57 protein-coding genes and 1 pseudogene (1 of these 58 cut by a window edge) are annotated in these 51,905 nt (G+C 26.3%); 1 reads left to right on the forward strand and 57 read right to left on the reverse strand.

Annotated elements, in window-relative coordinates; all coding sequences use genetic code 11:
- The 50 genes and pseudogenes from QOZ93_RS07520 to dapF all read right to left on the reverse strand — a co-directional run.
- On the reverse strand, nt 1-425 hold the start of the coding sequence (locus tag QOZ93_RS07520) for a DUF4300 family protein (RefSeq protein ID WP_307355720.1). Its footprint begins 556 nt before the window's first position; 425 of the gene's 981 nt are visible here — the first part of the coding sequence; it begins with the start codon at nt 423-425; its stop codon lies beyond the left edge, outside the window.
- A gap of 375 nt (nt 426-800) precedes the next feature.
- A pseudogene (locus QOZ93_RS07525) lies at nt 801-893 on the reverse strand (sporulation initiation factor Spo0A C-terminal domain-containing protein); the annotation flags it as partial.
- A gap of 167 nt (nt 894-1,060) precedes the next feature.
- Nucleotides 1,061-2,206: a hypothetical protein gene (locus QOZ93_RS07530; RefSeq protein ID WP_307355721.1), complete on the reverse strand. Its 1,146-nt coding sequence runs from the start codon at nt 2,204-2,206 to the stop codon at nt 1,061-1,063.
- Nucleotides 2,207-2,210: 4 nt separating this feature from the next.
- The gene (locus QOZ93_RS07535; RefSeq protein WP_307355722.1) at nt 2,211-2,561 is read right to left on the reverse strand and encodes a hypothetical protein; all 351 of its coding nucleotides are present in this window, start codon (nt 2,559-2,561) and stop codon (nt 2,211-2,213) included.
- 61 nt (nt 2,562-2,622) lie between these two features.
- On the reverse strand, nt 2,623-3,438 hold the full coding sequence (locus QOZ93_RS07540) for a hypothetical protein (RefSeq protein WP_307355723.1): 816 nt from the start codon (nt 3,436-3,438) through the stop codon (nt 2,623-2,625).
- Between the two features lie 82 nt (nt 3,439-3,520).
- Nucleotides 3,521-3,772, reverse strand: a complete 252-nt coding sequence (locus QOZ93_RS07545; protein ID WP_307355724.1) for a hypothetical protein — start codon at nt 3,770-3,772, stop codon at nt 3,521-3,523.
- Between the two features lie 1,095 nt (nt 3,773-4,867).
- Entirely contained in the window at nt 4,868-6,178 is a 1,311-nt protein-coding gene (locus QOZ93_RS07550; protein WP_307355725.1) for a phage portal protein, read from the reverse strand.
- A 441-nt stretch (nt 6,179-6,619) separates the two neighbouring features.
- On the reverse strand, nt 6,620-8,191 hold the full coding sequence (locus QOZ93_RS07555) for a phage terminase large subunit family protein (RefSeq protein ID WP_307355726.1): 1,572 nt from the start codon (nt 8,189-8,191) through the stop codon (nt 6,620-6,622).
- A complete protein-coding gene (locus QOZ93_RS07560; protein WP_307355727.1) occupies nt 8,184-8,582 on the reverse strand; it encodes a hypothetical protein in 399 nt (132 codons plus the stop codon). The genes QOZ93_RS07555 and QOZ93_RS07560 overlap by 8 nt, the downstream gene beginning before the upstream one ends.
- 36 nt (nt 8,583-8,618) lie before the next feature.
- Complete coding sequence (locus tag QOZ93_RS07565; protein ID WP_307355728.1) at nt 8,619-9,464, reverse strand: hypothetical protein; 846 nt, start codon at nt 9,462-9,464, stop codon at nt 8,619-8,621.
- Between the two features lie 269 nt (nt 9,465-9,733).
- Entirely contained in the window at nt 9,734-9,985 is a 252-nt protein-coding gene (locus QOZ93_RS07570) for a helix-turn-helix domain-containing protein (RefSeq protein WP_307355729.1), read from the reverse strand.
- Nucleotides 9,985-10,116: a hypothetical protein gene (locus QOZ93_RS07575; protein ID WP_307355730.1), complete on the reverse strand. Its 132-nt coding sequence runs from the start codon at nt 10,114-10,116 to the stop codon at nt 9,985-9,987. Before QOZ93_RS07575 ends, QOZ93_RS07570 begins: the two co-directional genes overlap by 1 nt.
- An 87-nt stretch (nt 10,117-10,203) precedes the next feature.
- Nucleotides 10,204-11,049 carry a hypothetical protein gene (locus QOZ93_RS07580; RefSeq protein ID WP_307355731.1) on the reverse strand — a complete coding sequence of 282 codons (846 nt, stop codon included), beginning with the start codon at nt 11,047-11,049 and terminating at the stop codon, nt 10,204-10,206.
- A gap of 69 nt (nt 11,050-11,118) precedes the next feature.
- On the reverse strand, nt 11,119-11,610 hold the full coding sequence (locus QOZ93_RS07585) for a capsid assembly scaffolding protein Gp46 family protein (RefSeq protein WP_307355732.1): 492 nt from the start codon (nt 11,608-11,610) through the stop codon (nt 11,119-11,121).
- Between the two features lie 613 nt (nt 11,611-12,223).
- Nucleotides 12,224-13,696, reverse strand: a complete 1,473-nt coding sequence (locus QOZ93_RS07590; protein WP_307355733.1) for a DEAD/DEAH box helicase family protein — start codon at nt 13,694-13,696, stop codon at nt 12,224-12,226.
- Between the two features lie 32 nt (nt 13,697-13,728).
- Complete coding sequence (locus QOZ93_RS07595) at nt 13,729-13,896, reverse strand: hypothetical protein (protein WP_307355734.1); 168 nt, start codon at nt 13,894-13,896, stop codon at nt 13,729-13,731.
- A gap of 47 nt (nt 13,897-13,943) precedes the next feature.
- Nucleotides 13,944-14,099 (reverse strand): helix-turn-helix domain-containing protein, encoded by a 156-nt coding sequence (locus tag QOZ93_RS07600; protein WP_307355735.1) that lies wholly within the window; start codon nt 14,097-14,099, stop codon nt 13,944-13,946.
- A gap of 1,276 nt (nt 14,100-15,375) precedes the next feature.
- The gene (locus tag QOZ93_RS07605) at nt 15,376-15,528 is read right to left on the reverse strand and encodes a hypothetical protein (protein ID WP_307355736.1); all 153 of its coding nucleotides are present in this window, start codon (nt 15,526-15,528) and stop codon (nt 15,376-15,378) included.
- 404 nt (nt 15,529-15,932) lie between these two features.
- A complete protein-coding gene (locus tag QOZ93_RS07610; protein ID WP_307355737.1) occupies nt 15,933-16,355 on the reverse strand; it encodes a hypothetical protein in 423 nt (140 codons plus the stop codon).
- Between the two features lie 880 nt (nt 16,356-17,235).
- Nucleotides 17,236-18,213 (reverse strand): tyrosine-type recombinase/integrase, encoded by a 978-nt coding sequence (locus QOZ93_RS07615; RefSeq protein ID WP_307355738.1) that lies wholly within the window; start codon nt 18,211-18,213, stop codon nt 17,236-17,238.
- Between the two features lie 137 nt (nt 18,214-18,350).
- Complete coding sequence (spo0A, locus tag QOZ93_RS07620; protein ID WP_111941884.1) at nt 18,351-19,178, reverse strand: sporulation transcription factor Spo0A; 828 nt, start codon at nt 19,176-19,178, stop codon at nt 18,351-18,353.
- A gap of 177 nt (nt 19,179-19,355) precedes the next feature.
- The gene (spoIVB, locus tag QOZ93_RS07625) at nt 19,356-20,462 is read right to left on the reverse strand and encodes a SpoIVB peptidase (RefSeq protein ID WP_307355739.1); all 1,107 of its coding nucleotides are present in this window, start codon (nt 20,460-20,462) and stop codon (nt 19,356-19,358) included.
- A gap of 313 nt (nt 20,463-20,775) precedes the next feature.
- Nucleotides 20,776-22,473 (reverse strand): DNA repair protein RecN, encoded by a 1,698-nt coding sequence (recN, locus tag QOZ93_RS07630; protein ID WP_307355740.1) that lies wholly within the window; start codon nt 22,471-22,473, stop codon nt 20,776-20,778.
- Between the two features lie 39 nt (nt 22,474-22,512).
- On the reverse strand, nt 22,513-22,965 hold the full coding sequence (locus QOZ93_RS07635; RefSeq protein WP_111941878.1) for an arginine repressor: 453 nt from the start codon (nt 22,963-22,965) through the stop codon (nt 22,513-22,515).
- A gap of 72 nt (nt 22,966-23,037) precedes the next feature.
- The gene (locus QOZ93_RS07640; RefSeq protein ID WP_111941876.1) at nt 23,038-23,862 is read right to left on the reverse strand and encodes an NAD(+)/NADH kinase; all 825 of its coding nucleotides are present in this window, start codon (nt 23,860-23,862) and stop codon (nt 23,038-23,040) included.
- Nucleotides 23,863-23,874: 12 nt separating this feature from the next.
- Nucleotides 23,875-24,684, reverse strand: a complete 810-nt coding sequence (locus QOZ93_RS07645) for a TlyA family RNA methyltransferase (RefSeq protein WP_307355741.1) — start codon at nt 24,682-24,684, stop codon at nt 23,875-23,877.
- 27 nt (nt 24,685-24,711) lie between these two features.
- Nucleotides 24,712-26,589 (reverse strand): 1-deoxy-D-xylulose-5-phosphate synthase, encoded by a 1,878-nt coding sequence (gene dxs / locus QOZ93_RS07650; RefSeq protein WP_307355742.1) that lies wholly within the window; start codon nt 26,587-26,589, stop codon nt 24,712-24,714.
- A complete protein-coding gene (locus tag QOZ93_RS07655; RefSeq protein ID WP_111941872.1) occupies nt 26,586-27,158 on the reverse strand; it encodes a CNNM domain-containing protein in 573 nt (190 codons plus the stop codon). The genes dxs and QOZ93_RS07655 overlap by 4 nt, the downstream gene beginning before the upstream one ends.
- Before the next feature lie 648 nt (nt 27,159-27,806).
- The gene (locus QOZ93_RS07660; RefSeq protein ID WP_307355743.1) at nt 27,807-28,673 is read right to left on the reverse strand and encodes a polyprenyl synthetase family protein; all 867 of its coding nucleotides are present in this window, start codon (nt 28,671-28,673) and stop codon (nt 27,807-27,809) included.
- A 28-nt stretch (nt 28,674-28,701) separates the two neighbouring features.
- Nucleotides 28,702-28,908: an exodeoxyribonuclease VII small subunit gene (locus tag QOZ93_RS07665; protein WP_111941868.1), complete on the reverse strand. Its 207-nt coding sequence runs from the start codon at nt 28,906-28,908 to the stop codon at nt 28,702-28,704.
- Between the two features lie 2 nt (nt 28,909-28,910).
- On the reverse strand, nt 28,911-30,113 hold the full coding sequence (gene xseA, locus QOZ93_RS07670; protein WP_307355744.1) for an exodeoxyribonuclease VII large subunit: 1,203 nt from the start codon (nt 30,111-30,113) through the stop codon (nt 28,911-28,913).
- 3 nt (nt 30,114-30,116) lie between these two features.
- The gene (locus QOZ93_RS07675) at nt 30,117-30,965 is read right to left on the reverse strand and encodes a bifunctional 5,10-methylenetetrahydrofolate dehydrogenase/5,10-methenyltetrahydrofolate cyclohydrolase (protein ID WP_307355745.1); all 849 of its coding nucleotides are present in this window, start codon (nt 30,963-30,965) and stop codon (nt 30,117-30,119) included.
- A gap of 84 nt (nt 30,966-31,049) precedes the next feature.
- On the reverse strand, nt 31,050-31,448 hold the full coding sequence (gene nusB / locus QOZ93_RS07680; protein ID WP_111941862.1) for a transcription antitermination factor NusB: 399 nt from the start codon (nt 31,446-31,448) through the stop codon (nt 31,050-31,052).
- Between the two features lie 176 nt (nt 31,449-31,624).
- Nucleotides 31,625-32,011: an Asp23/Gls24 family envelope stress response protein gene (locus QOZ93_RS07685; RefSeq protein WP_111941860.1), complete on the reverse strand. Its 387-nt coding sequence runs from the start codon at nt 32,009-32,011 to the stop codon at nt 31,625-31,627.
- An 87-nt stretch (nt 32,012-32,098) separates the two neighbouring features.
- Nucleotides 32,099-32,623, reverse strand: a complete 525-nt coding sequence (locus tag QOZ93_RS07690; RefSeq protein WP_111941858.1) for a SpoIIIAH-like family protein — start codon at nt 32,621-32,623, stop codon at nt 32,099-32,101.
- Between the two features lie 42 nt (nt 32,624-32,665).
- Complete coding sequence (spoIIIAG, locus tag QOZ93_RS07695; protein WP_307355746.1) at nt 32,666-33,355, reverse strand: stage III sporulation protein AG; 690 nt, start codon at nt 33,353-33,355, stop codon at nt 32,666-32,668.
- 11 nt (nt 33,356-33,366) lie between these two features.
- A complete protein-coding gene (gene spoIIIAF / locus QOZ93_RS07700; RefSeq protein WP_111941854.1) occupies nt 33,367-33,960 on the reverse strand; it encodes a stage III sporulation protein AF in 594 nt (197 codons plus the stop codon).
- Between the two features lie 27 nt (nt 33,961-33,987).
- The gene (gene spoIIIAE, locus QOZ93_RS07705) at nt 33,988-35,196 is read right to left on the reverse strand and encodes a stage III sporulation protein AE (RefSeq protein ID WP_307355747.1); all 1,209 of its coding nucleotides are present in this window, start codon (nt 35,194-35,196) and stop codon (nt 33,988-33,990) included.
- Between the two features lie 12 nt (nt 35,197-35,208).
- Nucleotides 35,209-35,595: a stage III sporulation protein AD gene (gene spoIIIAD, locus QOZ93_RS07710; protein ID WP_111941850.1), complete on the reverse strand. Its 387-nt coding sequence runs from the start codon at nt 35,593-35,595 to the stop codon at nt 35,209-35,211.
- Nucleotides 35,596-35,606: 11 nt separating this feature from the next.
- Nucleotides 35,607-35,804: a stage III sporulation protein AC gene (gene spoIIIAC, locus QOZ93_RS07715; protein ID WP_111941848.1), complete on the reverse strand. Its 198-nt coding sequence runs from the start codon at nt 35,802-35,804 to the stop codon at nt 35,607-35,609.
- A gap of 77 nt (nt 35,805-35,881) precedes the next feature.
- Entirely contained in the window at nt 35,882-36,400 is a 519-nt protein-coding gene (spoIIIAB, locus tag QOZ93_RS07720; RefSeq protein WP_111941846.1) for a stage III sporulation protein SpoIIIAB, read from the reverse strand.
- A gap of 1 nt (nt 36,401) precedes the next feature.
- Nucleotides 36,402-37,319 (reverse strand): stage III sporulation protein AA, encoded by a 918-nt coding sequence (spoIIIAA, locus tag QOZ93_RS07725; RefSeq protein WP_307355748.1) that lies wholly within the window; start codon nt 37,317-37,319, stop codon nt 36,402-36,404.
- A gap of 327 nt (nt 37,320-37,646) precedes the next feature.
- Entirely contained in the window at nt 37,647-38,204 is a 558-nt protein-coding gene (gene efp, locus QOZ93_RS07730; RefSeq protein ID WP_111941842.1) for an elongation factor P, read from the reverse strand.
- A gap of 226 nt (nt 38,205-38,430) precedes the next feature.
- Nucleotides 38,431-38,841, reverse strand: a complete 411-nt coding sequence (locus QOZ93_RS07735) for a hypothetical protein (protein ID WP_307355749.1) — start codon at nt 38,839-38,841, stop codon at nt 38,431-38,433.
- Between the two features lie 38 nt (nt 38,842-38,879).
- Nucleotides 38,880-39,311: a prepilin-type N-terminal cleavage/methylation domain-containing protein gene (locus tag QOZ93_RS07740; RefSeq protein WP_343749811.1), complete on the reverse strand. Its 432-nt coding sequence runs from the start codon at nt 39,309-39,311 to the stop codon at nt 38,880-38,882.
- Complete coding sequence (locus tag QOZ93_RS07745) at nt 39,238-39,789, reverse strand: prepilin-type N-terminal cleavage/methylation domain-containing protein (RefSeq protein WP_307355751.1); 552 nt, start codon at nt 39,787-39,789, stop codon at nt 39,238-39,240. Before QOZ93_RS07745 ends, QOZ93_RS07740 begins: the two co-directional genes overlap by 74 nt.
- Nucleotides 39,755-40,204, reverse strand: a complete 450-nt coding sequence (locus QOZ93_RS07750; RefSeq protein ID WP_307355752.1) for a prepilin-type N-terminal cleavage/methylation domain-containing protein — start codon at nt 40,202-40,204, stop codon at nt 39,755-39,757. Before QOZ93_RS07750 ends, QOZ93_RS07745 begins: the two co-directional genes overlap by 35 nt.
- 1 nt (nt 40,205) lies before the next feature.
- Entirely contained in the window at nt 40,206-41,231 is a 1,026-nt protein-coding gene (locus QOZ93_RS07755) for a type II secretion system F family protein (protein ID WP_307355753.1), read from the reverse strand.
- Nucleotides 41,232-41,236: 5 nt separating this feature from the next.
- Complete coding sequence (locus tag QOZ93_RS07760) at nt 41,237-42,745, reverse strand: GspE/PulE family protein (protein WP_307355754.1); 1,509 nt, start codon at nt 42,743-42,745, stop codon at nt 41,237-41,239.
- Between the two features lie 218 nt (nt 42,746-42,963).
- The gene (gene dapF, locus QOZ93_RS07765) at nt 42,964-43,782 is read right to left on the reverse strand and encodes a diaminopimelate epimerase (RefSeq protein WP_307355761.1); all 819 of its coding nucleotides are present in this window, start codon (nt 43,780-43,782) and stop codon (nt 42,964-42,966) included.
- Nucleotides 43,783-43,918: 136 nt separating this feature from the next.
- On the opposite strand from dapF, the gene QOZ93_RS07770 reads away from it, so the two are divergent.
- Complete coding sequence (locus QOZ93_RS07770; protein WP_307355755.1) at nt 43,919-45,640, forward strand: Rqc2 family fibronectin-binding protein; 1,722 nt, start codon at nt 43,919-43,921, stop codon at nt 45,638-45,640.
- Nucleotides 45,641-45,705: 65 nt separating this feature from the next.
- Here QOZ93_RS07770 and uraA read toward each other — a convergent pair whose 3' ends face one another.
- The 7 genes from uraA to QOZ93_RS07805 form a co-directional block, all read right to left on the reverse strand.
- Nucleotides 45,706-47,001 (reverse strand): uracil permease, encoded by a 1,296-nt coding sequence (gene uraA / locus QOZ93_RS07775; protein ID WP_307355756.1) that lies wholly within the window; start codon nt 46,999-47,001, stop codon nt 45,706-45,708.
- A 76-nt stretch (nt 47,002-47,077) separates the two neighbouring features.
- Complete coding sequence (gene pyrR / locus QOZ93_RS07780; protein WP_111941824.1) at nt 47,078-47,617, reverse strand: bifunctional pyr operon transcriptional regulator/uracil phosphoribosyltransferase PyrR; 540 nt, start codon at nt 47,615-47,617, stop codon at nt 47,078-47,080.
- 293 nt (nt 47,618-47,910) lie between these two features.
- Complete coding sequence (locus QOZ93_RS07785) at nt 47,911-48,810, reverse strand: RluA family pseudouridine synthase (RefSeq protein WP_307355757.1); 900 nt, start codon at nt 48,808-48,810, stop codon at nt 47,911-47,913.
- Nucleotides 48,810-49,256, reverse strand: a complete 447-nt coding sequence (lspA, locus tag QOZ93_RS07790) for a signal peptidase II (RefSeq protein ID WP_111941819.1) — start codon at nt 49,254-49,256, stop codon at nt 48,810-48,812. The genes QOZ93_RS07785 and lspA overlap by 1 nt, the downstream gene beginning before the upstream one ends.
- Before the next feature lie 73 nt (nt 49,257-49,329).
- Entirely contained in the window at nt 49,330-49,929 is a 600-nt protein-coding gene (locus QOZ93_RS07795) for a TraR/DksA C4-type zinc finger protein (protein ID WP_307355758.1), read from the reverse strand.
- Between the two features lie 148 nt (nt 49,930-50,077).
- On the reverse strand, nt 50,078-50,893 hold the full coding sequence (gene aroF / locus QOZ93_RS07800; RefSeq protein ID WP_307355759.1) for a 3-deoxy-7-phosphoheptulonate synthase: 816 nt from the start codon (nt 50,891-50,893) through the stop codon (nt 50,078-50,080).
- Between the two features lie 11 nt (nt 50,894-50,904).
- Entirely contained in the window at nt 50,905-51,597 is a 693-nt protein-coding gene (locus QOZ93_RS07805; RefSeq protein ID WP_307355760.1) for a 5'-methylthioadenosine/adenosylhomocysteine nucleosidase, read from the reverse strand.
- Nucleotides 51,598-51,905 lie beyond the last annotated feature (308 nt).

Consider the following 51,905-nt stretch of genomic DNA (forward strand, 5'->3'; position numbering starts at 1 on the left):
GTCCATTTATCTGTGAAAGCTCCTATATCATATGATACCTGTGACTTATTAGTTGTACTGAAACCGGACTTATTAACTAAATCATTTTTATATAATTTATTATAATCATTTATTAATTCAAAATAGTTATTTATATATTTTACATTGATTTTATTCTTCTCTAATACTTGTTTTGCTTCATTTTGAGTCTTTTTATCTATCAAATTACTATAATTTAATGAAGTATAACTTGGTTTAGCAATTTTATTTTTATTTCCTAATGATTCTTTAATGTTATCTTGTTTCTTTGGTTCTACTTGTTTCTTTTGCTGTACATTAGCCTTTTCATTTTTAGATACACTTACTTTAGCACATCCAGTTAAAGATATTATTGTAGATGCTACCATCATACTTGCTAAAAGTATTGTTAAAGCTTTCTTTTTCATACGAGACCCTCCGGTATATTCTGAGTAAATTTTTTATTTGCTCTATAAATATACACTATTTTTTAAATAAGTATCGTTACAAAAGTGCTACAAAAATATTACAAATAAATTTCAAATTTATAAAAATAAACTTTATTACAATATATATTTTTTCCTATATTTAACTTTGACTTTAACAATATAATTTTTATAATTTTATACTATAAATTTTAAACATAAAAAATACACTCCTTATTTTACTTAATTAAAAATAATAAATAAAAAGTGTATTCATGTAGTGATTTTTTTAATTTGTTGCAATATTTTTCTAAAAACTATATGTATTTTTAAAAATTTATTGCTATTATTTGTGTCCACTTTCTTGATATCACGACCTTAGCCTACTCTATTTTTAAGTCTAAGCTTGTCTGCTACCATTGCTATAAATTCACTATTAGTTGGTTTGCCTTTATCATTGTGGATAGTATAGAACGTAGTAATATCAATGCTTTACGTAATTTATATATAATAAAACTTCATTAAATTTTTCTTTGTTTATAAGATTTCATGCATTTTATTCATACACTCATAATATACCCATATTAAAATAAAATCAATAGTTTTCTGAAAACTTTAATAAAAAATATTTACCTAGATTACAAAGCTCCGACTATTTTTATTTCTTTTTCAACTAAAATAGTTTCTTCTTTAACTACTTGTAATTTAATAGTTTGTCCTATTAGACTTCTATTCTTACAATATAAAATACAACTTTGATTATCTGATTTTTTAATAGTTACACTACAATTATCAACTTTCCATGATATATCTTTTATTTCCTTATCTAGTTTAAATTCTGTATATCTTTGAAGTTTTAATTTATCATCACCTATAATTACTGTTTTCTGAACCTCTTTTGCTTTAACTTCAATATTATAAGTTTTAATATAATTATAATATGTAATGGTTATAGTTGCATTACCTTCTTTAATAGCATCAATATATATCTTTTGATATTTAATTTTAACATTAACAACATTATTATCAATAGTAGTTACTTTACACGCTAAAGCATCTCCAGAAAACATATCATTTTTTAATACTTCATATGTTATTACTTGATTATCGCCTTCTAGCATATTAGTTTTAATACTTTCAGATAACTTAACCTCATATGTATCTGTTGGCTCTGTTGGTGTAATATCTGGTTTAGATGGTTCTATTGGTGTATTAATTGTATTATCTAATCCTTTAAATTCTATAGTATTATCAAAATTCTTTTCCTTATCTTGATCTACATTTAAATCTCTTTCTACATTATATATAGTTATATTTTTACTATAAGCCTTATTTTCAGATTTAACTATCCATGCTTGACCATTTAATACAAATCTACAATTTACAAGACTATCCTTGATAAAAGGACTATACATTATTAATTTTGTATTATCATATTGTACCATTGTTTCATTCATTTTTAATACAATATCTTTAAAAAATACAGGTACTTCTATTTTATTAATTTTTATTGTATGTGTAAAGTCTTGTATTATAAATCTTGTATAAATATTATTAAAAGATTTATCTACTTGCATAACCATATATAACTTTTTATCAAATTCTAATAAATATCCTTGTTCTATTTGCTCTGTATTAGCAGCTAACACATATTTTATATCTTGGTTACCTTTTAAATCCTTAATTTCCCTAAATATAACTTTAATTTTTTTGCTCTGATTAACTATACACTCTTTACCTTGTCTTTTAAGCATATTGTTAAAATGATTAAGTAATGTATTCATATTATCACCTTCTACCTTTTGAAAATAGCATACTTGCATTTGAGTAAGATTCTTCTGTTAAAGGTAAACTTGCAATTCTTTGTTTAATATCATTTATTCTTTGTCTTAATATTTTATACGCTTCTCCTGTAGATAATCCTATAGTTTCATCTGTAACTTTTCTCATCAAGTCCACATCATTCGCAACTGATTCTAATATATCTACTATTGCAAGTAATAAATTTCTTTGCATAGTTTCTTTTTTATACTCATCATCAAATTTTAATTCATTTTCTGATAAATACATTTTATATGTATCATCTTCAAAATAATCTTTATTATTTAATTCTATTTTTAACCTTTCTAATACTTTCATGCTTTAAACCTCCTTTAAATTGTATAAAAAAAGAACACCCTAAAGTGTTCTTAATATATTTTTATTCAAATTTCCAACTATATCCCATATTAGTTTCAATTTTTAATCTATACCAGCCATCTTCTAGTACAGATACTTCTCCAGCAAAATTTCCTTTTCCTATTTCATTAATTAATAATTTTTCGCCTAAATGTACTATAACATTACTATCTTCTCCATTACTTACATTAATCTTAAAAATATAACTCTTTCCAGCTAACAAATAAACTTTCCATATCTTTAAATTATCCGAATTGGTAATAAGTTGTGGTTTGTAATTATTTTGTTCTACCACATTTTTTTCTTTTACATTCTCAACATAATTTTTATTTTCTAATTTAATACATTGTTTTTGCAAATTTAATAATCTTGTATCATCATAATTAAAAGATAATGTATTTGAAATTAATTCTTTTGCCTGTTTTATTTTATTTTCTTTAATTAATTTATCTATTTCTTTATAACTATTATTTACAGTATCATTAACAAGTTTTATTGCTTTTTCTTTTTCCGTTTTATTTTCAAGTTTATCAAAATAAACTTTTGCTAAACTATAATTTTTTTTATTCATTTCATCTATAAAGTTATTATAATCATAATGTTTAGCATTATCAATTGATTTTTTTAAATCTGCAACTTCTTGACAATCTCTTAATTTTTGAGCTTTATTAGCATATTTTAAAGCTTCATCATAATTTTTATTTATAATTTCATCATTTGCTTCTACTATATAATCTGTATATTCAGTTAGTGCAAAATAATCTTTCATACTTATCATAAATCCTATAATTGCTATTATAATAATAACCAATACCCCTATAATTATTTTCTTTTTCATTTCTCACCTATCCCCTTTTGCAAAAATATATGTACAAATTAAATATTAATACAAAGTTTGAAAAATGTAAATATTTATACTCTTATATATTTTCTTTTATATCTTCTATATCTTTTTCAATCTTCTCTAATCTATTATTATTTAATGATAGATTACTTATAATATCCTGATTTCTCTGTATAGTTTCATTCAGGAGTTGTTCTCTTTTCTTATTATCTTGTTGAACTTCTGATACAAATTCTTTAAAATCTTTTCTTTGATAAAACCAAAATACAAAGAAAGCTCCAACAACTGGAGAAAACTTAAACAGATTTATTAAAATTTCACTTTCCATAATTTTTTACCTCATACTTTCTTATAAATTCACCTCTTTTAATTTAATAATTTTAACTTATATTATTGCTATCACTCAAAATGATAGCGACAACCAAATGGTGGTTAGTGATAACGAGAACCAAATGGAGCCGTCCGATTATTTTATCTACATAGATAGCGATAAAATTTTACTGTGGGAATATTTTATATTAGTTACCACATCTTTTCTGTAAAAGGGGTAATGACTATCCATGTCGAAATCAAATTTAAATTCTAATTCTATAAATAATTCTTATTTTCGTATCTATTTCCAATTTATAGTGTACTATCACTCTGTATATATCTAAAACGTTCCAAAATCAATTCTAAGACTCTTAAATATTCATGTATACCAATTACACTACCTTCAATATTTTAACCTCTTAAAATAGATATTGTAAGGTCGATATTGAAGTAACTACAGTTGTATAATTTTCCATTCTAATTTCATTCCATTTATTTCTAATATTATGAATGATATATTAATAATTAACATTTTTATTTACATTTTATTAACCGAATTATACTCATTTTTCTATTAAATTAAATAATGACATCATTCATAACCTCTTAAAACCCTAAACCTATTGATATATCTACATTGTACTAGTTTTTATATATTTATATAATGACGCGAAATCATTATTTAACGACATTATTTAGACTATGATTCAATTTGAATACGAATGATTATATTTTATATTATGTATATAGTTCGTATAACCACCTTTTAACTTTTTATTCCATTTAATAGGTGATAACTATATTTTTAAATTATTTTTAATCAAACTATACTAATAATTAATAAAATAAGTTGGATATAATTGTATTTTACATTAATTACCTTGGAAATAAGTGTATATTTGTAATTTAAATTAAGATATATTGCTTAATAGTGGGAACATAACTGTCCTATTATAGAACAACTGTTCCCCTAACTATTAACCTATACTTATGACACCACTTATGACACCGTTATAACTTGCATATACTCTATACTTACAAGCAATTTACATTCCCCAAGATTGGAGAATATCTATACTTATGACACTAAGTTATGACACCACTAATATATCTACTCATCACACTTTGTATCGTCTATATTCCCTTCTCTCTGTAATCTTTGCAACTCTTGTATTTTATCTTTTGTTATATCACTTTTTTCTATAATACTTTCTACGCTAATTGCTCCTACACTTCTTTGTTTTGTTAAGTTATCTATTAATTCAGATTGATTAACAGGTCTACTATAATTAAATTCTACGTCTATATACTCATTATCTTTAAATCTAATTCCATTTAATTCTAATAACTTATCTATAATTCTAAATCTATTTTGAATTCCTTTTCTGATCCATTTCTCATTAATCATCGCTAATACATCTGCTAATTGATATAACAATTTTAATGATACTTCGCTCACGTTCGCAACGTTAGCGTTACCTGTTGCTATACTTGGCATATGTGCTATAAAGTTTAATTGTTGTTGTATCTTATCTATGTATAATTTAATTGAATTATAATCTAATTGTGCATTTTTAAAATTAAAATCTCCTGTATCTAGGTTAATACTATAACCTACTGCATCTGAATCTATTGTACCTTCTATAGTTTGTCCGACGCTTACACCAATAGGACTTAAACTTAAAGTATATATACTATCTCCCATTTTACTTAATATATCTTCCATTTCATCCAAGCATGGTTTAATATCTTGTAGTATGCTTGTACCAAAATGATTATATTCACTCTCACAATTGGAATAGTGTATAGGTAAACCACTTACATTGTTATTTTCATTTTCTAAATGTAATTCTCCACCTTCATTATTCCAATATTGTACTTTGTTTGGATAATAGATATAATAATAACTTATATTATTTAGTGCATTAGTCCAATGTTCTATAAATCCTATATACTCCCCTGTATCTTCAGAATATATTGGGTATCCATCTTCTGGACTAATTAACTTACTTTTAATAACTCCATTTTGTATATATACATATTCATATACATCTGCATACTTTAAGCAATTAATAAGTATATTAAAATCTGTATTGTGAAAATTACCTTTTCTATATATCTTTTCATATTCTTGTACCTTTTTTTCGCTACCTATTAAAGATATATCCTTTCCTAGCAAATATGTAGAATGAAAATTTAATATTGTTTTTGCTTGTTGTAATATCAATTTCTTAGTTATATACTGCTCTTTTTTCCATTTAAAATCTTTTCTTTGTAAAATCTTATGGCTACCACTTAAATATTGCTTGTTATTAATTACATCTGCAATTCTCCTTAAGTGATAACTTTCTTTTATTTCTTTTGTAAACCAATTATAATTTCCTTCATATTTATCTTGTATATATTGTTCTAAATTTTGCATAAAAACCTCCTATAATAAATAATCTATAAAACAATAGTTAATATTTTGTAAAATATAGCAACATTTAAAATTCTATAGCATACGCTAGAAGTGCAACGTAGTAAGCGTAGCTTATGAAGTTCACTTATAGCAACTTAGCATAAGTCTACTTATTTTTAGTAGGCTTATTTTTATATAAAGATTATCTATATTTTAAGTAATAATTAACTAATTTATATATATAACTGACTAAGTTTAAATTAGTCAGTTAAAAACTGATACACATAATCTGTGTAACAGACATATAATATATAAATACATATTTCTCTATAAAAATAGAGTTTCGGAATCTGAAAATCCGAATTTTTACCAAGGTCGCCCTAAATTGGGGCGTTGCCACTTTTGGCTATACCCTTCCAATTGGGTTTCTCCACATATGGCGAATATGACGAATGTGGTAATTTACATCTGATAATAAAATTTATTTAAGCGACTAACTATTGCAAGAGCCATAGCCATTACTGTATCATCATGGCTACCACTAATAGCACCCATACTACCATTATCATTAATTTCAAAAACTTTCATCTCTTGCAATAGCGTTCTACTATTAATTAATAGTTGACCTTTTTCAAACAACTCTACGAAATTATTAATTATAATACTCTTACTTTTACTATTAGTATCAAATCCAACGTTCCATATAGTTCTGTTAAACTGGTCATAGGTTTTATATTTAGTCATATTCATGTATTTAAATTCATAGCGTAGACGTTCTATTACAGAATGTCCACCACTTGCTTTCTCTATCGTTAGCAATCCGTTATTATAATATCTACCTAATACATTAATAATTTCTGCCATTTTATATGGTTTTATATTATTATTTCTAAATTCTAAAACTTGTTCATTATCTTTATCTAAAACTTGTATTACACTATAGTCTTTGCCTACACCTTCACTTAAATCTGCTCCTATGTAATAACGTTCTCCAACTTTAGGAATTTGCCATATTTTAATACTATTTCTATATACCTTTAATAAATTAGGTAAACCAACTATATTCTTAATATCTAATTCTTTATTTTTATTATTAATAATTGCTTTTTCTGTATCTGTAATTTTCTTATTATTAAATACAGATGCACCTGTGCTTATAAACGCTTCTAAATCTGTACTTGGATATTCTTGGTGGAAAGCATCTAATCCTGTACTAGCAACTTTTAACCTACGCCACATAAGTTGTTCTATTGTTGCACCTAATTTAAATAATTCTTGTTCTTCTTCATCTAATTCAAGTTGAGAAAGTATTTTACCATTATTCCTAGCCTTATATATTTTTATACTATTCTCATAGTCCTTTTTAAATAAAGATGATCCATTAATCCAATTAAAGAAAAATGATTTATAACTATTCTCATTATTTTTTGCTTTAAAATATAAATCGTGGAAATAGTTAAGTCCATTTGCTGTACTTTCTATTATTAGCTTTCCAGATGGTGCTAATGCTTGTGTTATACTGTTTAATTGTTTATTTTGTAATTTCCAAAATGCAAACTCTGATAAATGGACTATATGTAATGTATCTCCCCGTCCAACGTCTTTATTACCTGCACAAGTACAAGTTATCTTACTACCATTAACAAGTTTAATTTCTTGCCTGTTATTTGCTATCTGCTTAGGTTTTAACCATTGTGGCAAACTATTAAATTGTTGTTTTAATTTATCAAATATTGCATTACATGATTTTTGATCGTGTGATACCAATAAACAACAACTATTAGGATATACAATACATTGCCTTATACTTAAAGCAACAGTTATAACACTTAAACCTAGTTGTCTACTTTTAAGCACTATATTAAACTTTTCTAATCCTTCTACAAATTGTTGTTGTTCTGCAGTTAATACAAATGGTACTGTTTTAGTATCTTTATTAACTATTTTTATAAATGCTTTTATAAAATCTTTCTCATTTCCATCTTTAAATAAATATTGGAGTTTCCTAGCATTTTCTTTTTTAATATTAGCCATTGTTATCACCTAACTCTGGTATATCAATTCCATCTAAATAATTATCTATTTCATTCTCATCATTTTTAAAGAAATCTGATTTATAAAATTTCTGACACCACTCTGCACATTTTACATCACCTTTATTAATTGCTTTTTTATACATACTTTCAAACATTTGGATCATTTTTATATTTGCTTGACTTTGCATATAACTTTTAATAGCATCTTGCACATCTTCTCTTATAAGCCATTCTTTCATAGCGTGTTCATATTCCACCACCGTATTATATTTACAATCCTTATCATATGATTCCTTAGATTTATTTGAATCTACATACCACTTAACAAAATAACTAATCTTATTTGCGTTAGAGCCTAAATGTTTTTTTATATTAGTTGTAATACCCACTTAACCACTTCCTTTCTAATAAATAAAAAGGTATCCTTAAAATCGGATACCCTTAACACTATATTTAATTAAATTCTTTCTGCTTAAAACAAAACTGAATATATCTTCTTTTAAATCATTTTTAGTAATATTATAATTAATATTTTTAACTTTACTGTTATAACTACAACATTTATTAAATTTAGCTTTAGGCATAATAAAAGGTAAACCAAACAACTCTGATAGACCAATTAAATCTATTTTTGTTGTTAGTTTACCTTCTTTATTTATGTATATTTTTTCTGTTAAATTATACTTTCTAATAGTTTCCTGAAACTTGTATTTAGGATACTTTTCTAATATGTCTATTAAACAATCTAATTCTAATTCCTTTAAGTATTTTTTACAATAATAACCGTTATTAAAGTAATAACCCATATATGTACTATCTATTGCAAGTAATCCAATTTTGGCTTCGTCATTTAAATTATTTATATCTACATTATATAAACTAATGATAGTTAATAATGTACTACCACAATATTTCTGATAATAATTTTCTCTGCTAATGTTATAAATATTATTTAAATTAAAGCACTTAGTATTATATGTATCTTTTTTACTTATTTTGGTTACATGGTTACCAAAAGCATGACCTTTAATTATATCCATGTCTACTCCTATAACATATTTATCAAATTTAGCATTTTCCTTAGAATATAATTCACTAAAATTATAAAACGCTCCTATACTTAAATTAGGGAATAAATCCCGTAATATAATACAACTAAATAAACTATCTATATCATCACTTAAACATAAATAATCTACTTTCTTCATATTTTCTGTTCTAACCCATGATATATCCTTATTTTCATTTATTTTTATTTGTAAATTTTCCATATATATATGTAAGATGTTTTTTTCTATTGACCTAACATCAAACATATAAGTTTAAACAAACCTTTAACTTAACATTTAACTTAACTTATTTTTTAATCTAACACTCCTTTAATTTATATATTTGTACTACTTATACATTATTTAAATTAAACTTAAACTCTTACTACACCTACCTTTCTTATTTATATTTTTTATCTATATATTTTTTTGTTATTTCTGCAACTGCAACAATTAAAACTAATAATATTAAACTTGTATTACTATCCATATTACTTTACCTCCTTTAATTCTTCTATCGCTTCTGCCATTTCTAGCATATCATCTGTTAATTTATTTTTATCTTTTTGTACTATAGTATATATAGCACTCATATAGCGATCATGAAACTCTCTTGTTAATCCTACTGCATGATTTTCAACTTGACTTATTCTATTTTTTGAAATACCCATTTCTTTTCCTAAATCTGATTGATTTATATGATACAGATTTCTTATATTTCTCATTTTTTCTATACTTAGCATTACTTATCACCTTCTATTTTTTTATTATTAGATAAAACTCTATTATTATTTTCTAAAATATTATTACAGTCTTTATCTAACTTCTTACAATTATTACTAATACTTTTTAATAATTCTGCTATTTTATCCATTATTAATTTCTCCTTTACTATTAACTTTTTACTTTTTTAAAAAGGACTAAAGAGAAAATTCTCCCTAGTCCAATTTACCTTTAAAGTCTATGCTATAGTTTTTCTTATAACAACTAATCCATCATCTTTTAATAGTTTAGTTGCATAGATCATATCTGTTACAACATCTGTTGCCTTAGACTTTGCTTGTCTATCTAATTCGATGTTTAAATCTCTTTTCATTTTATAGCCTAATGCACCATTTTTAATTATGTAAGTAATACATTCTTTCTTAGTGGTATCATAAGTGCCATGGTCTGCTACATATACAGGAATACCCCTCCATAGTCCTATACAACCATTTTTAACTATACCATTACCTTCTTTAGTATAAGTTAAACCTGTATTAACAAACTCTGGCATAGCATACATACTACCAACTAATCTACTATTAATAACTATTCCATTAAATTCCTCTGTATCTATTTCATCTCCGAATAAAGTCATTCCTTGGCTTAATTCTGCTATAGTTAATGTATCTGCATTACCTGTTGCAACTTTTAAAGGTGTTGCTTGTGCTTCTTTTGCAATATCATCATCTAATTTTCTAGCAAATATAGTAGCGTGTTGTCTAGCATTTTCTTGCACATGGTTACCAAATGCAGTTAAATCAACAATATCAAATACTCTACTTGCAAATCCAACTTGTTTAATTACTGCTGTGCTATCTTCTTGTTCTAATTCTGTAACATCTAAAATATCACCTTTTTTCATTTCTTTCATTTTTGAAGTGTCTAAAGCTTTAAACTTTGGAAAATGAATTGTATCTCCTACTTCACTAAACTCTGGAATTTGTCCTAAATCTACTGCAAGATTTAATAATTTAACCTTTTCTTTAAATTTTGCTCCCACTATGTTCTTAAAAATTTCTGGTACTATAACGTTATTACTCATAAAAACATCTCCTTTAAATTTTAATTTTATGTATAAAAAAAGCACCTACTATTAAAAGTAAATGCTTTCCTATTGGCTTAATTGATTATATAATTCTTTATTACTGTTATATAAATTTAGCTGTTGCTCATAACTCATATTTTTAAATTCTTCTTTAGTTATACCTTTATTTCCACCATGATTAGAAGGTTTAAAAGAACTATTAATTATTTGTTTATTTATAATTTCTTTTACTTCTCCAACATAACTTTCTAAATCCTGTACCCCTGTAGCATTTAAATATTTACCAAGTTGTGTAGGTAGACCGTTAGTTTCTAAGATATTATTAATTTTAAATTGATTTTCTTTTGCTGCTAACTCTTTTTCCTTCTGTTCTAGTTGTTTAATTTTATTTTCTAATTCAATTTCATTTTCTGATTTTTCCTTTGGCTTATACTTATTTAATTCTTCTTCAATAGTTTTAATCTTATTAGAATACTCTGTTCTAATCTTATCATTTTCACTTTGTATTATTTTATTAACTTCTTCTTCTGTAAATGTTTTTGTTTGATTATTTTCCATAAATACCTCCTAAAGTTTTTATAATCTAACCCTTTACCCAATTATGGGCATGAAGTTTTAAACTATAAAGCCTTTTATTTTTAATTATTTTAATGTTATTTTATGTATATGTATGTAGATAAAATACATACAATATTACCACTTTTGGCTACGGTATAATGCCACTTAGAGCCATCTAATAATGCGATGCGACTCATAAATCTACAATATTTTCTAATCGCATTTTCATAGCACTCTAACCCTTTATTTAAGCCATTCTACTTTTACTATTAATAATAGAAAAGGGAAGAATAAATAAGAGTTAATTAATTACATTTAATAATCTGTCTAACTAACGCACACTTTCTCCCTATGGTCGAAAAGTGTTTGTTACTCAATCGTGAAGAAAACCACTTCACGCTTTCGTTCCGTTTATTTTTATTGATTTATCTGTAATTGTATGTTATAATAAAATTTTGTAGACATTTTTATGGAGTTTACTATAATATAGGATACTCCACATTTTTGTCTACATTTATAGTTAAGGGTACTTTTCAAAGTTATTATATTATATATTTTAATAATTGTTTTTATATATAATAGTAGGTTTGAAAAGTACCCCTAATTTAAAATTTTAACCTATTTTCTCAATTATCCAATGTGATTTTTCTTTTTTAACTTTTCCATCTATATCTCTATAAGATTTTCTTTTACCTTCATTAATTACATAATTTAATTTATTTTCTATTAAATATTCATTTAATTGCCCTATACTCTTTTGTAATCTACCTCTAGCATCTTTAAGTCCTATAAATTCAATCAATTGCTTTTTTTCTTCTTTAAATAGTTTTTTACCTACAATATTACCTAAAGTTTCTTCCAAAGATAATATTTCTTTAATTATTTCTAATTCTTCAATATCACACAAATTAACTTTTAATTGATTAGCAATAATACTTTGGAATACTCTACCTTTATTTATACTATTTAATTTTTTATCACTTAAAGCACTATATAATACTAAATCATTTTTAAATTTTGCATACATACATTTATTTACTTGTTTATGTATTTTACCATCTATCACTATATCATCAATAATTCTTTTATCTGTAACTCTCTTATAATTAAAATCCGTATATTTTATATCTCCATGTTTAATTAGACTATCTGCTTCATTTAAAGAATTAACTATTTTAGTTCTAAATCCATTAATTCTTTTATTGCTTACATCTGCAAAATATAAAGTAATCTTTTCATTTTCTATAATTCTTTTTCTACCTAAGCATTGTATAAATGTATCTCTATCAACTACATCTAAGATTATATGTTTAACGTCTTTATCTATTATATTTACTCCATTATCTAATGCAGTAGTTGTACATAATAAATGATTGTTAAAACTACTATTTTGAGTTATATTTTTCAATTCTTCTTCATCCATATATTTTTTATATTTATCATTCCATTGGCTACATATAAATGCACCTTTATATTTTTTACTTATTTCTAATCCTCTTTTGCAACCACTAAAGAATAATATTTTTTCATCTTGTGGTATATTTTCTATAATACCTTCGATAGTTTCAGATTTCTTAAAGCATATTATTTTTTTAATATAAGAATAATCTGTTTCTAATTCATATGTATAATTAAGACTTATGTTATACTCTTTAAAATACTTCTTTAAGCTCCATGCAGTAGCAGTCATTAATATTTTACAAGCATTATTACTTACTATCCATTCAAACGATAAATCTGTAGTTCTATTAAAACTTGCATCTGTAAAGAAGTAATGTGCTTCATCACATATTATATAATCAAAATTATCAAGATTAATTCTTTCCAAAACAGTTCGTTCGATTTTTTGATAAGTTAATACTGTAATTGTATTATCTTGTTCTATATCATTTTTTACTTGTTTCTTTAAATTTGTTCTATTGCATAAATATAAAATTTTCAAATTATTTTGTTTACAATAATCCTTTAATATATTTTTTACAAAATAAGTTTTTCCCTGTCCTGTACCACAATTAATTAATATATTATCTCCTTTTTTCCATTCCTTATATGCTTGTCCTATTATATCTTGTACATACTTTCTCATTATCATCAAATCCTTTCATCACACATAAAACTTTAAATAGTTATTGCTTTTAAATCTTCTTGTAATTTTTCATTATTAACAAATAAAAATATTAGAAAGTTCCTATTTCTTCTATCTCTATCTATTTTAATAATTTTATGTCCTTTTTCCAATAATACATTAGCATCACTATAATTTCTTATTACTTGTATTGGTTTCATTTAATCAAATCCTTTCTTCAATTATATATTTAAATAACCCTTATAGGTTAATTTATATCTGCATAAATTTTATTATTTTTTATTAAGCTTATTAAAGTTCTACTAACATTATATAATTGTGCAATATCCTGTTGTTTAATATTAGTAGTTTTAATTAATATCTTAATTTCTTTAACTTGCTCTTTGTTTAATTTAACATACATTTTTATTCCTCCTATCTATAAATGTTGATATATCTATATTTTAAATTTATATTTAAACTAAATTCACATAAAAAAATTTTAAAATAATATAGATGTGTAGCAAATTAACTACACACCTTTTAAATATTAACAACTCAAATATTCTTTTAAAATTAGAGAATATTTTGATGAATAAAATAAACAAAAATAAAAATTCATGGAAGTATACATAAAAGTACACTTTATAATTTAATCAAGTTAGATTAAACTAAAAATATACTTTATAAAAAAATGTTACTCTTGTACTACATATAAGAGATTGGTAAAAATTTTATAAAACGTAGTCTAAAGTTAGCGATATCAACGGGTTACAGAGTTTTTACGTTTCGGACATTTAGCGTTTTTGTCCTTTTTTATCTTATCTGTATAATTTAAAATTTTAAAAAATGTTATTTCTGTATTACATATTAGTAAATGGGAAAATTGGATTGAAAACTACGTCCAAACCTTTTATTTATGGGCAACGTAGCAATTCTTCTATTCCGTTACATTTGGCTATTTTTTATATTTTCATATTATTTTTTTGTTTTTAAAAATCGGCTCTAGCAAACTTACCTTCCATATACTAAAAAGTGATTAGCCTACTACTTTTAATAGTCATTGGTTATATTTAGCCATATTTACCCTTCACGTGCAATTAAAATTTAATTGTAAATAATTACAAGTTGATATCGATATCCTTGTACGCTAGTAATAGCAATAGTTACATTACATTTTACGTTTCGAACATTTTTCACATTTAAATTTTTATCTTCTATTTGCTCTGTTTTTCTATATAGTCTATTTTAAACATTCTTTGTGAGTATAGTTGGTTTCCATAAGGTAAAAAGTGAAAAATCCTTGTAACTCTAGTGATATCAATAGGTTACAGAGTTTTATGCAGTTTTCAAATTCAATCTAAAACCTTTGTAACCGTTGGTATAGGCTAGGTTTGAATAGTTTTACGTTTCAAACATTTTCTTTCTCATAGTGCGTATTTTCATAAATTGCCTATAACCCTAGTCATATCAACAGGTTTGACCACTTCAAAAAATTTCTTAGGATTGATAAAACCTTTGTAAACCTAGTAATATCAATGGTTACAGAGTTTTTCTATGCGTCTAGTAAAATTATTTGTTTCTCATATATTTTCTTTCTTTATATGTATTACATATTAGGAAACGGTAAAATCATATTTCAAACCATGTCTAAGCCCTTTATTCATGAGGGTTACAGCGATTTGAATAAAACTTCACATTTAACGTTTTCTTGCACTTTTCATGCTTTCCTTTGGAGATACGAAATTATTTCCAAGCTCCACTACCTCACTGGTACTATAGACTTCTAAAATTAATACAAGCCACTTATGGCTACTATCTATAAATGGCTTAAATTGGTGACCTAAAAGCACTCTTATTGCTTTCTAGCGTGTGTCATGTATAAATTATAGAAATAGATAAAACTTTTAAAAATTAGAACATTGGTGGCTCAAAATTGAGTTGTGAAACTTAATCGTAAATTGCTATTGAGTTATATTAGATGTGCTAATTTAACACATCCCAACGCAAAATTGCTTTTGGCTATGTTTCAAAGGAGTGTCGAAGTTTTGACCGTCCAACATCCTTTAAAAAAGGAGTATCGAAGTTTCGAATGGAGATTTTTTTCGCCCTTCGAATCTTTATTTTATTTCATACAACTCTTTTATATCTACATTTAATTCATCAGAAATTTTTAATAATATAGATAATTTAATATCAAATTTATTATTTTCTAAAGTCATGACTTAGGATGTTAAAAGAGTGTTCTAAGTTAAACTTAGGATCCTTTTTTGCTATATCTTTTTGAGTTATCAAACCCACAATTTGCTTGTTTGATTTTCTTGAGGTAATTCGGACATTTAGCCCATATTTTATATGCAGTAGTAGATTTTAAATCTCCTGTTTCAACCAATGATTGTAACTCTGGGATTAATTCATTTAATTTTTTATAATCAGATAACTGTTGTTTACTCATAGCTAATTGTTTAGCTAAATCTACTTGTGTTTTTTGGTGAGTAAGATTATCTGACTGACCAATATATTGATTAATTCCTTTTTCATTAGCACTACCTTGTCTTATCCCATAAATTCTTTCTAATTCCATTATACATCTAGCCATTTTCATAGGATTTACATTTCCTACTCCTCTTTGCAACTCGGTTAAACCGATTTTAAAATTGTTTATCAATTGCATACACATATTCTATGTATCTAAGGTTTGTTCATATTGTTCAACCTTTATAAATGGCTTAACTACGTCACTAAAATACACTCTCATTCATTTCTAGGTGGTATTTACTACATTTACTCATCTAACAACTTTCTAAGCAATTTAAACACTCTCTATTTAAACTTGTTTATTTTTCTTGACTTTTACAATGTTTTAAGTTACAGTTTTTAGATTTCTAAGCAATTTACATAGTTTGTCCTTAGAAAGAACATAATAAAAAAATTCTTTCTAAGGAATTACAGTTTTTGAGTTTCTGAAGTCTCTTTTAATACTGTTATTGTTATATATGCTTTAATATATTAACAACTGCCCTAATATACCCTTATAGGCTACATATATAGTCGATATTGCTATCCAGTTGACCTACCTATCTAATTTGTTTAACGGTTAGATACATCCGTTTTACGGGCAAATAATACAATAACAGAAATATTACTTGTCCAAATAGATTTTTTGCATCGGCTCTATTATACCTCGTTACGGTTTCGGCGTCCGTTTCCTAATTTTGAGTATAGGAAATAAAGCCTTTATACTTGCATTTTTTTACATCTTGTAATATCATATATATAAAGACTATAACTCTTATTTAATTGTTTGATTATAACTCTTATTTAATAATTCTTATAATTGTTTGACCATAACTCTTATTAGACTATAATTCTTATAATTGTTTGATTAACTCTTATTTAATTGTTATAGTTTGTAATTTAAGTTGCTAAGGAAGAATGTATTGTAGTGCGTTCTTCCTTTTTCCTTTATATAATCTAACGTGTAACCCTCTTAACGCTTTCTAATGTGCTATACAGTAGAAAACAAGCCACGTCTAATTTAACCTAATTAATACAAATTCTTATTTTCTTATATTCATTAATGGACTAAATTTCTGATAATTTTTTCTTATATCTGCATCTGTTAAGTCTAAATATGCTTGTTCTGTAACAGTTACAGATGAATGTCCAAGAATTTTAGATAAAGTAAATATATTTCCTCCCTCCATAAGAAATCTTTTTGCAAAATTATTTCTTAACTGATGTGGGTTTACTTTTAATCCTATTCTTTTACCATAATCATTTAATTTTCGTTCAAAGCTTCTAACTTGTACTATATTTCCTTTTGTAGTACAAAATAAGTATTCTGATGTAATATATCTGTCTTTATATTGCAACCATCTTCTAAGTTGTCTATGCATTATTTGACTAAAGTAAACATATCTATCTCTTTTTCCTTTTGTATTTTCTGCTGGTAATAGAATACTTCTGTAATTCATATCAACATCTTTAACTTCTATAGCTAAACATTCTCCTATTCTCATGCCAGTATCTAATAAGATTTGAATAATAATATAATCTCTATATTCATGAAATTTTGTTGTATCCATATGTCTTAATAATTCTATAAATTGCTCATCGTTTATATAGTCTTTAGGTTTTCTTTCATTTTTTAGTTGTCTAATATTCTTAACTATATCTTTTTTAAGAAATCCTTGATTATAACAAAAATTAAAGAATACTTTAATATTTCTTATATAATTATTTATAGTTGTTAGAGAAATTTGTTTTTTATAATCTGCTCTTTTGTGCACGTTATTTACACCTTGTTTTTTCTCATCTATTAAAAATGTATATTTCCCTCTATCTTTAGTATTATTTATATATTCTCTTATAATTTTCTCTGTAACATCTGTAGCATTAATAATATCTTTTTCTTCTAATAAATATTTTGCAAAAAGTTTTAAACTTTGCTCATAACTCATCATTGTTTTTTTGGACAAATTTTTAGATTCACAAAAAATCATAAATTCATCAATTAAATAGTTAATTTTATACACAAAAAAATAGACCTCCTTTGTTTTTTTATAAACAAAGAAAGTCTATCCTAAGTTTTATTTTTATTTATACGTATATTTTTACAATTTATCATTTTAAATAAAAAGCGACATATCTCTTTCCCATTGATATCACGACCTTAGCCTACTCTATTTTTAAGTCTAAGCTTGTCTGCTACCATTGCTATAAATTCACTATTAGTTGGTTTGCCTTTATCATTGTGGATAGTATAGCCAAATAGCTTATTAATAGTTTCTACTTGTCCTCTACCCCAAGCAACTTCTATAGCATGTCTTATAGCTCTTTCTACTCTACTAGCTGTTGTATTATATTTTTTAGCAATAGAAGGATATAGTTCTTTAGTAACTGCAGATAAAAGTTCAACGTTTTCTACCACCATACTAATAGCTTCTCTTAAATACATATATCCTTTAATATGTGCTGGAACTCCAATTTCATGTATTATATTAGTAATTTCTGCTTCTAGATCGAATGGTCCTCCTTGTTGATTGTTTTCATTTTTTACTGTCATAGTTACTGGCATTTCCATAGACACTGTCTTTTTAATTTCATCACTGCTTATTGTATTATTAAACATTTGTCTTATTCTTTTCGTAAACACGTCCATATCAAATGGTTTTACAACGTAATAATCGGCCCCTAATGTTATAGCTCTTTGAGTAATCCTATCTTGTCCAACCGCTGATAATACTATTACTCTAGGCATTGGATTTAAATCCATAGCATTAAGTCTTTCTAAAACCCCTAGTCCATCTAAGTGTGGCATTATTATATCAAGAACTACTAAATCTGGTTTTTGTTCTTGTATTAACTGTAAAGCTTCAACTCCATCCTTAGCTATACCTGTTACAACAATATCCCTTTGACTTAAAAGATAATCATTTAAAATATTGCAAAATTCCTTATTGTCATCTGCAATAATTACACTAATTTTTGAATCTTCCATTTTAAACTCCCCTTTAACTTTTTAAATTCCATTTGTTTACAATTTATTTATTCGACAAGTGCATGGAAATTCCTTCTAATTCACTTGAAAATCTTTTTTTTATTTTACAGAAGAAAAAAGATAGCATTTGCTATCTTTTAATGCTAATTCTATTCTACTATGTTTTAGTATTTTTTTCTAGTAGTTTTGCAAAAATTCGCACTCTTTCATCATCCACTCTATATAAATACCATATCCTTTATTTGGTTTATTGACTAAAACATGGGTTACAGCACCTATTAGTTTATCATTTTGTATAATTGGACTTCCACTCATTCCTTGAACTATTCCACCTGTTTGTTCTAATAATCTCTTATCTGTTACTTTAATCAACATACTTTTTGAGTTGGGTTCCTCTTGATGTATAGTTTTTTCTATTTCTATTTCATATAATTTCGGAGCATTTCCGTTAATAGTAGTATAAATATATGCTTTTCCCTCTTTTATTTCATTTTGATAGGCTATAGGCATTGGTTCTTTAAATTTTTTCTTTAAATTAACTTTTCCAGAGTATTCTCCAAATATGCCACATATATTATTTGTTTTTACATTTCCTAAGGGTTCTTTACCATTACTAAATATTCCTCTAAGTTCACCTGGAGTTCCTTCTACACTTTTTTTAACTGCTATAATTTCGGAGGGCATAATTTTACCATCACCTACGTTAATCATAGTTCCTGTATCTCCATCGCTAATTCCATGTCCTAAAGCTCCATATCTGTGAGTTTCATCATCATAGAATGTTAATGTACCTATACCAGAACTGCTGTCTCTTACCCACATTCCTACTTTATATTTATCGTCCAGTTTACTCTTAACAGGAGTTAAAACTTTTTTGTAATTTTTTCCTTTGTGTTGAAATTCTATAATTATTTTATTTCCTTTGTTATTATTTATTACTTTAGACATTTCTTCGCTACATTTTACTTCATTATTTTGGACTTTTAAAATGTTATCTCCTATTTGTATACCTGCCTTAATAGCAGGAGAAGCTTTTAGTCCTTCCTCTGTTTCTATGTCAGCCACTCCAATAACTAATAATCCTTTAGTATTAACCTTTATTCCCAATGGTTCCCCACCAACATATACTTTCTTTTCCTTTCTAACAACATCTGCCTTTACAGAATCACTTTGAGGTATTTTATCATCTCTATATGCCTTATTCCATGAACACATAGTAAAAACAAATGTAATACTTAATACTAAAGATTTAAGTACTCTTATTCTTTTACTTTTATTATCCAATTTTCTCATACCTCCATTCGTCTCTTGTTATTTTCAAGTAATTATTTACTTCTTGCATAATAAAGTTTTAATTCTTTCACGAAATTTTATTTACATATAAAAAATTTTAACTAAGACCTAAATAACTTCATCTATAATAATAAGTTTGTTTCTTTGTTCACTTTTAAATTTCCCGATTAATAATTTCATTATGCTATAGTTTATCTTCATGTAAAGTAAAAATATAAAAAAACATCCTATGATTATAACTTTACTAAGTTATTTTAACCATAAGGATGTTTTTTTAACATAAATATTTTATTTTTTTTAAATTTTAGGAAACTAATTTCTTTTTACTTTCTTTTGCTATATTTAAAAGTTCTTCTGCATGTTCTAAAGATAACTCTGTAGTTTCCAATCCTCCAAGCATTTTTGCTATGAATTCAACCTTTTCTTTTTCTTCTGCTAGCTTAATATTACTATAAGTTTTATCATTTATTACTTCTTTCCATACAACATAGCAATAATCCGCCATAGCAGCTATTTGTGGAAGATGAGTTATACAAAAAACCTGTTTTTTATTAGATATTAAAAACATCTTGTGTCCTACTCTTTGAGCTATTCTTCCACTAATTCCATTATCTATTTCATCAAATATAACACTATCTACATTATCTTTATTAATAAAGACACTTTTTAAAGATAACATTATTCTGGAAAGTTCTCCACCTGATACTATTTCCTCCATTGATTTTAAAGGTTCTCCAGGATTGGTAGAAACTAGAAACTTAACTTTATCTATACCATTTTCATTAAATTGATCTAAACATTTTATATCTACTTTAAATTTAACTTTCTCTAGTCCAAGATAAGTAAATTCTTTTTCAATTTCACTTTCTAATGTTTTAGAAATATTTAATCTTATATCATGCAATCTATTTGATAGAAGTTTTAATTCTTCTTCTATATGTTCCTTTTCTTTAACTAATTTATCTATAGAAATTTCTCTATTTTGTATATCAAAATATTCTTTTTCTATTTGTTTTTTATAATTTAAGATTTCTTCAATACTTTCTCCGTATTTTTTCTTTAAGTTATCTAAGAAATAAATTCTTTCATTAATGAAATCCAGTTCTTCTTTATCATAACTTATATTATCTTTTATGTTTACTAAATCATGAACATTTTGTTCTATTATATAATAAAATTCTTCAAAGGAATCCTTTATTCTTTTTATGTCTTTATTATGTTCTTCCAAGTTACTTAAAGTTTTAATTACTAAATTTAAGCTATCATATACAGAATTATATCCATCATTACTATTATATAAGATGTTATAGCAATTACTTAATCCATTTTCTATTTGTTCCGCGTTATTCAAAAGTTTAAATCTTTCTAATAACTCTTCCTCTTCTTGTGCTTTTAGATTAGCCTTTTCTATATCTTCTAATTGATATTTTAAAAATTCGGCTTTTCTAAAGTCATCCTGTTTTTTTTCTTCTAGGTATTGCATATTTTTTTCAATTTCTTTTAATTTGTAATATTTTATTCTGTACTCTTTTAATACCTCATAAATAGCTTCTTTAGCAAAATAATCAATATATTGTATATGAACACTATTATTTAAAAGATTTTGATTTTCATGTTGTCCATGTATATCTATTAAAGTTTTACTTATTTCTTTTAAAGAACCTAAAATGACAGATTTTCCATTTATTTTAGCAATAGATTTACCATATTTATAAGTTTCTCTGCTAATTATTAAAACATCTTCATACTCGATTCCTAAGTCATCTAAAATCTTTTTAGTTTCTATATTTTCTATAGTAAAGATTCCTTCAACAAAAGCTTTACCTTCTCCAGTTCTGATAAAATTTTTATTAAATTTTCCTCCTAAAAGAAAATTAATAGCATCAATTATAATACTTTTACCTGAACCAGTTTCTCCTAATAATACATTGAAACCTTCATGAAATTTTATGCTAAGTTTTTCTATTAAAGCAAAATCTTTAACATTTAACTCTAGGAGCATTTTATTCCCCCATTTCATCATTTAAATCATATTAAAAATTTATTTATTTATAAATTTTAAAAGTTCATGTAGCATTTCTTCTGCCTTTTCTTCTGTTCTTACTAATATGAATATAGTATTATCTCCAGCTATAGTACCAGCTATATCATCAAATTCTAAAATATCAATGGCTTCAGCTGCTCCTGGTGCAGAACCGGAAAGTGTCTTTATAATTATAAACTTATCTACTTTTTCTATATTTAACACAGTGTTTTCTAGAATAGCCATAAGTCTTTCGGATTCTAAATTATCTTTTCTAACTATTGATGCATATTTATATCTTTTGTTTTTAGATAATACTTTAGTTAGTCTAAGTTCTTTAATGTCTCTAGATAATGTAGATTGTTTTACACATATACCTTTTTTGTCTAACTCTCCAGCTAATTCCTCCTGTGTTTCAATATCCATAGAATTAACAATTTCTAAAATTAATGAATGACGTTTACTTTTCATAGCTCCACCTTCTTTTAAAATTTTTTTACATTTTTAAAATACTTGTCCATATAATTTGATTTTCATAATAAACTATTGAGTAATTAACAACTTATTACGTAATACCTTAAAATAACTATAATTTTCAGTGGTTATAAGTCTACAAGTTTCCTTAGCAGCTTCTATAGTTACAAATTCTTTATCTTCCATTTCTCTTGACCATTGTCCATCTACAGTTAAAAATACTTTATCCGTATTTAAAGTGTATTCTATTTTAATTTTACAATCACTTTTTACAACTAAAGTTCTCATACCTAAAAGATGAGGACAAATAGGAGTTATAGATATCGCTTCTAAGGTTGGATATAATATTGGACCACCTGCAGATAATGAATATGCTGTTGATCCTGTTGGTGTAGATACTATTACTCCATCGGCCTTAAAAGATGTAAATAATTCTCCATCTATGTAAATATCAAATTTAACTATTCTAGCTAATGTACCTTTACAAATTACTAAATCATTTAATGCCTTATAATTTGATTCAGTTTTTCCATAAACATTGCAATTTAATAACATTCTATCTTCTACAGTATATTTCCCATTTATAATGTTAATAAGCTCTTCTTCAAACCCCATTAAATCTGAACTAGTTAAAAAACCTAAATTCCCAATATTCACCCCAAAAATTGGTACTGGAACTTCTTCTAAAAGCCTAGATGTACTTAATATTGTTCCATCTCCACCTAAACTTATAACCATATCCAGACTAGAAAGTAATTCTTTATTAGCTTCTACTTCGTCTAATACTATAACTTCTGCATCGTTTAGATTATTTAATATTGTACATTTTACAAAATCAACTATTTCTTTGTTTCTTTCTTTTGTTCTATTAATATTTATTCCTATTCTATTCATAGCCGCCTCCCACTATAAGCAGTTAAAAGCTTCACTTATAACATTATGTATATCTGTAGAAAAAATATTGTTTTCTTTTGTACAGTCCTTGGTTAAATGAATTAAATATTCTATATTTCCATTAGGACCTTTAACTGGAGAATAGCTAAAATTTAAAATTTTCATATTAAGGCTATTAAAAGTTTCGTATAGTCTAAGTATAACTTCTTTGTGTACCATTTTGTCTTTAACTACACCTTTTTTATTTAAGTACTTATGCCCTGCCTCAAATTGTGGTTTTATAAGTGCCATTATTTCTCCTTTTTCATGTAACAACCCTAAAACATTTTCCATAATTTTTTCAAGAGAAATAAATGAAACATCAATGGAGGCAAAGTCAGCTAAGGTTCCAAAATGATTTTTATTTAAAGCTCTTACATTGGTTTCCTCATATGAAATTACCTTCTCATGATTTCTTAAACTTTCATGTAATTGATCTCTACCAACATCTACTGCAAAAACTTGTTTAGCTCCATTTAAAAGCATACAATGTGTAAATCCACCTGTAGATGCTCCAATATCAATACATACTTTATCTTGTAAATTTATATTAAACTTTAATAAAGCTTTTTCTAACTTTAAACCACCTCTACTAACATATTTTAGCGGTTCACCTTTAAATTCAATATTACTATCGTGTAAAATTTTCTTTCCACATTTAGTCACAACTTTTCCGTCCACGAAAATTTTACCATTAATAATATTTTCTCTAGCTCTTTCCCTAGAACTAAAAATCTCTCTTTTTATAAGTAAAATATCTAATCGTTCTCTTAACTCTTCCATTGTGCCCACCTATTTTATCGTATATATCTATTTTGTATTGTATGTTTTTAAAATTGAACTAACTATTTTTTTAGGACTTAAACCATAAGTTTCATATAAATACTCCACTGAACCATGAGGTATAAATTCATCATCATATCCTAAATTTAGAATTTTTCCCTTATAGGCATTTTTATTTAAGAAGGTTAAGATTTCCTGTCCTAAACCACCCCTTAACATGTTGTCCTCTATTGTAACTATAAGCTCTGAATCTTTTCTTATGTCTAATAATAATTTTTGGTCAATTGGTTTTATAAACGTCGCATTAATAACTTCACTTTTTATACTTTGTAATTCTAATAATTCTTTTACTACCATAGCATGTTGAACCATCTTACCTGAAGCTATAATTTTTATTTTCCCGTAACCACATATTCTTTCCCAAGTACCTAATTTTATATCTTTTAGTGGGGAAAACTTCACATTTGGATTATCTCCACCTCTAGGATATCTTATGGCTACTGGTTTATCATATTCTATAGCCCATTTTAGTAAATATTTTAGCTCATCCACACATTTTGGACATAATACTGTCATATTTGGTATAGTTGTTAAATATGATACATCAAATACACCCTGATGGGTTTCTCCATCTTTTCCCACGATTCCTGCCCTATCTATAGCAAATATCACTGGTAACTTTTGTAGACAGACATCATGTAATATTTGGTCATATCCTCTCTGAAGGAAAGTTGAATAAACAGCAAAAACCGGTTTTAATCCTTGTGATGCCATACCTGCAGCTAAAGTTACTGCATGTTGTTCTGCAATACCTACATCGAAGAATCTGCTTTCATATTTTTTAGAAAAGTCTGTTAGTCCTGTTCCATCAGGCATAGCTGCAGTAATTGCGACTAAATTTCTATGTTTCTGTCCCAATTCTACCATTGCATTACCAAAAGATTTAGAATAAGAAATTCCTCCACCTTTAAGTGTTTTTCCGGTCTTAGGATCAAAAGGTCCTACTCCATGAAATTTATCTGGCATTTGTTCTGCAAAAGTATATCCTTTTCCTTTTTTAGTCATAACATGTATAATTACAGGTCCATCTATTTGTCTAGCTTTTCCTAATACATCCGTTAGATCTTTAATATTATGTCCATCTATAGGCCCAAAATATTTTAACCCTATTTCTTCAAAAAACATACCTGGAACTACTAATTGTTTCACACTATCTTTAATTCTTTGTATTGAAGAAACCATATCTTTTCCTACTGAAGGAATTTTCATTAAAGTAGTGTTTACATCATTTTTGATTCTATTATACATAGGAGCTGTTCTAAGTTTACTTAGATATGTGGATACGCCTCCTACATTTTGGGAAATAGACATTTGATTATCGTTTAATATTATTATCATTTTAGTCTTATTGTATCCTAAATCATTTAATGCCTCTAAAGCCATTCCTCCAGTTAAAGCACCATCACCTATTACTGAAATAACTTCATATTTTTCCTTTTTTAAATCCCTTGCTCTAGCTATACCAAGGCCGGCTGAAATGGACGTAGAGCTATGTCCTGTTTCAAAATAATCAAATTTACTTTCTGAGCGTTTGGGAAAACCACTCATCCCACCAAATTTTCTTAAATTTTCAAACTCTTCTTTTCTTCCTGTAAGAATTTTATGTACATATGATTGATGTCCTACATCCCAAATTATTTTATCCTGTTCAAAGTTAAAAATTTTATATAAGCTTAAAGTAAGCTCCACAACACCTAAATTAGATGCTAAATGCCCACCTGTTTTTGAAACTTTATCTATTAAAAATTTTCTTATATCCTTAGAAAAACAATTTAGTTCTTCCAAAGACATATTTTTTATATCATCTATATTTGAATAATTATCTAATGTTCTACGCATTTTCATCGTTCCTTCTTAAAAATTTGGATAAATTTTGCTACCTTAAAAATTATATCTTTTGAATTTTTAATTGCATAATTTTTACCCAATGCTTTCCCCCCTATAGTAAATGCAGCTATTAATGCCCCTACTATTGCAGGCAAGAAAGCTATTATTGAACTATCTTTGGACAAAGCGTTAAATTTAATAAATTTTTGTGTAATTATAGCACCAGCGGATCCACTTACAATTCCACATATATCTCCTATAACATCATTACAAAAGTTTGAAACTTTATCTGCGTTTCTGATTAATTTAACAGCTATTCCGGCACCTGGTACCTTTTTAGCTGCCATAGCATGAAATGGCATTTCATTTGCAGAAGTTACAGCTGTTCCTATTGCATCAAACATAATACCTATTAGTATAATAAATATTAATATAATAAAAGCTACTAACAATGTCGAGTTGCTTAGTAGCGAATCAGATAAAAGGGAGATACTTCCACCAAGCACAATAGTCCAGATAAATATTATAGTTATCCATTTTTTATGACTAAGAACCTTCCCCTTTTTTTTATTTCTTTTTCTTTGCAATTTAAAACCCCCGCATTTTAATTATGAAGTGGTAGTATATTGAGTAAACCTTATGGCATAGGTTCAGTTGGATTTCCCATAGAAATATCAAAATGTCGCCATCTTGACGGTTACCCTTTACTTTTCTATCTACCTTGTCACCAAAAATAAGTAGTACTGAATTACCACTTAGACCATACTATAATCCTCAATATACCTTTTTTGAAAAATAGTCTAGGAGCTTTCCTCAACAGTTGGCTATTCTTTTAGCCTCTTTTGCAACATAGGTTTAAGCGCATTGCCTCTACCTATATCACTCAAGGCAGGCTACACTACACATAGCTTATCACCACAATGTAGGTTTAATCCATAATCGTAAAATGGGTATCTAGCCCATTCCACAAGTTATGGTCTCCGCGAAAGTAGGGTCAGTACCGCATGCCATTGCGGCTGCCCCACTTTCTTACTCCCAGCACAAGCCCATGACTGGGCGTCATAAGCCAGCACCAGAAACTTCATCGATGTGCCCTTCAACGGATTTTTAGCCCCGCCTTCAAGAATAGTTACCTGACTAGAATACTATACCACATCATTCGTAATTATATCATAAAAATAATTTTTATTCAAAAGTTTGCATATAAATTATATATGTAATTTCTTATAACTTTTTTAAAAATCTCTTAAAAGTAGAAATTTTGTAAGTTCTTTTAACTCTTGAGTATTACCTTTTAGAGAATCTAATAACTCAAAACACTCTTTCGTCATATCTTCAGCCATAGCTTTGCATTTATCAATTCCGTACAATGTTATAAAGTTAGTTTTATTTCTACTTTCGTCCATTTTAGGATTCTTACCTAATTTTTCTTTATTACCTTCAACATCTAATATATCATCTTTTATCTGGAATACTAATCCTAGTTTTTCTCCATACTTACGGAGAATTTCAATTTCATTTTCTTCTGCCTCACCCAGTACAGCACCAGCTAAAATTGAACTTTTTATTAGTTCTCCAGTTTTTTTACTATGCATATAGTATAACTTTTCTTCTTCTATACTTTTTCCTTCACTTAGTATATCGACTATTTGACCACCAATCATTCCCTCTACAGAAGCAGCATTACCTATAATTTTCATTACTTTAACTTTTAGATTATCTTCGATATTTGCATTTAACATAACACAAAATGCTTCATTTAGTAATCCATCTCCAGCAAGTACTGCAATTCCTTCTGTAAACTTTTTATGATTTGTTGGCATGCCTCTTCTTAAATCATCATTATCCATACATGGAAGGTCGTCATGAATTAATGAATAAGTATGAATCATTTCTATAGCCCCAGCTACAGATAATACATTTTTATAGTCTTCTTTATACATTTTATAGGTTAAAAGCATTAATATAGGTCTTATTCTCTTACCACCTACACCTATACTATACCCCATTGCTTCATAAATTAATTTATTATAATTGCTTTTATTACTAAAATAATTTTCGAGATATTCATTAACCTCTTGTTTTAACAATTTGTAACTCATTTTTTAAACCTCTTTTAACATATAAGTTTTAAAATTCTTCCTCTTTTCCATCTTGTAAAATACTAATTTTACCTTCCATAGTATTTAAAATCTTCGATAAATTATTAGAAAGTTTCATGCCCTCTTCATAATTTTTCATTCTTTCTTCTAAAGTCAATTGGTCATTTTCCATTTTATCAACTATGGCTTCCAATTTTTTTAACATAGTCTCATATGATTGTTTTTTTCCTGCCATATCTATTCCTCCAAAACTTCTATTCTAACCTTGATCTTACCATCTTTTAGTGTAATATACAGATTTTCTTTTTCTTTAAGTTGTCTTATAGAACTAACAATTTTTTCATTTTCATCTTGAATAATAGAATATCCTTTATTAACTACATTATAAGGATTGTTAGCTTTAAGTAGTAAATTAAAATTTTCTACATTTTGCTTTTCAAAATTTAACTTTAACTCTATATTATGATGGAGTCTATTTTTTAAAGAATCGATATATTCATATTGATGTACTATGTAATTTTGTGGATTGTTTACTTCTAAACTCTTAACCAACAAATTTATTTTATTTTTTTCTTCTCTTAAAGCCTTTTCTATATTATTTTCTAATAGGGTTTGTAAAACTCTAATATTCTCTTTCATATCCTCATAAATAGGTACTGCAATTTCTGCAGCAGCAGATGGGGTTGGCGCTCTTCTATCAGATACAAAATCAACTATAGTAAAGTCAGTTTCATGACCTACACCTGTTATTATTGGTTTCTTTGAGTTGTATATTTCGTATGCCAATTCTTCATTGTTAAAGGCCCATAGTTCTTCTATTGATCCACCACCTCTTGCAATTATTATAGTATCCACTTCATCTATTTCATTTAAAGTTCTAATTCCCTCTATTAAGTTCTTTGAAGCTATCTCTCCTTGAACTAAAGAAGGATATATTAGAAGTTTAACATTAGGATTTCTCCTTTTAGATACATTAATAATATCTCTTACTGCAGCACTAGTTGGCGATGTTACAACACCTATGCATTTTGCATATTTAGGAATTTCTTTTTTATGTTCTTCACTAAATATCCCTTTATCTCTTAGCTTTTCTTTTAAGGCATTAAATTCGTAGTATAACTCTCCTATACCTTCAAGTTCCATTTCTCTCGCATAAAGTTGATAAGTACCTTCTTTTTCATAAACAGAAATTCTCCCCTTTATTACAACCTTGTCGCCTTCTTTAGGAAGAAATTTAAGTTCTTCTGCATAATCTCTAAACATTACGCAGTTTAATTTTGATGTGGCATCTTTAATAGCAAAATATATATGTCCACTACTATGAATTTTAAAATTTGAAATTTCTCCTTTGATATAAACATTATTTAAAATAACATCATTATCAAAGGACTTCTTTATGTAACCATTTAATTTAGAAACAGTTAATACTTTTATAATCATTTTCTACCTTTTAATTCTTTCTGCTGCTTCTAAAGTATTATTTAATAACATCATAGTAGTTACTGAACCAACTCCACCTGGTACTGGTGTTATATAGGCTGCCTTTTCTTTTACATCTTCAAAATCCACATCACCTGTCATCTTACCATCTACACTTGAGGTTCCTACATCTATTACCATAGCCCCTTCTTTTACATACTCACTTGTTATCATAGAAGGTACTCCCACACATAAAACTAAAATATCAGCTTCACTTGTAATTTCTTTTAAATTTTTAGTTTTAGAATGGCATATGGTAACTGTAGCATTTTCCGCTAAAAGAAGCATAGATACCGGTTTACCTACTATATTACTTCTTCCTACTATAACAGCTTTTTTACCTTGAATCTCTGTATTAGTAGATTTTATCATCTCTAAAACCGCTTTAGGAGTACATGGAAGAAAACACTGTTCACCCTTAAATAGTTTTCCTATATTTTTGTCTGTTAAAGCATCTACATCCTTATTTTCATCAATATAAGATATAATTTCTTTTTCATTTAAATGTTTAGGTAAGGGAAGTTGAAGTATTATTCCATGAACATTTTCATCTTTATTAAGCTCTTCTATAGTCTTAATTACTTCTTTGTCTTCTGTATTTTCTTCTAAATGTATTAAATTGTATTTAATGCCTACTTTATCACACATTTTTCTTTGAAAATCCACATAGAAAAGAGACCCACCGTCATTTCCAACAAGTACCGCTGTTAAACAAGGATCTATTTTATGAACTTCTTTAAATTTACATACAGATACTTTTATCTTTTCTGCATAAAATTCTTTTAGTTCTTTTCCTTTTAAAATAATACTCATATTCATCTCCCCTTAACACTTTAAATTACTTATTACTTTAACAACATATAAAATATATTTTAGTATGTGTTAGATTTACAAAAATTATAAAAATCTAGCTAAAATACCATTTACAAATTTATGAGATTTTTCTTCTGAATAAGCTTTTGCAAGTTGTACTGCTTCATTTATAGAAACTTTGTTTGGAATATCTTCTACATATAATATCTCAAATATGCTTAATCTTAATATACATAAGTTTAATTTAGATATTCTATTTAACTTCCAGTTCTTTAAATTTTCTTCTATTTTTGCATCTAATTCTGCTTGTTTTTCTGTAACACCATTTACTATAGTGTCTATGTACTCAAAGTCAACGTTTTTAAGTTCTTGTTCATCTATGATTTCATTTAAGTTTTCTTTAACAGATTTATAATCTTCTTTGTTTATATTCATTTGATATAAAATCTTCATTGCAATTTCTCTTGATTTTTTTCTATTCATTTATATTCCTCCTATGTTGCCATCTTAAATACCTTTAATATAATACCACAATATATGTATATTAACTACAAAAATATATTTTTAAAAGTACACAACATAATATATTATACTATATTGAAATAATTTGTATATAAAAAATATAACACCTTCCTATAAAATTAGGAAGGTGTTATAAATTACTCTTCTATGTTCTCTTCTTCCTTTTTAGGAAGCATAACATTTTGCACATATACATTTACTGCACTTACTACTAAGCCAGTCATAGATTCTACAGATTCTTTAACGTTTTCTTGAACTTGTTTAGCGACTTCATGAATTTTTACGCCATATTCAACTACTACAAATAGATCTATAGTTGATTCTTCTTCTCCTAAGTTAACTCTTACACCTTTTGAAAAATTCTTTTTTCCACTTAGGATTTCTGTAAATCCGCCAACGATTCCAGCACTCATTCCAACTATGCCTTTTACCTCTTCGGCTGCTAACCCAGCAATAACCGCTACAACCTCATCTGATATTTTAACAATACCTTTTTCTATATCATTACAAAGATTTTCTGACATTGTTGTACCTCCTTGTATATACTTAGGTAACTATGTTTTATGTTCATTATATCAAAAATACTCATATTTTACAATTCAATTGATTATTTATTTTTTAACTGTAATTTCTACATCTTTTATTTGAGTACTGCTTAAAACTTCGTCTTTTATAACTTTTACTTGATCTTCTGAAAGAGCTTTAGTAGATTTAACAAAAACTTTAACTTTATTTCCATCTATAAAACAAATTACATCATCAAAACCTTTTCCTTTTAATTTTGATTCTAAATCAACTTCTCTTTGAGAATTTAATGCTAAAGTTCTATATTGCTCTGAAGCTTTTTCTTTTTGATCTTTTGGTGCATTTTCATTATCAATTAATGTTTGTAAATTTTGATAAGCAGTTGTCTTATTTCTTTCACGAAGTAATTTTTGTTCTACGAAGAAACCATTATCTCCTTTAACATCATTTTTTAAATCTTTCTTTTTAAGTTCTGTTGAAGTTGCCTTAAAAGGCTCATCTAAATTTGCATTTGCTTCATAAAGTGGATTATTTAATTTAATTGCAAGATAGCCTGTAAAAGCTATTAAAAGTAGTAGTGATACTATAATCACAGATTGCTTCTTATTCATTTTTTATTCCCCCTAATTTGTTATTTCTAAAATATTTATATGCTACTTTTTCATAGGATATACCTGAACTTTATTTTCAGGTAAATTAAACAAATTCACTACAGCTTGAACTATTCTAAGCTGTGTAACTTTATCTGTTGCACCTTCTGCAACTACACAAACACCTGTTATTTTAGGTGCTTTAGTTTCTGTAATTAAAGGTTTAGTACTATCTTTCTCATTAAAAGTTACTATAGTCTTTCCATCATTGTTTTGATTTATCTTTCTCTTTCCCCCATTAGTGTCTGTTTCTTCTGTAGCACTAATAGCATTATTTATGTTAATAGCAGGAACATACTGCTCTCCACTTTCAAAGTAGATCATACTCTCTATACGTCCAACACCATCTATTAACCCTAAAATTCTTTTCAACTTTTCATTTAGTTCTTCCCCGTATTTTTGTACATCTTTAGAACCTTTATTTTCTTCATTATTATCCAATTTAAGATTTTCATCTGGGTCTTTACTTTCTTTATTTTTATTAGTACTTAATTCAGCCATAGTAGGTGCTGCCTTGTGTTTTGAAAACACTCCAACGCTCATAAGTAAGAATACACCTACCAAAATTAAGATAAACATATTTGTAAAATTGTTTTTTTTGTTTTTATTTTTATTATTATCTTCTTTTTTATTTATTTTTTTATCTGAAATGCTCTTTATAGCATCTTTAACTTTTTGAAAAAATTCATCCATACTTTTCCCTCCTAATTATCCAAACTGTAAACTTTTATTTTTTCCCTTTGAACTCCAAATTCTTTTTCTACTATACCTTTTATACTATTTGCCTTTTCTTTATTGATATTTTCCTTTATTACTGCACTTTCTTTTGTACTATTTATAATTACTGGCTTAATTTTTTTTACTTTTCCTTCATATACGCCTACATCAATGCTATTTATTGTTAATTTAGAATGCTCCTGATCTAGATTTACCTTTACATCTACATCAAAATTTTCATCTTTATAATATGTTTTTAGCCTTTCCTTACACTGCAATGCCACATTTTCTTTAAAGGTCTCTATAGTCTTTTCTCTATTGATTTTTTTATACTTTTCTAAATCCTTTTTATACTTCTGTGACTGAAAGTAATCCTCAGTTTTAATGCTATATTCTTTTAAGTTATAATCCTTATTAAAAAACTTTAGCATAGGATTAATCATAGTCAAAACAACTAATAATCCTAAAACATATTTGGCATATTTCTTAATTGAATTCTGAGGAAGTATTAGCTCTACAGCAGTTATAAAAATTATTACTGTACTAATATTAACTATCCAACTTTTAATAGCTTCTATCATTTTCTCACCTCTTCTTCCTGGACTCCCTTAAGCTATAATGCCCTTTCCTGTAGCTGTTAATATGGCAATCATTATAAAGTTCATAACAGTAATACAAATTAAACTTGCCATAACTAAAATTAAGCAGTTTCCAGTAGAATTAATACAATTCACTAATTTTTCATCACTAATAGGTTGTACAATTGCTCCTGTGATTTTATATAAAGCTGCCATACAAAACAGTTTTACTATTGGAGCTATCATTATTAATATTAGAATTACCATTCCTAAAGTACCTACGCCATTTTTAAGTAAAATACCATAGCCAGCCACTGTCGAAATTGCATCAGATAGTGAACTTCCTACAATAGGAACAAAAGTATCCACTGCAAACTTAGCTGTTTTAACTGTAATTTCATCCATAGTACTTGCTGTCATGCTTCTAATAGTTAGTAACGTTACAAAAATAGTCAAAACTCCACCTTGTAACCACATAACAGAATTTTTTATTAAAGAACTTAAATTATTAACTTTATAATCTTTAGATAAATTGTTTACAAAGTTTAAAACAAAACTAAGTATAATAAGTGGTAAAACTATTTTAGAAATTATAGTGCCTCCTATATTTATAGAAGCTATAATAATTGGATCCATAAACATTACTTGACTAGCATTTCCAAGTCCTCCTAGTAACATCATAAGCACAGGAATAATTGCATACATAAAATTAGATATTCCCTCAATAGAACTTCGTGCTAAATCTATACCTACATAAAAACTCTTAGCTATGACTATAACCATAGTTGCAAAGCAGGTGAAATAAGCTATACTAGAAATATTATTATTTGAAAATGCATCTTCTAACTGTTTTAAAAGTGAACAAATTAAAGCTATTATTATCAAAACACTCATAAGCTTCATAGTGGAGCCAATCTCTTTGAATATATATTTTTTTGCCCATTTCAAAACATCTTGTTTTTTGAACTTAGAATCTCCACCTTTAACAAAGTTATCTACAAATTCCTTTGGCTCTATATCTCTTAATATCTCATAATCACTTTTAAGATTTCTAATGTACTCATATAGGTCATCTACCTCTTTATATTCCTTTGTATATTCTTTTTTAGTTTGTTCTTTTGCTATATTATTAACCTGCATATCATAATTCTCAGCCTTAGCTATTCCTTGTGGCATAAAAATTATAATACTTAAAAAAACTATTAAAATTACCTTCTTTATTTTCTCTATGTTTTTCATATTTTTACCCCTCTATAAAATTTTTAATATAGAGTCAAGAACAGCCATTAATATAGGAATACTTAAGGTTAAAATTAAAATCTTACCTGCAAACTCAACTTTACTTCCTATACTTCCAGCCCCTGCATCTTTACATATTTCAGAACAAAAAGATGCAAGATACGCAATACCTAAAATCTTAAAAACTAAATTTAAGTAAGATACATCTATATTGGCTTTATTACTTAAAACCTGTAAAAAATTTATTATTACTGTTAGCTTTGGAATAATAAATATAAAAATAAGTATTCCAGCTGCTAAACTTATTGGCACTGCTATGTCATTCCTATTTTTTGTCTGAAAAATAATAACAATAAAAAGTGCTGTTAAGGCAAAACCTACAACTTTTAAAATCTCCATAATACCCTCTTTTAAATAGTAAATAAAGTTTTTACTGTATCAAATAATTTATTTATAAGATTAACAACCATTAGAAGTATTATAATTATGCCAGCTAAATTTGTAATAACAGCATAATCATCCTTGCCTGCACTTTTTAATACTTTATCAATTACTACTACTAAAATACCTACGCCAGCTATTTTCATAATTAGACTTACGTCTAGCATATAAGTACCTCCTTTTATTATCTAAAAAATATGTTCTAAATAATAAATATATAAAAACTCCTGACTTTATGTTTAATTTATAAAAGTAAAATACAAATACATATTCCAAAAGAAATTCCCAATGCTTTAAACATCTTTCCTTGTTTGTTTTCTTTCTCAGTGGCTTCTACTATTTGACTATCTAGATTCTTTTTAGTAAGTTTAAAAATGCTTTTATGAGATTCTATATCCCATTGCCCCAATACTTTGGATAAATCATATAAAATTTCTAAATCTTTTTCTTCTAAATAAGTATTATTTTTACAGTCATCAGCAGAAATTTTTATAGATTCATATACTTCTTCACAGGTATTATCACTAAGAAACTTTGCTGCATTCAAGAAAATTTCTCCAACTATTCCCTCTACTTTTTCCCCTATTTTAGTAAATGCTTCTGGTACAGGTGTATATATATATGTTATTTCACTTTCTAAAATCATTACCGCCTTTTCAAGACTTTTAAGTTCCTTAACCCTATTTGAAAGCATTTTTGCATATTTAAACCCAATAGCACCAAACCCACTAATTATCATTACACATCCTATAAACTTAATCATATTAAACCTTTATATAATTTTTATTTATAAAATCATATATATATCTAACATTGCCAACGGAAATTTCATTATTTAAAACAATAGCTCTTTGGAATACCTTATTTTCAACTACTTCTTTAAATACTGGACGTTTAAATAAATCTTCAATGTCATTTCCATGGATAGTAGCTATAATTCCAACACCACAGTTTAAAGCCATAACTATATTCTTCATATCTTCATAGGTTCCTATTTCGTCACATATTACAACTTCTGGTGCCATACTTCTTATAGCCATCATGATTCCATAACTTTTAGGACAATTATCTAACACATCTGTTCTAAGTCCAACATTCATTTGAGGAACCCCTTTATAGCAGGCTGCAATTTCACTTCTTTCATCTATAATACAAACGTTTCTTCCTCTAACCTGTTGTTCCTTAATGCCATTTGATATATTTCTTCCTATATCTCTAATTAAGGTTGTTTTACCACACTTAGGAGGAGAAATTATTATAGTATTATATAATTTATCCTTGCTCACTATATACTTCAAAATACTTCTAGAACATCCCTCAATATCTTTTGAAATTCTAATATTTATGGAACCTATGTCCTTAATTGTCTTGATTTTATTTTCTTCTAATACACATGCTCCACATATTCCAACTCTATGTCCTCCTTGCACTGTAATATATCCCTGTTTTAATTCCTCTTCAAAGGCATATATAGAATAATTACTTATCTTTTGAATTACATATGCAAGATCTTCTTTTTTTACTACATAGCTAGAAACTGTTTCCTTCAAATCTTTTATATAAATTAAGTTTTTCCCTATTTTCATTCTTATCTCTTGTATAGATGGCAATTCTGAATCCTTGTCTAATTCTTTTTTTATAATTTGAGGTAAAATATTTAATATATCTCTTATGCCACTCATTTTTTTCTCCTTTCCGTAAAAAATTTTCTTATTACTAAAATTAATATTTATAAAGTGAGGTTTTTATTACAAAAAATCAAAAAGAATTATAAATATTTTTTATTTATAAGTTTTTAAAACTCCTTATAAAATAAATATCTATAATTCTTTAAATTGTTTTTTATGAATCACTTTATTCATTTAATTAAACTTATGTATATTATATAGTTGATTATATTACTACTTATTTAATGCTATTACTAATTAGATTACCAAACTTATTGTATACAAAAAAAAGTGTGAAATATTTTCACACTTTTTATAAGTTAAACGTTTTACCTCGTTTAATTAAATTCTTTCCATATATTCGCCACTTCTAGTATCGATTCTTATTGTATCACCTTCATTAACGAATAAAGGTACTGGAACGATTGCTCCTGTTTCAACTGTAGCTGGCTTCATAACGTTTGTTGCTGTATTTCCTTTTAATCCTGGCTCACACTCAGTGATTAATAATTCAACAAAGTTTGGTGCTTCAACTGAGAAAGCTTCACCTTTGAAGAACTTGATTACTGCAAACATGTTTTCTTTTAAGAACTTAATTGCATTTTCAACACTATCATAGTTTAGAGGAATTTGCTCGTAAGTTTCTTGATCCATGAAGTAGTATAATGAACCATCATTATATAAGTATTGCATTTCTTTTCTTTCAACTACAGCTTCTTGAAGTTTAGCAGTTGGATTGTATGTTTTTTCAATTACACTTCCTGTAATAACATTTTTAAGCTTAGTTCTTACGAAAGCAGCTCCCTTACCTGGTTTTACATGAAGGAAATCTACTACTGTAAAAACTTGTCCATCCTCTTCAAAAGTAGTTCCTTTTCTTAAATCTCCTGCTGATATCATTAAATATACCTCCAAAATGCTTTATTCTTTTTATCCACATTATTATGTTTAAAAATTACATTTTAAATTTTACTACATATGTCTCATAAATACAAACAATTTATTCTTTATTTTTTAAAAATTATCCTCTTTATTCGAATTTCTCTATATGTAGCCAAATATATTTTATCAAAATATATTTATATTTGCAAATATTCCTTTTAAAATATTCCTCACATATAATATACTATCCATTTATTACTTTACTATTCATTTCTATTAAGAATAGCTTATTATCCTCTAATTTTATACAGTAACTTATCTCTTTATAAGCTCTTTTTTCATATGGATATACAAAGATAATTTCCCCTTTTTCATTTAATCTTAAACTAAACTTATCCTCTGAAATACTAAAAGTTTTGTAATTATCTTTTAATATTTCTTTTAATACATCCTCTTTATTTCTATCTTTTAAGTCTTTATTTTCTAAATTCCTTTTTAAATACCCATATAATTCAGAAAACATCTTTTCTTTTTTATCTTCTATATCACTATATTCTTTTAGAATCCTATGTCTTTCCACATAATACTTAACGTCACTTAACTTTAGAGTATTCTCATATAGTCCCAAAAGTAAAACAAAGGCACAAATTATCATTGTATATATAAGTATACCCCCCTTTTGCTTTCTACTTCTTAAATTATTATACATTTTTTATATTCTTTATTTCCTTTCATAACAACATTTAAATAATATATTCCATTTTTTATCCCTACATGAAAATCTTTTATATCATCAATCAAAACATTATATGTAGAACCTTTTTTATAAGTATATCCCGTATATATAACTAATTTACTTTTGTATTTTTTAATAGTTTTCTTCTTTTGGTTTGAACAGTCCATATTTATAGTATCATTCTTTACCTTTATCTTCCCATCTGATCTTCTTAATTCCATTTGTATAAAATTTATTCCTTCATCTACTCTTCTTTCTTGATTATGTCTTATTAAATATGTATTATACCCCTTAATTTGTTTTATAAATAAACTATTAACCATTGTTATACTTAACAAAACCAAGGTTGCAGAAATCAACACTTCTATAAGTGTAAATCCTTTTTTCATTTAATTTACCTCTTAAAAATTCATAATCTATTTTTTTATTCTGCCTATAATAATAAGTACAATATATCTTAATGCATTGTGCCTCACTAAGTTTATTTTCCTTTTCAAATTTAACCTTAATATAAGGATAACTTCCTTTAAAATCTTCACTTAAAACTTGTAATTTCTTATTAAAAATATTTTCTATATTCAATTCTTCCTTATTAATATAAAACCACTTTTTTTTATCATTATAATCTTCTTTATTTATAAATTTTAAAAATTCATCATATTCACATTCATAAAGACTAAGACCATGTATTTCTTCGAAAAACTTATTTGCCTCTTTAAACCCATTACTCTTTTCTCTTATTTTTATATTAGAAATGTTTAAATTTAAAACAGCGAAACACAATATACAAAAAACTGAAATACTAACTAAAACCTCTATTAGAGTAAAACCTTTATTTTTTGATTTTCCTCTTATTTGTATAGACACTAATAACTACTTCTCCTTTCTCTCCATTGTGATTTTTAAAAGTTATAGTACCACCTTCAGTTATTAATCCTAAATTATTTATATTAATCCTTTCTCTTGTAGGAAAACCACAAATTAATTTAATATTCTTAGGAAACCTTAAACTATCCTTGTATTTACCCTCATTCATATACAATTCCAACACATTTTTATTAAAATTGTATATAATTCTTCCTTTTTTATTTTGAGATCTACAAATTTCTATAGAATTATTAATAAAATCCAAGGAACAATTAGCATAAAAATTTAGTTCTTTTTGTGTTTTATTATATTCCACCCTTTTATATGCCATAAAAAATATGGACCCAAATACACTTATAATAGAAATAACAACAAGTAGCTCTATTAAAGTAAATCCTTTTTGTTTTTCTTTCATATTAAATTCCTCCTATAGAATCTATAATAGGAACTATTCCACTGTATATCACATTAAACACCACTATACCTAATAAAACTATAATAGTTGGTTGTAAAACTTTTAAAAACTTATTGCATCCATCATTAAACTTTTGTTTTTCAAAAAAGTATATATGTTGAAAATTTTCTTCAAGAAATCCCGTGTCTTCTCCTACAGTTACTAAGTTCAAATTATAATAATTAAAAATACTCATTTGCTTTAAAGCATCAGATAAACTTTTTCCACCTTTTAAATTTAAAATACATATTTTTAATTTCTCTTTTATAAAGGGATCTTTCTCTATTTCATAAATAATATCTAAAGCATTTATTAAATTAAAACCACTTTTAATCAATAAACTAAGACTGTAAAAAAAATTTATAGAAAATCTTTTTAAATATAACTGCTTAATTATAAAAGCTTTATTCAATATAAAATAAAAAATTATATTTTTCTTATACATACAGAAGATAATTCCTATAACTAAAGCAATTAATATACTAAAAATATAAATTCCATATTGCCTTAAAAACAAATTAATATTTAATAAGTGTTTTAAGCCATTTAATTTACTTCCTTCAACCTCTTGTAGAACGCCATAAATTAAAGGTACGAAATACATTATTAATATATAAAACAGTACCATTGAGAAAAAAAGTACTAATATAGGATAAGAAATTAATTCAATTATCTTTTTTTCTTGTTTTTCTTTTTCTTCATAATACTCATAAATTTTTTTAAAACTCTCCGCTAACGTACCACTTTCTTCTCCAATTTTTATAAGATATAACATATAATCTTCAAATTTATTTACATTTTTAAAACTATCATAAATACTTTTTCCACTATATAATGCTTTTAAAATATTATTTAAGATTTTATTTATTTTACTTTTTCTCTTTCTTTGATCAATTAACATTAAAAGTGCCTTTTCTATACTATAACCAGACTTCAAATAAAAATATAAGTTTCTATTTAAAAAAATTAAATTTCTATATTTACTCATATTTTTTACAATATAGCTTTATATACTTCTTCTAAAGAGGTATCCCCTGATTTAAGCATTTTTAGGCACTTTTCATCTAAGGTTATCAGACCATTTTCTATACAAAAATTTCTGAAACCAGTTAAATCCTTATGTCTACTTATATAATTTTTATGTTTATCCTTTAATTCTAAGATCTCATAAATTACTTGTCTTCCTATATATCCTGTATAATTACAATGTTTACATCCTTTAGCTTTATATAAAATAGCTCCTTTTTTTACACCTAATTCATTATAAGTATCTTGACTTAATGTGTATTCCTCTTTACAATGAGGACAAATTGTTCGTAATAATCTTTGGGATACTACAGTAGAAAGACCATCTAGTAAAATATAGGAAGGTATATTCATGTCCAAAAGCCTAGTAATAACACTGGTAGAATCATAAGTATGGACTGTAGATAAAACTAAGTGTCCTGTAATAGCTGACCTTAATGCGATTTTTGCTGTATCCTCATCCCTAATCTCTCCTATCATTATTACATCTGGATCTTGTCTTAATGTACTTCTTAAAGCTTCTTTGAATCCTAATCCAGCTTTTCTATTTAAGTTAACTTGTGTTACATCTTTTAACTTATATTCCACTGGATCTTCTATAGTAATTATATTTCTTTCCTTTTTATTCATACAATTAATTATTCCTTTTAATGTAGTACTTTTTCCACTACCTGTAGGCCCTGAAATCAGAAAAATTCCTTTGTTTTTATATATAACTTTCTTTAATTTATAAGTTTCATCCTTAAATCCTAAACATTCTAAATTAATATTTTCATTGGGATTTAATATTCTAATAACTAATTTTTCACCATAAATACTAGGGATAGTTGAAGTTCTACAATTATAAATTTTGTCTTGAAATTTATAAACTATACTTCCATCTTGAGGAATCATTTTTAAAGATATGTCCATGTTAGATTTTATTTTTACAATAGATAGTAATTCTAAATAAGTTTTATTAGATAAGTTTGCGTATTCTTTTAGTATTCCATTAATTCTAAATCTAATCTTACATTTTTTCTCCTTAGGTTCAAAATGAATATCACTAACTTTATTTTCAATACCCTCTTCTATGATTTTCTTTAGAATTTCATTTCCTTTTTTATTTTTAAAATCCTTTGTATAATCATTTTCTTCTATTTCTATAGCTTCTTTTATTTTTGTAATTTTCTCGCAATATTCACTGTACGTAATAATTTTTTCTATAATTTTTTTATTATGTTTCTTTTTAAACACCTTTTTAAAATCCCTTGTTAACTTCTTATAACTCTGCACATATATTTTATTATTTATTTCTTTTATAGGTACAAATTCATTTTTGACTAAAAACTCCAAGGGAAACTTTTTTATAAATTCTAAGTCCAACACTATGTCATTTATGTCTTTATTGCTTTTCTGTATAAACTTTAAAATATTACTTTTACTACATTCTTCTTTATCTTTAGAAGAAGAAAACATAAATTGATCTGTTAACACTTTCACCTCTCCCTTCATGTTTTATTTGAATTATAGCCATATTTTGTATTTCTATTCATTTCCAAATAAAAAAGCATATATCAATAACTTAATAATGATATATGCCTAATTTTCATGTATATTTAACTCTATATACTGTTATATATTATTCTTGTATAAAATTTTTGTTACTATAGTACATGTACTATATTTTTTAGTTTTATATTATAAAATTTTAATTATAATACAATAATTCCTTCAAAAGTTATTTTAGCAGGTCCTTTCATAAAAACAGTTTCTTCTTCTATAGTAATATACATTGTTCCTCCTGGTACATTAACCTGTACACTTTTATCAAGTAGTCCTAATTTATTTCCAACTACTACAGAGGCACAACTACCTGTCCCACAAGCTAAAGTTGCTCCAGCTCCTCTTTCCCATGTTTTAACGTTTATACATGAAGAACTAACTTTTTCACAGAAGTTAACATTAGTTTTTTTAGGGAATAAATTAAAATACTCTATCTTCTTTCCCTCTTCTATATTTATATCTTTTAAATTAGTATAAATAACTGTATGTGGCACACCCATATGAAGTGATGAAATATTATACTCCTTACCTTCAACTGATATTTTTTTATTTAACACCTCTTCATTACTAGCTAAAGGAACATTCTTAGGATCAAAGCTCCAAGTTCCCATGTTTATTTCAACTTCATGTACTTTACCATTTTCTATAAATAATTCTGCTTTTTTAATACCATCATCAGTTTCTATAATTAAAGGATTTTCTTTTACTATATTCTTATCCCATACATATTTTGCAAAACAACGAATTCCATTACCGCACATACTAGCATGAGAACCATCAGCATTATAAATAACCATTCTAATATGAGCCTTTTCACTTTTTCTTATAAATATAACCCCATCAGCACCAATACCAAAATTTCTATGGCATAATTTTAAAGCAATTTCTGATTCATTATTATAAATTTCTTCTCTATCATCTAACATTACAAAGTCATTTCCTAAACCTTGCATTTTAGTAAAATTAATCTCTTTCATATATTCAACATCCTCCAATAAAATTGATGAAATTTCCATAGTATAGTATAATTCTTAGTATATTATAATTATAATGCATAAATGTAATATAAACTAGCTTAAAATACATTGAGAAAGGGTGAATAGCATGCCTTTAGACGGACTTTATTTAAATAGTATAGAAAAAGAATTAAACAACTTAATGATAAATTGTAAAATAGAAAAAATTAATCAAACTGAAAAAGATGAAGTTTGTTTGACATTTAAAAAGAATAGAAAAAATCACAGATTATTAATAAGTGCTAGTTCAAATTATCCTAGAGTACACTTTACTAATAATATTAAAGAAAATCCTTTAAAAGCCCCTATGTTCTGTATGGTACTTAGAAAATATTTAGCAAATAGTAGAGTTTTATCTATAGAACAATTAGGATTAGATAGAGTACTTAAAATTAATTTTGAAAGTACTGATGAATTAGGTTTTAATAGTATATATACTTTAATAATTGAAATCATGGGAAGACATAGTAATATAACTTTAGTAAGAGACAGAGATAATCTTATTATGGATTCTATAAAACATATAACTTCTGAAATTAACAGTTATAGAAGTCTATATCCTTCAATTGAATATGTGTATCCTCCAAAGAGTGATAAAATTAATCTTCTAACTTATAACTTTGAAAACTTTAAAGAGACTTTCAAAGACCTTGAATTTACAAAAGACTTCTTCTCTAAAAATTTTCAAGGTGTAAGTAAAAAAGTTTCTCTTAGTTTATATACTGGATTTTTAGAGGAATATAATGATTTCTCTTTAGCAAACCTAGAAATTTTCTTAAAAAATTTAAAATCTAAATTAGAAAATGGAAACTTTAATTTTAATATTTATTATGGAAACAAAGGTATCTTAGATTTTCACTGCTTTAACTTAAATGATGATAACATAGTTTCGGAAACTTCTTTTGATTCTCCTTCTGACGTATTGGATACATTCTACTATGAAAAAGATAAATATGATAGACTAAATTCTAAAAGTGCAGATCTTCAAAAACTTGTTACAAATAATATAGATAGATGCACTAAAAAACTTTCCATTTTACAAAAAACTTTAAAAGAATGTGAAGAGAAAGATGAATTAAGATTAAAAGGTGAATTATTAACTTCTAATATATATATGTTATCTAAGGGAATGAATTCTGTAGATGTACAAAATTATTATAGTGAAAACTTAGAAAATGTAACGATAAAATTAGATCCTAATAAGACGCCTTCTGAAAATATTCAAAAATACTTTAAAAAATACAATAAACTAAAAAAGTCAGAAGAAATGGCTTTAATTAATATAGAACATACGGAAGAAGAATTAACATATTTAAATTCTGTTTTAAATAACATTCATAGGGTAGAAACCTCTTCTGAAATAGAAGAAATTAGGAAAGAACTTATTGAAGCTGGGTATATTAAATTCAGTAAGAAAAAAGTTAAAGATAAAAGTAAATCAAAACCTTATCATTTTGTATCCTCTGATGGAACAAATATATATGTAGGTAAAAATAATCTACAAAATGATTATTTAACATTAAAATTAGCTGGAAAGAAAGATATTTGGTTGCATACTAAGGTTATCCCAGGTTCTCATGTAATAATTCAAAATGATCATGGAATTTCTGATAAAACTTTGGAAGAAGCTGCAAACTTAGCTGCTTACTATAGTAAAGGTAGAGAATCCTCTAAGGTTGAAATAGATTATACTGAAGTAAAGAATGTAAAAAAACCTAGTGGAGCTAAACCAGGAATGGTAATATACTACACAAATAAAACCATTATAATAGAACCTAAAAAACCTGAATTAGAACTTATAGAAAAATAACTTTAAAGGCAGATTTCATTATAAACGAAATCTGCCTTTTATTTTAATAAATTATTTTTTATTAATTATTCTGTTTTACTTTTATCTGGTAATACTAAGTTTAAAACAATTCCTACTAATGTTGCTAGTGCAACTTGTGCAATTTGAATTGTTGAACCATTTGCCATTGGAATATCAATTTCTGCTCCACCTATACCTAAAACTATAATTACTGATGCAATAATTAAATTCTTTTTCTTTCCGAAATCTATTTTATCTTCTACAAATACTCTAAATCCTGAGGAAGCAATAATACCAAACAGAAGAATACTAACTCCACCCATAACTGGTAATGGTATATTTTGAAGTATAACTGTTACCTTACCTAGCATTGAAAGTATTATAGCTATAATTGCTGCCCCACCTATAACCCAAACACTATAAATTTTAGTAATTGCCATAACTCCAACATTTTCTCCATATGTTGTATTAGGAGGTGCTCCTATGAATCCAGCAAAAGAAGTTGCAAGTCCATCACCTAAGATAGATCTATGTAATCCTGGTTCTTTAGTAAAGTCTCTACCTACAACATTATTGGTAACATAAACGTGTGCTATATGTTCTGATAATGTTACAAAGGATACTGGAAGCATAAGTACAATAGCATTCCAATTGAACTTTGGTGCGATAAAATTTGGTAATGCAAACCATGGAGCATTTATTATCTTATCTACATGTTCTTGAGGTATAAGGCCTATAAATAAAGCTGTAAAATATCCTACTATCATAGCAATAAGAATTGGAATTACTCCTAAAAATCCTTTAAAATACATACTTCCTATAATACCAATTCCTAAAGTAGTAAGTGATACAATTATCCATTTATACCTTGGAATATTAAGTAATACTTCAGCTATATTGTCTTTTGTAAAATATGCTGGATTTAAACCTGCCCAATTTATTGCCACTCCTGCTAGTGAAAGCCCTATAACAATTACAACAGACCCAACCACTATAGGTGGTAATAACTTATTTAACCAATTTACTCCTATAAACTTAATTATACAAGCTACTATTACATATATAAAACCGGAAGCTATAATTCCTGACATCATAGAATTTACACCATAGGCTGCCGTTGCCATTTGCATTGGTACAATAAATGCAAATGATGAACCAACATATGCTGGAAGTTTCCCTTTAGTACATAATATATAAATTAATGTTCCTACCCCACTTCCAAACAATGCCATGGAAGGACTTAATCCTGTTAACATTGGAACTAATATTGTTGCTCCAATCATTGCAAATAAATGTTGAAAACTTAAGGGTATAGTTTTCCCTATAGACAATCTTTCTTCTACATCTACGTAATCTTTCATCAATATTCCCCCTTTGCCTTATAGCAAATTTATAAAGTAAAACTTTAGTTTATAGTAAATTAACAATTATGTTATATTAATTATTATCATAAATTTTTATAGAATCTACTCCATCAAATTCATTTAATTCTACTGAAACAAGTTCTTTATGAGAAGTTGGTATATTTTTTCCTATATAATCTGGTCTAATAGGTAATTCTCTATGTCCTCTATCTACAAGAACCGCAAGTTGTATCATTTTAGGTCTTCCATGTGCTATAATTGCATCCATAGCTGCTCTTACAGTTCTTCCTGTGTAAATTACATCATCAATTAATACTACAGTTTTATCTTGTACATCTACACCTATGTTATCATCATTAATCTTAGGTTGTTCTGATAACTCTGATAAATCATCTCTGTATAATGTAATATCAACAGAGCCTACTGGAACTTTTATATCTTCAATAGTTTCGATTATATTAGCTATTCTATCTGCTATTGGTTCTCCTCTTCTTTTAATTCCAATAAAAATTATATCTTCTACACCTTTATTCTTTTCAATAATCTCATGAGATATTCTAGTTAATGTTCTACGAATGCCTTTTTCATCTAAAATTTCTGCTTTTAAATTCATTTTATTCCTCCGTTATACTTTAATTAATATAAATCTTTACAATAAAAAATACCTTGACTCCCAGGGAATCAAGGTATAGATATACTTATTTAATGTATAAATACACTCTTACACTCAAATAATATAACCATATCTAATATAACCAAAAACAAAAATTTTTATAACATAAAATTATAATATTACTTATAGATATAGTTCTACTATATATTACCTTATGATCTCCCTGGATCATTTAAAGGAAACTTTATTCTTAAAGTATATTATCACAAACTATTCTAATTTTCAACTGAAATTTATATTTTTTTCAATAATTCTCTAAAATATTCAGGTATTTCACTTTTAAATTCCATATATTCTTTAGTTCTTGGATGAATAAACCCTAATAAATAGGCATGTAATACTTGACCTTGTAGATTAAATTTTTGTTTTTTGAAACCATACAGAGGATCTCCTACTAAAGGATGTCCTATGCTAGCCATATGAACCCTTATTTGATGAGTTCTTCCTGTTTCTAGCTTACATTGTACTAATGTATGTTCCTTGAATCTTTCTTTAACAAAAACATGTGTCTTAGCTTCTTTTCCATCAGCAACTACACCCATTTTTAATCTATTTTTAGGATTTCTACCAATAGGCTTATTTATAATCAAAGTATCTTCTTTTAAATTTCCCTCACAAAGAGCTATATATATCCTATTCATAGAATGCTCTTTAAGTTGCTCTGCTAAGGCATTATGTGCAAAATCATTTTTTGCTACTACTAATATGCCAGACGTATCTTTATCTATTCTATGTACAATTCCTGGTCTTATAACTCCATTAATTCCTGATAAATCAGTACAGTGATATAAAAGAGCATTAACTAAAGTACCTGAATAGTTTCCTGGTGCTGGATGAACTACCATGTCCTGTGGCTTATTAACTACGATTACATCTTCATCTTCATATAAAATTTCTAAAGAAATATCCTCTGGTACAACTTCTAATGTCTTAGGTTCTACTCTTTCTATATGGATATTATCTCCTTCTTTAATTTTATATTTACCCTTAGCAATCTTATTATTAACTAACACTTTTTCATCATCTATTAAATTTTGAAAATAATTACGTGATTTATCCTCATAATACTCTGCCAAAAACGAATCTAATCTTTTACCTTCAAAAGATTTATCCACAACTATATTTTGCTCCATTACTTACCATCCTTTATAATATAAATCGCTAAAAGAAAAGTACCTATTACAACAAACATATCTGCTACATTAAAAGTTGGAAAATAGTAAATATCTTTATAATGAACACAAATAAAATCTATAACATATTTATATACAATTCTATCAAATAAATTTCCTAAAGCACCTGCTATAATCATACTTAGACTAATGTTTATTATTTTATGATTTTGTTTTCTATATCTTATTAAAAAATAAGCTACAAAAACTAAAATTAATGAGGTAAATACAATTAAAAACCATTGTTTATTTTGTAAAATACCAAAAGCTGCTCCTCTATTTTCTAAATACTCTAATTTAAAAAAATTTGGAATAACTTCTACAGAGGAATTAGTTAAAGAAGAACTAGCCCAAATTTTTGTTACTCTATCTAGTATAATTCCTAAAATAATAATAATAATTTCCATAAAACTTATACCCCTTTATTATATATACCTCCGAAAAGAAATATATAATTCTTTTCGGAGGTATAAAATTCACTTATGGTAACTGATTTTTATATTGTTCATTACTTATTTTTTCAATAGGTTCCACAAAACCTTCATTGTCTTCATCTGAATAATTATCATATTCATCTTCCATAGGCATATAGTTAGTCATAGATACATCAGCATAACATTCTCTCATGCCATATTCAGCACTTTGTTCATTTCTATCATATCCAAAGGTATAATCTATATAATTTTCTTCAACTGGTCTTTTTTCACCATTATGAGAAGAGTTAAATTCTCTTTGACAATCAATACAACAATCGGCATAAGGAATAGTTTCTAATCTTTCTTTTGAAATAGGTTTTCCACATATTTTACATACACCATAAGTTCCATCATTCATGGCCTGAAGAGAATTATCTATTTTATCCATTATAACTTTTTCATTTTCTTCTAGTGCTAAGTTTTTCTCCATTTCAAACATCTCGGCTCCTTGATCGGAAGGATGATTTGCATAACTTGATAACTCAGTGGAATCTTGATCTTTACTTAAAATATTTTCACTTTGTAATGATCTTACAACATTATTTAGTTTTCTTCTTTCATTAATCAATCTATCTCTATATATATTTTTATCACTTGTATCCATTAATCTTCTCCTCCTTATCTTATTTAATATTAGTTTAAGATAAGCTGAAAAATTTATGAAATTTTCTAATGGATACTATGTTTAATTTTTCTTAGGAATAAATCTTTTAACCTATTTATATATGATATTACTAATTTATAAATTAAATTTACAATTGTGTAAAAACACCTACATTTTCCATATTTTTTATACAAGTAACTATATCTTTTAAAGTTTCCATAGATATGGTTTGTCTTGCATCAGATATAGCTTTATCTGGATTTATATGACTTTCTATTATAAGTCCATCTCCACCAGCACAAAGTCCAGCTATAGACATATTTTTAACCAATTCTCTAAGTCCAGTACCATGACTTGGATCTACTATAATTGGTAATCTAAAATTTTCTTTTACATATGCTACGGCATTTAAATCTAATGTGTTTCTAGTAATAGTTTCAAATGATCTAATACCTCTTTCACACAATATAACCTTTTCATTACCTTCATTTACAATATATTCAGCAGCCATTAACCATTCTTTTATATTAGCACTTATGCCTCTTTTTAAAAGTACAGGTTTTTCTTGTCTACCTACTTCTTTTAATAATGAATAATTATACATATTTCTTGATCCTATTTGAATTATATCCATATAATCTTTATAAGTTTCTATATCTCTAGGATCTAAAATTTCTGTTATTATAGGCATATCATATTTTTTACCTATTTCTTTTAAAATTTTTAATCCCTCTTCTCCCAAGCCTTGAAAATCATAAGGTGAAGTTCTTGGTTTAAAAGCTCCTCCTCTTAACATATGAACACCCATAGCTTTTAAATTTTTAGCTATTTCATCCATTTGCTCATAACTTTCTATTGCACAAGGACCAGAAATAATAATTTTTTCATCTCCACCAATGGTGAAATCATGTATATTAATCTGTATTTTAGGACCTTTATCTCTATGTATTTTCAAATTTTTCATTATGAATTCACCTACATAGCTTTTATCATGTTATTTATAATTTTTACTGAATTTTCAACAGCGATCCATTTAAACTTTTCATAATCTACATGAGTACCATTAATAGCATTATCTGAAATTGATCTGATTACTATAAAAGGAATTTTATTTAAGTAAGCTACATGTGCTATACTTGCACCTTCCATTTCGCAAGCAAAAGCATCAAATGTATCATGTATCCATTCTAATTTTGATCTAGTAGCTATAAATTGATCTCCTGAGGCAATTGGTCCTTCATAACATTTTTGTTCAGTTATCTCTTTAGTAGCTTCTTTCGCTAAATCTATTAATCTTTTATCACATTTAAAAGTATATGTATCTAATCTAGGAACCTGACCAACTTTATCTCCAAAGAAAGATGTATCTACATCATGGTGCACAAGTTCTGTTCCAATTACAACATCTCCTGGATATAAATTTATTTCTGTTCCACCTGCTATACCAACATTTATAACCGCTTCTACATGAAAATCATCTATTAAAATTTGAGTACAAATAGCTGCATTTACTTTACCTATTCCACAAGTTACAACAACAACTTCCTTTTCATGTAAAAGACCTACATTAAAAGCCATATTAGCTTTTTTTGTACTTCTTAAAACTACCATGGAATCTATAATTTTTTCTGTTTCTTCACACATTGCTCCAATAATACCTATTGCCATATATATTCCTCCCAAATTTATAAAACATATCAATTAACAATTGTCTCTTTTTTATATAAAAATACACTTTATAGAATACATAATAAAATTTCTATTGTCAACTTAAAGTATATTATAAGAAACTTTATAAAATTTTATTATCGAGTAGGAGCTAAATAATTATTTTATTTAGCGTCCTCTCACACCACCGTACGTACCGTTCGGTATACGGCAGTTCATTAAGAATTATGTATTAGCTGATATCTTTTAGATATACTTCTGTAACCAAGATTTTCAATATATTTGTTGTTTAAGATTGTATCAAGAAT

This window comes from Hathewaya limosa (genome assembly GCF_030815255.1).
In the GTDB taxonomy this organism is placed as follows: domain Bacteria; phylum Bacillota; class Clostridia; order Clostridiales; family Clostridiaceae; genus Hathewaya; species Hathewaya limosa.

What these genes read in the sequence shown, in the direction of transcription:
- QOZ93_RS07770 (WP_307355755.1), top strand. Translation starts at nt 43,919, where the DNA reads ATGCCTTTAGACGGACTTTATTTAAATAGTATAGAAAAAGAATTAAAC.
- efp (WP_111941842.1), bottom strand. Translation starts at nt 38,204, where the DNA reads ATGATATCAGCAGGAGATTTAAGAAAAGGAACTACTTTTGAAGAGGAT.
- lspA (WP_111941819.1), bottom strand. Translation starts at nt 49,256, where the DNA reads ATGGAAATTATTATTATTATTTTAGGAATTATACTAGATAGAGTAACA.
- spoIIIAD (WP_111941850.1), bottom strand. Translation starts at nt 35,595, where the DNA reads ATGGAGATTTTAAAAGTTGTAGGTTTTGCCTTAACAGCACTTTTTATT.
- QOZ93_RS07600 (WP_307355735.1), bottom strand. Translation starts at nt 14,099, where the DNA reads ATGTATGTTAAATTAAACAAAGAGCAAGTTAAAGAAATTAAGATATTA.
- QOZ93_RS07755 (WP_307355753.1), bottom strand. Translation starts at nt 41,231, where the DNA reads ATGAGTAAATATAGAAATTTAATTTTTTTAAATAGAAACTTATATTTT.
- QOZ93_RS07530 (WP_307355721.1), bottom strand. Translation starts at nt 2,206, where the DNA reads ATGAATACATTACTTAATCATTTTAACAATATGCTTAAAAGACAAGGT.
- spoIIIAF (WP_111941854.1), bottom strand. Translation starts at nt 33,960, where the DNA reads ATGATAGAAGCTATTAAAAGTTGGATAGTTAATATTAGTACAGTAATA.
- QOZ93_RS07645 (WP_307355741.1), bottom strand. Translation starts at nt 24,684, where the DNA reads ATGGAAGAGTTAAGAGAACGATTAGATATTTTACTTATAAAAAGAGAG.
- QOZ93_RS07585 (WP_307355732.1), bottom strand. Translation starts at nt 11,610, where the DNA reads ATGGAAAATAATCAAACAAAAACATTTACAGAAGAAGAAGTTAATAAA.
- QOZ93_RS07570 (WP_307355729.1), bottom strand. Translation starts at nt 9,985, where the DNA reads ATGCTAAGTATAGAAAAAATGAGAAATATAAGAAATCTGTATCATATA.
- dxs (WP_307355742.1), bottom strand. Translation starts at nt 26,589, where the DNA reads ATGAAAATGCGTAGAACATTAGATAATTATTCAAATATAGATGATATA.
- spoIIIAE (WP_307355747.1), bottom strand. Translation starts at nt 35,196, where the DNA reads ATGAAAAACATAGAGAAAATAAAGAAGGTAATTTTAATAGTTTTTTTA.
- QOZ93_RS07740 (WP_343749811.1), bottom strand. Translation starts at nt 39,311, where the DNA reads ATGAAAAAAGGATTTACACTTATAGAAGTGTTGATTTCTGCAACCTTG.
- QOZ93_RS07535 (WP_307355722.1), bottom strand. Translation starts at nt 2,561, where the DNA reads ATGAAAGTATTAGAAAGGTTAAAAATAGAATTAAATAATAAAGATTAT.
- QOZ93_RS07785 (WP_307355757.1), bottom strand. Translation starts at nt 48,810, where the DNA reads ATGGAGCAAAATATAGTTGTGGATAAATCTTTTGAAGGTAAAAGATTA.
- QOZ93_RS07575 (WP_307355730.1), bottom strand. Translation starts at nt 10,116, where the DNA reads ATGGATAAAATAGCAGAATTATTAAAAAGTATTAGTAATAATTGTAAG.
- QOZ93_RS07555 (WP_307355726.1), bottom strand. Translation starts at nt 8,191, where the DNA reads ATGGCTAATATTAAAAAAGAAAATGCTAGGAAACTCCAATATTTATTT.
- QOZ93_RS07750 (WP_307355752.1), bottom strand. Translation starts at nt 40,204, where the DNA reads ATGAAAGAAAAACAAAAAGGATTTACTTTAATAGAGCTACTTGTTGTT.
- spoIIIAG (WP_307355746.1), bottom strand. Translation starts at nt 33,355, where the DNA reads ATGGATGAATTTTTTCAAAAAGTTAAAGATGCTATAAAGAGCATTTCA.
- spoIIIAB (WP_111941846.1), bottom strand. Translation starts at nt 36,400, where the DNA reads ATGATTAAGTTTATAGGATGTGTAATGATAATTAGTGGGTTTGGTGCT.
- nusB (WP_111941862.1), bottom strand. Translation starts at nt 31,448, where the DNA reads ATGAATAGAAAAAAATCAAGAGAAATTGCAATGAAGATTTTATATCAA.
- QOZ93_RS07795 (WP_307355758.1), bottom strand. Translation starts at nt 49,929, where the DNA reads ATGGATACAAGTGATAAAAATATATATAGAGATAGATTGATTAATGAA.
- recN (WP_307355740.1), bottom strand. Translation starts at nt 22,473, where the DNA reads ATGCTCCTAGAGTTAAATGTTAAAGATTTTGCTTTAATAGAAAAACTT.
- pyrR (WP_111941824.1), bottom strand. Translation starts at nt 47,617, where the DNA reads ATGAATTTAAAAGCAGAAATTTTAGATGAAAAAGGCATTCGTAGAACA.
- spoIIIAC (WP_111941848.1), bottom strand. Translation starts at nt 35,804, where the DNA reads ATGCTAGACGTAAGTCTAATTATGAAAATAGCTGGCGTAGGTATTTTA.
- QOZ93_RS07565 (WP_307355728.1), bottom strand. Translation starts at nt 9,464, where the DNA reads ATGGAAAATTTACAAATAAAAATAAATGAAAATAAGGATATATCATGG.
- QOZ93_RS07590 (WP_307355733.1), bottom strand. Translation starts at nt 13,696, where the DNA reads ATGAGAAAGTATGTACAAGATATAATAGGACAAGCATATAAGGAATGG.
- QOZ93_RS07595 (WP_307355734.1), bottom strand. Translation starts at nt 13,896, where the DNA reads ATGAAACCAATACAAGTAATAAGAAATTATAGTGATGCTAATGTATTA.
- QOZ93_RS07540 (WP_307355723.1), bottom strand. Translation starts at nt 3,438, where the DNA reads ATGAAAAAGAAAATAATTATAGGGGTATTGGTTATTATTATAATAGCA.
- uraA (WP_307355756.1), bottom strand. Translation starts at nt 47,001, where the DNA reads ATGAAAGATTACGTAGATGTAGAAGAAAGATTGTCTATAGGGAAAACT.
- QOZ93_RS07580 (WP_307355731.1), bottom strand. Translation starts at nt 11,049, where the DNA reads ATGAGTAATAACGTTATAGTACCAGAAATTTTTAAGAACATAGTGGGA.
- QOZ93_RS07805 (WP_307355760.1), bottom strand. Translation starts at nt 51,597, where the DNA reads ATGGCAATAGGTATTATTGGAGCAATGTGTGAAGAAACAGAAAAAATT.
- QOZ93_RS07550 (WP_307355725.1), bottom strand. Translation starts at nt 6,178, where the DNA reads ATGCAAAATTTAGAACAATATATACAAGATAAATATGAAGGAAATTAT.
- QOZ93_RS07640 (WP_111941876.1), bottom strand. Translation starts at nt 23,862, where the DNA reads ATGAATAGAATAGGAATAAATATTAATAGAACAAAAGAAAGAAACAAA.
- QOZ93_RS07545 (WP_307355724.1), bottom strand. Translation starts at nt 3,772, where the DNA reads ATGGAAAGTGAAATTTTAATAAATCTGTTTAAGTTTTCTCCAGTTGTT.
- spoIIIAA (WP_307355748.1), bottom strand. Translation starts at nt 37,319, where the DNA reads ATGAGTGGCATAAGAGATATATTAAATATTTTACCTCAAATTATAAAA.
- aroF (WP_307355759.1), bottom strand. Translation starts at nt 50,893, where the DNA reads ATGAAAAATTTGAAAATACATAGAGATAAAGGTCCTAAAATACAGATT.
- QOZ93_RS07665 (WP_111941868.1), bottom strand. Translation starts at nt 28,908, where the DNA reads ATGGCAGGAAAAAAACAATCATATGAGACTATGTTAAAAAAATTGGAA.
- QOZ93_RS07660 (WP_307355743.1), bottom strand. Translation starts at nt 28,673, where the DNA reads ATGAGTTACAAATTGTTAAAACAAGAGGTTAATGAATATCTCGAAAAT.
- xseA (WP_307355744.1), bottom strand. Translation starts at nt 30,113, where the DNA reads ATGATTATAAAAGTATTAACTGTTTCTAAATTAAATGGTTACATAAAG.
- spo0A (WP_111941884.1), bottom strand. Translation starts at nt 19,178, where the DNA reads ATGGAAGATTCAAAAATTAGTGTAATTATTGCAGATGACAATAAGGAA.
- QOZ93_RS07690 (WP_111941858.1), bottom strand. Translation starts at nt 32,623, where the DNA reads ATGAATAAGAAGCAATCTGTGATTATAGTATCACTACTACTTTTAATA.
- QOZ93_RS07685 (WP_111941860.1), bottom strand. Translation starts at nt 32,011, where the DNA reads ATGTCAGAAAATCTTTGTAATGATATAGAAAAAGGTATTGTTAAAATA.
- QOZ93_RS07610 (WP_307355737.1), bottom strand. Translation starts at nt 16,355, where the DNA reads ATGTGTATGCAATTGATAAACAATTTTAAAATCGGTTTAACCGAGTTG.
- QOZ93_RS07675 (WP_307355745.1), bottom strand. Translation starts at nt 30,965, where the DNA reads ATGAGTATTATTTTAAAAGGAAAAGAACTAAAAGAATTTTATGCAGAA.
- QOZ93_RS07735 (WP_307355749.1), bottom strand. Translation starts at nt 38,841, where the DNA reads ATGATAATTTGTGCCTTTGTTTTACTTTTGGGACTATATGAGAATACT.
- QOZ93_RS07635 (WP_111941878.1), bottom strand. Translation starts at nt 22,965, where the DNA reads ATGAAAAGTAAACGTCATTCATTAATTTTAGAAATTGTTAATTCTATG.